The organism is Paraburkholderia sp. GW821-FHT02A12 (genome assembly GCF_059422005.1).
In genome coordinates, this window is the sequence record NZ_JBWKWA010000001.1 from 916,912 (window position 1) to 974,582 (window position 57,671).

Consider the following 57,671-nt stretch of genomic DNA (forward strand, 5'->3'; position numbering starts at 1 on the left):
CAGGCCGGGTGGCGCGACTTGAGGAAATCCTGAAGCGAGACTTTTGCGGTCGCCAGTTCCTGGTGCAAGGCGGTATTGATCTCGCCCCACAGCGTGGCCAGCACATCTGGCGTTAGATACTCCCCGCCCGTCATCGGCGGTGCATCGGCAATCAGGGCATCGAAATCCTTGGCAGCAGGCGTGACGACCGCGATCTCGCCGCCTTCGGGCGTGGCACACAAGGCGGTGACATAGCGCGCGGCAAAATCACGCCACCAGGCCCACGCGGGCGGCAAAATGCGGCCGATTTCCGCCGTTCCCAGATGCAGCAGGCCATGTCCTGCGCCAAGCGCAAAAGAACTGCCCAACCGCGGTCGTATTTCATCCGCCAATAGTGGCGCGGCGTCCTTCGGCACCGCAAGCAGGTGACCACCGGGCGTCAGGTGTGGCGCGAGAATGTCGGAAGCAGTCAAGAACGCCCGTCCTCATGACACTGTTGCAGCAAGCGCTGAAGCGGCCTGTTTTCGCGGAACGCGGCTTCGGAATCAACCAGCAGGCCCACCACGCCAGTGCGAACTGGACGAAGCTCCGTTTGCGCCTGGTCCGCTCGAATTGTGGGGTGGACCAAGCGTCCGGGATACGCCTGGCCGCTGCGTTGCGCATGTCTTGTGAACTGTCTTTTCATCTGCTGTAGGACGACCTGATTGCTACGTATCAACTCACAGAAGTTCGCCCCCGGCTCTGCCGCCGGCTGACCAACCTTTAACGTTCACGGCGGTCGCCGTGAATTTCCGAATTCTGCCAAGAGAAACAGGACTCACGATGAAAGGGTACCAAAACCTGAGTCACACGAGATGGGATGCCGATGGCGGCTCCCTCCCGCGCGGCGAAAATCAGTTGGCGCGTTTGTTACAAACGACTAAATGGCAGAGTGTCTCGTTGGACCGACCTACGGACGTTCAACGCTGCGCCTTTGAATGTCGGGTAGCTGGGCGCGGTTACCCGCGTCCAGCCCCCTCAGAACCGTGCATGGGTCTTTCGATCCACACGGCTCAAGCCTCTGCAAAGGCATCTCGCGACACCCGGTTTCACAACGGTATTTTCGGCAGACTAATGATTTCTACGGCAATCGGGATGGTGTACTTGAAGATTACTCGCTGCGTCCGATCCGCCTTCGGTTCTTTTCACGATACAACGAACACCCCAAGGGATGCCCGTCGTGATGGGTTCCTGACAGTCAGGACACAGGCCGTCCTGCCTGAGCCAGACGCGGTACAGCTTCGCACGGCCTTTTGACGAGTTCTGCATTTTCGTGCCCCATCGGGACTCGAAGTAATGCTTCCAGTCTGGGTCGTGCGGATTGGCGTTGGCTCTGATCTTGATATGCCGCTGGATTGGCGTATCAGATTCTTGTAGCAGGGTGAGCTCCCGTTGCGTTCCATCCTCTTGTTTTTCTGTGGCGATGAATACCCAGTTCCGGGCACCTCGGGTCTTGAAATATTTTTCCTTAACCCAGCGGGCTCCCTTGTTCGGATGCCTTCTTACCGCCCATCGCCATAGCATCGACCAGACATCGTCATCAACCCGAGCGAAGGTTTCCTTGGCGACTACATGCCTGTGGTAATTCGCCCATCCACGTAGTACCGGATTGAGCAGCCTTATCAGGTGGGCCTGTTTAGCCGTCTTGTTGGCCTTGACGACCTCACGGATCTTGTCAAGATGCGCTTTGACGTTCGCTTTGGACGGCTTCATGAGCAGCTTGCCGTTGTACTTGCGAATGTTCCATCCGAGAAAGTCAAACCCCTCCCTGATATGCGTTATTCTGGTCTTCTCTGGCGATAGGACTAACCCGCGTTCCGCCAGAAATTCAACCACTGCGGCCTTGACCTCCTGTTCCAGCCATTCTTTTGAATTGCCCGTAATAATGAAGTCGTCCGCGTAACGCACCATGTTCATTTTTAAGCCTGCCCGCCTTGCCTTCGGAAACTTCTCCGCCAGCCTGGCTTCGAGACCGTCCAACGTCATGTTAGCCAAGACAGGGCTGATAATTCCCCCTTGCGGGGCACCTGCCTCAGTCGGGAAGAGTTCGTTCTGGTACACGAATCCCGCCTTGAGCCACTTCTTGAGGATCGCCTTATCCGTGGGGATATGGGCGAGCATCCAGTCGTGACTGATTTGGTCGAAACAGCCTTGAATGTCGGCCTCTAGCACCCATTCCGCACTCGTCTTTTGCGCAAGAGAAGTGAAGCATTGCTCTCCTGCATCAGCGGTTGAGCGCTCCGGCCTGAACCCATAGGAGTTCAGATCGGCGGTGGTTTCCGCAATCGGTTCCAGCGCCAGCAAATGTAATGCTTGCATGGCTCTGCACTTCATGACGGGTATGCCGAGCGGCCTCGTCTTGCCGTTTTTCTTCGGAATCAACACTCTCCGAAGCGGAAGGGGCGAGTAGCCCCGCCTCTTCAACGACGCAATCGCGTTGGTCTTTGCCGCCGGTGTTTTCCACGTTACCTTGTCCACACCGGGGGTGTTCCTGCCTTGATTTTCAGTCACCCGCTTCACGGCTAATGCCTTGCCGCTGAACGAGTGGGTCAGCAACCATTGCAAGGCTTTCGCCTTGTTGTGGCGGCCGGCCTGTGACGCCTTCACCATACGCGTCTGCAGCCTTCTTACGTACCGTCGGACCTTGGCCCAATTGATGCCGTCCCACGTCACGCCAGAAGGCGCACGCGCCTGTGTTGCAGCGCTCATTTGCTTTCCCTCCGTTAAGATGGTTCTGGAAACTCTCTGGTGAAGAGAGACCATGAGGAAGTCTGCCCGCTTTCGCGTGAGGTGATGTTGCAACCCCTATCCGTCCCATTACAGGCCGGCGTTCGCTTTGTCCTCGTTCCTATGCCCGCACCACCATGGGCAGACCTTGCAGCCTGCTGTCCCCGAAGGGAGCGATACGGGGTTTCCACGTTCCGCTTGTAAAGTACGTCGGGTTAGGTGCCTGCTATTGACCGGGAGGCGTATGGGTCACGAGAGCGCAATTATCAGACGCTATTCCCGCCTCCGTTACCGTTTTGGTTCAAGCGTGGTAGCCACTTCCGCTTGTTCTACATGACGATCTTTATCGCAGATTCAAATGTTTTCACCCTACCGACTATCTGGCACTCATCCGGCGTGTGGCTGCCAGAAGGGTACGCCTCTCGCGATTGATACCCCGCACCTTGCGGCGCTTCGTTACGTTGTCAGAACCGCTCTTTATTCAGGCTCCTAGATTCACCCGGTGACACGGGTGGTACCCTCCGTTGCCGTGGGAACAACTTCTACAAGCGACTTCGTGTCGCACGATGATCATGTAGCCGGCCGCCTACCGCCGATCACCAACCGGAGCGAGTCACTCCATTGCGGTCGCCCGCGTCTGTGCTGCGAATGCCCCTTGCTCGGTTCACGCAGCCATTACTTCCCGAACCCGCTTGCCGGGCGGCCGGCCAAGGTGTAGAAACTTGGTACGCTTTGTGTACACCGGTGACGCCGCTTACGTCACTCGGCAAGGCATGCGAGGGAGGAGTCGTGACATTCAAGGCGCAGTGGTACCGGGACAAGTTTGCGAAAAAACGTGGCAAAGGCTTCTGCGGCTATCCGGTGGCAACGGTTGCCTTCTACGGACCAGACGACACGAGAGCGACGAAGGTCTCTGTTGGCATCGTCGCGCACGAAGGTGCTGACGCGGACCCTGTTGAGCGGTGGTTCTGCAAAACCACCGATGCGAGAATCGATCCAGAAGTCACCGAAGCAATCATTCGATTCATCGATCATCACGGTGCGAAATCGGTGGTTGCCGTCGATCGCATCATCGGCTGCCCGCATGAGGAAGGCATTGACTACCCGGAAGGCGAAAAATGTATGCAGTGTCCGTTCTGGGCCAACCGTGATCGATGGAGCGGCGAGATCATGCAGTGAGACGTCAAGAGGCAAGCGTTTCCATCCTCGCGCTGAGGCGTTCCTTACTTGCTTCATTCCGACCGCAGTCACGCATTCATTAACGCAGGACACTTTCTGGACGAGAAGGGTGCGCGTGGCCCTCAGCGGGGCGCGGCAAAGCCCGTGGCGTGGTTCCACGCAACCGTGATCGCCTGCGCGACTCACTTCGACTCCACGAGCGCGATGACTGCGACGTGCTTCACGTGCAGGAGAGGCCCAGCGGAGCCGGACATCGACCGAGCCAACCCGAAGCCTGGTCATGCGCACGGTGTAAGGTAAAGGGGCGAATCTGCTGCGGGGAAGGCACGTTGTGGGATCTTGCCGAGCGTGGTGAGCGTCACCGTTAATGCAAGGGGCAGAACCATGGGTTTTTCTTGCCGAACGTTTCTGATCGCTCGTGACGATACCCTCTGGCGGCTGTCAAACACAAAGTTCGACCAGATGCTGCAAGATCCGGCAAGCCACTGCCTGCCGGATCTTGCCGGGCAACGGGCGCGAATGGCCAGCGTCGTGGTCGAGCTTGTGGCCAGAAACCCGGTGCGCGTCGTTCGGAACACGTTTTCCATTCTCACCTTCGATGCCGAAGGCCGCATCGACCCGAGCAGATTCGAAAAGCAGCAATTTGCCCTCGCGGAGTCGGTCGTCGCACCTGTCTTTGCCGTATTCGATGATGACAGCAACCAAACAGTCGTCGACGCGACCTCCCGATTCATTGCACAAGGAGGCCAATGGGTTCCGTCACGCGCTTTGGCACGCGTCATAGATCAGACCGCGTTGGGTCAACGACAGTGCCGACACCTGTAACCGGTCGCTCAAAGGCTGCTCTACGGCATCCAGTTTTCGATTCTCGAGTGTCGGAGATGGGTCGACAGCAATCAGATCATACGGTCCTTTTGTAAGCCACCACTCGCGAGCGATAAAATTCGCGGCTATCCGAACGGCGGCTTCATTGGCTGACGACTTGCCGACCGACTCGAAGGGATGAATGACCGCTGTACCGCAAAAGCCGCCGAAGAGGCGACGCCTGGTCCAGGGTCCGCAGTGGGTCGGGAGTGTGAGTTCGCTAATGCAAAAAGCTGCCATCCGTCTGCTCGATCCCGCCACTGTCAGCAATCCGCCACATTGCTGACGTAGAACCCAACCCGGCCCAATGTCGGCTCAGGCCGAACTCCCGTCTCCCTATGCGAGTCGACGAACGGCCGTTGTACCTTGAAAGCCGCCGTAGATGCCGCGCTGGCTTGACGGGCCGCAATGGGTCGGTCGGTTGCTGCCGGTCACGACGGGCAGCAGGTGGCCATGATCGCTCGGTCGTGAGTCACACCCCCAATGCGAACAGTCGCCCGCGTCTGGTCCTTACCTGGTCATTGCTGCTCCAGTGACCGCGAGCGAGAGATCAGGTCGGTCCTTCGTGGCTGACCTTCGACGCTGCCTACGATTTCGAGCGCCTGTAACATGACCGCCGAATGCACGGGCGATGAAGCGCCGGAGCATGTCCGGGTGAACTTGAATATCGCAGATATCCGAGGGTGAGGGGGTTCTGCATGCGACGGGGCCGCCGCTGGAAGCAAGCGTTCTTGAGGAACTGCCCATTAGCACATCGAGCTGGCCGAACATAGGCGAGGTCCCTGTTGATCAGCGCCCGCGAGCAATTGCCGGGCGTATCCGTCGTTGTGTGCGATACGCTTGGGGGTCTGGCAGTCCGGGAGCACAAAAGCATTGCGTTTTCTCACGAGATCATGCGACGCCCGTTCAGGAAAAGGGCGACTCGGAACGTCCTCACCATTCAGCGCCCCAACGCCGGTGGCGCGGCCGGGACGCTGGAGCCGGCCGCGCTTACCCGGGACCTCCTCGGTCCCGGACTCCTGGGCCATTTAGCCCGGCATGGGCTCGCTGTGAGGCGGGCTTGTCTCATCCAGTACGACACCGCCGTCCACCAGTGCAACGGCGTGCGGCTGGGGCGGGGTTGAGGTGACCGACACGGCGGGCGGCAGCTCCTGCTGCAGGGTGTGGGGAACGCGAAGCATGTCGAGCGCTTTGTCGATGTCCACCCGGCAACCGGTCAATGCGCGCTGCGCGAGGAGTTTGCGGGCAAGAGCGTGCAGAAGCTCTTCCGGTTCTCCGGCCTGGCGCGCCTCCTCAAGTGCTGACTCGAAGCGGACCTGGCCGCTCAGAACGCCGGCGATCGGAAGTTGCAACTCACGGGCGCGCTCAAAGGCCGTCGAGTCCTTAAGCACGGCTTCACGGCTGACCGCCGCAAAGGGGCCGTTAGCCAGATAGCCGGCCAGTTGCGTGAACGCCTGCTCTACGAACGCGTCGCGCGGCGTATGGGTATAGACCACGCCAACCTGCGTCGGGTCAACGCCCATCGAGGCGAGCTTGGTGAGCGTTCCGACTGCGCTTTGCTGTGATCCCTCACGGGGTGTTGCGGTGCAGATGATGAGCGCAAAATCATTCGCTGTGCCAGGGTGTTCCGCAAGGAACTCAAGCGTGGGAGCCACCGATGGTGCCGAGACGGCCACACAGTAGGCGTGCGAGGCAGCGGCCAGCATGCAGTAAAGCTCGTCGGGCCGGTCGGCCCGTACGCGTACCGCGTCTGGTTCAAGCTGTGCAGACGCTTTGCGGGGCACTTCCACGCGGACCAGGCGTGCACCAGTACGCGAGCTGACGAGGTCAGCTACGGCGCTCTCCTGCACATCATTGCCGCTGGTGAGGATGAGGTAGTGATGGTTCATCTGTTTTCTCCTGTTCAGGAAGAGGTGGGTAGGTCAGGGCAGGCTGGAAATCCGAAATAGCGATATGGAGGACTGCGGTGCGTCATCGGACGGGCTCAGGAAGATCGCACTGCTCGGGTGCGACCCTCGATCCGGCGGCCGGCGTGGCGAACCGGCGGTCGCGGCGGTACTTGCGATTGCCGCCGCTGCCCACCCGCACACTTGTCGTCCGGGCGGTTAGTGCAGCAAGGGCGTCCGCGCGATGCCCCGCATGAGCAAGGAGGGTACGCAACGGCGAAAGTGCCCAGAGAACGGCGTCGACGTTTGCCTGCGTTGCCCGGCAATGAGAGACGAACGGCTCGAACTCCGTCGCGGCGATGTCCTGGAGCCGCTCGGGCAACGTGCCACGCCACTGGAGAAAGACGCTGAACATCATCCATGCCTCGCGCAGGCGCGCATTCATGATCTGGTTGCAGCCGATGGCGGCAATGACGCTTTCCACCTGATCGTGAATCGCAGACTGCTCCGGCGTTGAGCTAGTGTTGCCAGGGCCGGTGTCGGTGGACGCGCCACTTCGGCTGGCGGCCGGGTCGGACAACCCGGGCGACACCTGCATCACGCTGATCGTTGCGGGCGAGGTTGCAGTAGCGCTCGATGCTTCCATCTCGGCGGTGATTGGCACGGAGGTTGCCCCGGTGCGACGCGGCTGTCTTTCGAACGTTTTCATCAAAGTAGCGGAGTCCTGTGTATATTAAAAAAGGAGCGGAATGCAGATGAATCAACCGGTTTGGCGGCCATTTTTATGGTCCTGGCCGGCGTGGTCGACCGGTGCGCGAGCGTGGGAAACCGCGCGTTTTCCGCCCGTGCGCCTGCGGGCGCCCCGTGCGGGCATTGCGGGCATCGCATTCGTCGGCAAATCCATCCGACCAATTGGAGAGCCACTTAGCCGGGCATGCCGGAGTTTCGCTTCCCGCCGCGCGGCCGCCCGGGGCAACTGCTTTGCCGGGCTTCGGCGGTGTGCTTCTTTCTTATGGATTTTCAGGCAACCCTTGAATTGATGCGCAATGGGTTGACAGTAGTAGTTGAAAATCATTTGTATTCTCGTGGGACCGTGGCCGAGCGAGGCGCTCAGGCGGACGAGGGCCTCATAGGGCGCGACACCGCTGTCCAGCAGCTGCAGCGCAAGATCCAAGGCATATGTGTAGCGAAGTGAATGAAAAGATAGTTCTCCTGTCATTCCGGCGCGACGCAGTATGGCTTTCAGCCTGTTGATCGCCGACTCAAGTGTTTTGCCGCGTCCTGTGATGAACTCATAGTTGTGCGCAACGGCATATTCCAGAGCGGCCTGGATAACCTTGATGGTGTCCTCCCGCTGCGCCTCGAGCACCTCCACTTCCCGGGCACGTAAATTTTTGGCCCCCCGCATCACATCTAGCCTGGTCTTGCCGCTCATCAGCGCATCAAGCCACATCCTCAAGTCCCTTCCACACATCAGGGCTTCAAGCCGACGCAGGCCGAGGTGCCGGGCGAGCGCGATGAGGTGCCCGAGTCCGCGATCAATGCGGGCCGCGCGCTCCAGCAGCGCGTCAAGCTCGCCGGGTGTCTGGGCGCGGCGGGCGCCTTTGCGCACGCGATATGGCAGGCCAAGCTGCCGGTTGCTGCAGCTTTTACCCAGGTCGTTTCCCATCACATCCAGAACGACGCGGATGGCAGAAAATATGTTCTCAAGGTGTCCCGGGGTCATTCCTTGAGCGACACAGTGTGCTGCATAGGCATGCACCAGCCAGGGCTTGACCTCGGCAAGTGACCGGGTAAGGGCCTTGAGTTCCCGGGCAAAGCGCAGGAACGGTGTCACCAGATGACGCCGGTTTTCCTGATGTTTAAAGCTACCGCCGGCCAAGGCGCTCGCCCCGGCAAGCTCGTGTACAGCATCTGCCAGCATGGCCATTTGAATCCTCCGCTTCAGTACCCGCCAGACCCGCACATTGTGTTGCGCGCTGGCGGTATGCACGAACACAGCCCCCGGGGTGCGGACGTGCCGCGCCATATCACAGCCGGCTCGGAGCCTGTTGATTGCGCGCTGACGGGAAGGGGGCGGGAGGGCCAGCTGCGTGCCTGAGGGGCTTTGCCGGTTAATGGAGGAAGGAACGAACAGGCGCCAACGGGTAAGGTTGAGTTTGTAGATCCGGTGACCTGGATAAGAGGCGGTCTGCTGTGCTTGAAAGTGAGAGATGCCCGCGTGGAATCGGCTTTACATGCGACCGCGTGCGCAAAACGCATGTGTCAAAGCAGATGATCGGCGCACAGATGCGCGCGCCCGGGGCTATTGGAATGCCAGAGGAACGGGCATGGTTTGATGACCCGCCGGATCACTCGCCTGAGGGCGCATGTGAGCCTGACGGCTGGTTTGCGTGGGGGGATGGCAGATGGGCGGGCTGCGCCGGCATTGGCGCGCAGCAGACCTTTGATCCTTCGACGAGTCGTGCCCTCACAAGGCGGCTAATACATCGATGACTCGTGGCCGGCGGACCAAGCCGCGACCTCTTCCGGATCGTCACGATGGACACAGAGCCCATCGTCCAACTGCAATGCAATTGAAATCACGATTCATGCCCTGAAGAACAGGGGGAAACCGGTGTGTCATGCCGAAGCCTCGGCGGAGGATAAAGCGTGTACTGCAATCGAAGCTATTTGATCACACCAATACCGGGTAGCACAAGGGGGCAGGAGCGGCGCGTAGCGAAAAAACGACGCGCGTCGCGAAAGCCACCGGCACGCACACCGGAGGCGCCCGTCGCGGGCGGGCTGTGACAACGCGGGTCTTCCCGTCGAAGCGTGCCCGGCGCAAGGCAAAACCGGGCACGGGACGAACCGGCTCCCCGACGCTAGGCTGCACCAAACCCGTGGGGGGTCATCGACTGCCACCGCCAATGATCCGCACACATCCTCTCGATCCCAAACTCAGCACGCCAGCCAAGGAGCTTCTCCGCCGCCCCCGGATCGGCAAAGCACGAAGCCACATCGCCCGGACGGCGCGCCACGATCTCGTACGGCACCGGTTTGCCCGACGCCTTCTCGAACGAGCGGACTACGTCCAGCACGCTGTACCCTTGTCCTGTCCCAAGATTCACGACGAAACTCGCGTCGCGCTCGACCAGCGCATCGAGTGCCGCCAGGTGTCCGCGCGCCAGATCCACCACGTGGATGTAATCGCGCACGCCGGTGCCGTCAGGCGTTTCATAGTCGCCGCCGAACACCCGCAGCTTCTCGAGCTTGCCCACGGCAACCTGCGCCACATACGGCATCAGATTGTTAGGAATGCCAGCGGGATCTTCGCCGATCAAGCCGCTCTCATGCGCCCCGACCGGATTGAAATAGCGCAGCGTCGCGATCCGCCACGAAGGATCGGCCACTTCCAGATCACGCAAGACCTGCTCGGCGATCAGCTTCGACTGCCCATAAGGATTGGTTGCGGAAAGCGGAAACGATTCGTCGATCGGCGAGCTCTTCGGCACGCCATACACCGTTGCGGAAGAACTGAACACGAACTGCTTCACATTGCGCTCGCGCATCACGCCGAGCAGTGTCAGCAGGCTGCCGACGTTGTTGCTGTAGTACTCGATCGGCTTGGCGACCGATTCGCCCACCGCCTTCAACGCGGCGAAGTGAATCGCGCCGGTAATCGGATGGGCGTCGAAAATACGGTTGAGCGCCGCTTCGTCGCGCGCGTCGGCTTCGTAGAAGGCCACCGCCTTGCCGGTGATCTGTTCCACGCGCCGCAGCGATTCGCGATTGCTGTTCACGAGATTGTCGATTACCACGACGTCGAAACCGCCGTTCAGCAGTTCGACACAGGTGTGCGAGCCGATAAAGCCCGCGCCGCCCGTTACCAGAATCGTGCCCTTCGTGGTCATGCTGTTGCTCCGTTAAAGTAGGACGCCCGTCATTTTCTGCACCAGGTCTTTATATGCTTCGACGACCACGCGTTCGTCGAATTCTTCTGCGACTTTCTGTCGGCCGCGTTCTGCCATTGCGCGGCGCTTGGCGCCGCTCATGTCGAGCATCTGTGCCAGCTTCGCCGCGAGACTCTCCGCATTGCGCACTTCGCACAGCCAGCCGTTGACGCCGTCGGCCACCACCTCGCGGCAGCCCGGCACGTCGGTCGCGACTATCGGCCGGCCCATCGCCGAGGCTTCCATCAGCGTGCGCGGCACGCCTTCGCGATACGACGGCAATACGATGCAATCCGCATCGGCGATGAAAGGCCGCACGTCGTGCGTCTCTCCCAGGTACTCGATGACGCCTTCCCGTTCCCAGGCGGCGACTTCTTCGCGCGTGATCGCGCTGGGATTGTCGACGCCGACCGGCCCGAGCAGTTGGAAACGCGCCTGGCGGTAACGTTCACGCAAACGCCGTGCGGCTTCGACATATTCGCCGACGCCCTTGTCCCACAGGAGCCGCCCGATCAGCACAAACTTGAATTCGGCCCGCTCGGGCAGCGGCGTGAACGCGAACTGTTCGAGATCGACGCCTTCGCCATGCAACAGACGCGCACGCTCAGGATGCACCAACAAATTCTGCTCGACAAACGCGGCCTGGTCGTCGCGATTCAGAAACCAGATTTCGCGCGGGAAACGGAAAGCGAAACGGTACAGTTTTTTGGCGACTTGCGCCGCGCGGCTCTGCTGGATGAAGACGTAACCGAGCCCCGTCGTCACCGCCACCGACTGCACGCCCGCCAATTTCGCGGCGATCGAGCCGTAGATGTTCGGCTTGATCGTGTAATGAAACACGACGTGCGGGCGGATGCTCCGGTACAAACGATACAACGACAAAAGCGTCCGCAGGTCTTCGCGTGGACTGGTGCCTTTCGACGCCACCGGCAGTTCGATGCAGCGGCAACCCATCGCGGCGAGCAGTTCGAACGTGCGATCGCGCGGCGCGAGCACCGTCACGTCGACGCCGCGTCCAACCAGCATGCGGATCAGCCCTTGCCGATACGTATAGATTGCCCAGGCGGTGTTACAGACGAGTGTAATGCGCAGCGCGGGCGTCGACTTCAAGGCAGGCTTCATGCGGGAACGGGCTCGACGGTGGAATGAATTAATGGCTTGCGCGCGGCGCGAGCAGCGTGCGTTTGACCCGCTGTAACGCGCCGTAGGGCGTGATCAGATGCAACAGATTTTTGGCGAGGCCGAGCCAGTCGTAGAGATTGGCGGCGTTGAAATAGCGCAGTTGCAGCCGCAGCGTCGAACTCACCTGGCGGCGCCGTTTGGTCGCGCTGATGCCGCCTTCGTTCAGCTCGTAATAGAGCCCAAGTTCCGGCAGATTCGCGCAGTCGTAGCGCTCCATCAGGCGCACGAACAGATCGAGGTCTTCGGCGGAACGGTATTGCGTGCGATAGTTGCCGACCGCGCGCACCGCGTCGATGCGCAGCATCATCGAAGGATGCGCGAGGCATGAGCGGAAAAACCGCAGACGGCGAATCGCGCTCGGCTCGGCGGGCGGCGTCAGCATGAAGAGCGGCTTGCCGTCACGCGTGACGACCTGCGTCCACATGCCGAGGCCGGCCACTTGCGGATGCAATTCCATGAACATGCGCTGTTTGGCGAGGCGCTGCGGCACGCTGCGGTCGCCCGCGTCGATCCGCGCGGCATAGCGGAAGCCGCGCTGGGCAAGGGCGTCGATGCCGGCTTGCAGCGCGCGCTCGATGCCGCCGTTCTCCGGCATGCGCAGCACTTCGATATGCAGATTGGCGATCGCCGGCGCGACGATCGGCGGCGTGCTGCCGTCGTCGACGATCAGCACGTGCACCGGGGCGCTTTCGCTGAACGAGGCCAGCGTGAGATCGACGTCGGCCTGGCCGTTGTACGCGGGCATCAGCACGGCGACGTCGTCGAGGGCAATATGCGCGGCGGCGGATGAATTCGTCATGGGCGCAATTTGAAGCGGATGTAGTAGAGATTGACCGACGCAGCCGCCAGATAGCCGGCCGCGAGGCCCACCAACGCGCCGTACGCGCCAAGCCGCGGAATCGCCAGCAGATTGACGACGAAGGCGACGGCCAGCGCCAGCAGCCACTTCGACAGCAACACGAATTTGGCCTGATATTTCAGCACGATCAGATTGCCGATCGCTTCGATCCCGGCCGGCACGGAAAGCCACACGGCCCAGCGGAAAATCTCGATCGCGCCTTCATAGTCCGGCCCGAACACGCGGCCGATGATGAACCCCGCCAGCAGATCCAGCACGAGCGCGCCGCTCACCATCAGCGCGGCGGTCATTGCGGTGAGCCGCCACACGTTGCGGCGCAGTTGCGCGGGCTCCTGCACGCGATAGACGAACGCGGGCGCAATCGTCTGCGCGAGCATCAGCGCGAGCGTGATCCAGTTTTCGTTCAACTGCTGCGCGGCCGAATAACGTCCGAGGTCGGCGAAAGAGATCGCGCGTTCGAGCATCAGCCGGTCCAGTTTCAGAAACAGATACATACAGATCAGGCCAAGCCAGAACACCGTGCCCGCGCTCGCGAAGTGGCGAAACAGCGAACGGTCGAAGCGCCAGCCGAGCGTGCCGTCATGCCGGCGGATGTAATAGATCAGCAGCACGGCGCCGATCGCCGCGGATTCGACCGCCCACAGCCAGCCGAAGCGCGCGGGCGCCGCCATGGCGCGCACCAGCAGATAGACGAAACCCGCTTTCAGCACCGCGGTGCTCATGCTGGTGAGCAACTGCGGCTTGCTGTACGTCATGCTTTGCAGCCACGCATTGATCACGCCGACGAACGGCTCGCGAAACAGCATGCTGACCGCGAGGCCGGCGAGCATCGCGCCGACCATCGGTTCGAAGAGGTGCAGCGCAATGCCGAGCCACGTCAGCAGCAGCGCCGCGACCGACACGGAAATGCGCAGCGCGAAGGCGCTACCGAGCACGGTGCCGAGTTGAGCCGGCGGCCGGCCGACGATGGTGGGGACCAGAATCTCCGCGCCGCACACCCAGGTGATCGGCGACAGCACCAGCAGCAGCGTGTTCGCGTACTGCCATTTGCCGAAGATGTCCGGCCCGAAGTAGCGCGCCAGCATGCCGCTGATCAAGATCGCAACGCCGATCTGCGTGAGCCGCTCCAGCCCGAGCCAGACGATATTGGTGAAGGCGCGCGTGACGTCGGGATTGGCGAAGCGTTTGAGCGTCAGCATCCGCTTGCCGCCCGCCTGTCCGGTTGCGCGAATCGAGCGGGCGGCGCAAGCGTTGCAAGCCGCGCGGCGGCAGCGCGCGTCATTGCCCACCTGGCCGACAGTCGCGGCAACTTTCCAAAAGGAGGGCGTCTAAGCATTAGAATAGGGCGTCTATAAGGCAGGTCCGAAAGGCGCAATTATAAGTTGGAACCGGATCGCTTCCGGCAAGGGCGCATCGCGAGGTTGTACCAATCGGTTAATGACCAGCTCAACGGCCAGCTCAACGGCCAGGTTAGCGACCAATTTACCGATTGATCAGCGTAGCGCCGGTCAAAATTTTCCTTTGCACGCAAGTGAGCCAACATGATCTCCAAATCTATCTTCAAGGCGTATGACATTCGCGGTGTGATCGGCAAGACGCTCGACGCCGATGCAGCCCGTTCGATCGGCCGTGCATTCGGCAGCGAAGTGCGGGCGCAAGGCGGCGACGCCGTGGTGGTTGCGCGCGACGGCCGCCTGTCCGGTCCCGAACTGATCCAGGCGCTGTCGGACGGCTTGCGCGCGGCAGGCGTCGACGTGGTCAACGTCGGCATGGTGCCCACGCCGGTGGGCTACTTCGCGGCCAGCGTGCCGTTGCAGCTAGACGGCGGCGAGCGCCGCGTCGACTCGTGCATCGTCGTGACGGGCAGCCACAATCCGCCGGACTACAACGGTTTCAAGATGGTGCTGCGCGGCGCGGCGATTTACGGCGAGCAGATTCTCGCGCTGCATCAGCGCATCGTCGACGATAACTTCGCCACCGGCAGCGGCACGTACACCGAGTACGACATCGCCGATACGTATCTCGATCGCATCGCGAGCGACATCACGCTCGCGCGCCCGATCAAGATCGTGGTCGACACCGGCAATGGCGTGGCCGGCGGCCTCGCGCCGAAGCTCTTCAAGAAGCTTGGCTGCGAACTGGTCGAACTGTTCACCGAGATCGACGGCAACTTCCCGAATCACCACCCGGACCCGGCGCACCCCGAGAATCTCCAGGACGTGATCCGCGCGCTGAAGGAAACCGATGCTGAAATCGGTTTCGCATTCGACGGCGACGGCGACCGTCTCGGCGTGGTCACCAAAGACGGCCAGATCATTTATCCGGATCGCCAGCTGATGCTGTTCGCCGAAGAAGTGCTGTCGCGCAACCAGGGCGCGCAGATCATTTACGACGTGAAGTGCACGCGCAATCTGGCCAAGTGGGTGAAGGACAAGGGCGGCGAGCCGCTGATGTGGAAGACCGGCCACTCGCTCGTGAAGGCGAAGCTGCGCGAAACCGGCGCGCCGCTGGCAGGCGAAATGAGCGGCCACGTGTTCTTCAAGGACCGCTGGTACGGTTTCGACGACGGCCTGTACACGGGCGCGCGTCTTTTGGAAATCCTCACGCGCGTGTCCGATCCGAGCAAGCTGCTGAACTCGCTGCCGAACTCGCATTCCACGCCGGAGCTGCAACTGAAGCTGGAGGAAGGCGAAAACTTCGAGCTGATCGCGCGTTTGCAGCAGAACGCGAAGTTCACCGGCGCGGACGACGTCGTGAAGATCGACGGCCTGCGCGTCGAATATCCGGACGGCTTTGGTCTGGCGCGTTCGTCGAACACCACGCCGGTGGTCGTGATGCGTTTCGAGGCCGATAACGACGAAGCGCTCAAGCGCATCCAGGAAGACTTTCGCCGCGTGATCCTCGCGGAGAAGGCTGACGCCAAACTGCCGTTCTGACGGTTCGGGCGACGAAAAGCCGCGGGCGGTTCGAGTTGAACCGCCCGAGGCTGCCGCCGAACGCGGCGCGGGTTTCACTTACCGCGCCGCGTTTTTTCATGGCATTGGCATGCGACGCGCTAAAATTGCCGTCCTCGTGAGAAAACGCCGGGCCGCCCCAAGTTTTCTCGTCCCCCTCGGGGGGGGCCTGGCGCGAAGCGACAGGTTTGGGGGTGCTCTTACTAAAACGCCGGGCCGCCCCAAGTTTCCTCACCCCCCTCGGGAGGCCTGGCGCGAAGCGACAGGTTCGGGGGCTCTTTCAACGCATCTTCGGGCCGGATAGCCGGTTTTCCCACTCTTGAGCGTGCAAAAGATACTGATCGTGAGGGTGTCGTCATTGGGCGACGTCGTTCACAACATGCCGGTGATCGCCGACATCCGCCGCCGCCATCCGCAAGCGCAGATCGACTGGCTCGTCGAAGAAAGCTTCGTGGGGCTCGTGCAGCTCGTGACCGGCGTGCACCGGGCGATTCCCGTGTCGCTGCGGCGCTGGCGCAAGCGGCTCCTATCGCTCGACAACTGGCGCGAGATCGGCGCATTCCGGCGTGCGCTCGCCGCCGAGCACTACGATCTCGTAATCGACTGCCAGGGGCTCATCAAGACCGCGTGGGTCGCGAGCATGGCACGCGGACCGCTGGTCGGCCTCGCGAACCGCACCGACGGCGCGGGCTTCGAATGGCCGGTGCGTTTCTTCTACGACAAGCGCGTGCCGATTGAGCCGCGCACCCATGTGGTCGAACGCACGCGCCAACTGGTCGCCGCGGCGCTGAACGACCCGCAGCCGCAACCCACCGACGAAATCGATTTCGGCATCGACACCGGGCGCGCGGCGCTGGCTTTGTCGGAGGCGAATCTGAACCTGCCGGTGCCGTACGTGGTGTTCGTCCACGCCACCTCGCGCGCCGACAAGCAATGGCCCGATGCCGCGTGGATCAACCTGGGCCAGTCGCTGGTGCGGCGTGGCGCGTCGATCGTGCTGCCGTGGGGCAGCGACGAAGAGCGCACGACCAGTGAGCGTCTGGCCAAGGAGTTCGGCGCCGCGGCGATCGTGCCGCCCAGGCTGTCGTTGCCGGCGGTGGTCGGCCTGATCGACGGCGCCGCCGCGACGGTCGGGGTTGACACAGGTCTGGTTCACATCGCCGCGGCGCTGAAGCGGCCGACGATCGAGTTGTACAATTTCGCCACCGCGTGGCGCACCGGCGGCTACTGGTCGCCGAACGTCGTCAATCTCGGCACCGCCGGGCAGCCGCCCACGCTGCAACAGCTGAAGTCCGCACTGGCCGGCTTCGGCCTGCTGTAACGCGGCGTGCGCTTCGCCTTACGCTCCATCCGTTTTCAAGGGCGACCATGAACGAAACCCAGATCATCGAAGTAGCGAACGCTGACTGGCACGGACGCAATCTGTCCGTGCCGCGCGAAACGCTGCTCGCCGGCGTCGAGCGCGGCAAAGTGCTGTACTTCCCGAATCTGCGCTTTGCGATCGAAGGCGGCGAGCAGGCGCTGCTCGATCCGGCGCTCGCCGACCCGAACCGCAAGAACATCAGCCTCGAACCGAATGGCGGCGCGCTGCACGGCGTGGCCGGCGACGCCGTCGCGCAATCGGCGGTGCGCGCGTTGATCGCGCGTTATCAGGCCAATGCGCGCACGCTGGTCGATGGGCTTTTCCCCGAATACAACGGCACGCTGCGCGTCGCGCCCACCAGTTTGCGTCTGCATCAGGTGGAAACGCGCCAGACTTCGTGGCGCAAGGACGACAGCCGTCTGCACGTCGATGCATTCCCGTCGCGGCCGAACTACGGCGAGCGCATCCTGCGCGTGTTCACCAACGTCAATCCGCATGGCGTGCCGCGCGTGTGGCGCGTCGGCGAACCGTTCGAGGACATGGCGAGGCGCTTCCTGCCGCGCATCAAGCCGCAGATGCCGGGCTCCGCGTGGCTGCTGAATCTGCTGCACGTGACCAAATCGCCGCGCAGCGAATACGACCATCTGATGCTGAATCTGCACGACGGCATGAAGGCCGATCTCGACTATCAGAAGTCATGCCCGCAGGAAACCGTGCCGTTTCCGACCGGCAGCGTGTGGGTGTGTTTCTCCGACCAGACTTCGCACGCCGTCATGTCCGGCCAGTTCATGCTGGAGCAGACTTTCTTCCTGCCGGTCAAGGCGATGGCGCAGCCGGAATGCGCGCCGCTCGGCATTCTCGAGCGCCTGAAGGGCAGGGCGCTGGTTTGAGCGCCGCTTTCTTCTTGTCAGACTCGCTGAAAGATGCGGAGCCCCGATGCTGAGGGCGATCTATAACGCACTCTGGTGGATCGTCGCGCCGCTTGCCGTATTGCGTTTGCTGATCCGCTCGCGCAAGGAGCGCGGTTATCGCGAGCATATCGGCGAGCGTTTCGGTTCTGCGCGTGGCCGGCTGCCGGAAGACGATGCGCCGCTGATCTGGGTGCATGCGGTGTCGGTGGGCGAGACGCGCGCCGCGCAGCCGCTGATCGACGCGCTGATGAAGGCGCGGCCCGACGCGCGGATTCTGCTTACGCATATGACGCCGAGCGGCCGCGCGACCGGCGAGCAGATATTCGGCGACCGCGTGTTGCGCAGCTATTTGCCGTACGACATGCCGCACGCGGTGCGGCGGTTCTTGCGGACGTGGCGGCCGTCGCTCGGTCTGGTGATGGAAACCGAAGTGTGGCCGACGCTGATCGACGAATGCCGTCGCGCGGATGTGCCGCTCGTGCTGACCAATGCGCGGATGTCCGCGCGTTCTTATAAGCGCGCTGCGAAGTTCGGCAACGCAACCAGGGGCGTGTTCGGCGGTTTTGCGCGCGTGCTGGCGCAGAGTCCGGCGGATGCGGAGCGGCTCACGGCGTTGGGCGCGCGCAATGTCGCGGTGCTCGGCAATCTCAAGTTCGACATGAGCACGCCGCCGGAACTGGCGGCGCGCGGTCATGCGTGGCGCGCGGCGATCGGCGCGCGGCCGGTGTGGGTCGCGGCGAGTACGCGTGAAGGCGAAGAGGCGTTGGTGTTGCAGGCGTTCGCCGCACTCGGCATCGACGGCGCGTTGCTGATTCTCGTGCCGCGGCATCCACAGCGCTTCAACGAAGTGGCGGCGCTGGTCGAGAAAGCCGGCTTGCGCATCGAGCGGCGTTCGACCTGGGCGCCCGCGGCGACGGTGGCTTCGGCTGCTTCCGGCGCGGGCGGCGGCGTGCCGGCGTTGCCTTCGAATGTGAATGTGCTGCTCGGCGATTCGATGGGCGAGTTGGGCGCTTACTATGCCGCGTCGGATCTGGCGTTCATCGGCGGGAGTTTGTTGCCGCTCGGTGGGCAGAATCTGATCGAGGCGTGTGCGGTCGGTGTGCCGGTGCTGATCGGACCGCACGTGTTCAACTTCACGCAAGCCACCGCCGATGCGGTCGCGGCGGGTGCGGCGGTGCAGGTGCAAGACCCGGCCGATCTGGCGCGCGCGCTGCGCGAGCTGTTCGGCGACAAGGCGCGGCGGCTCGCGATGAGCGGCGCGGCCTCGGCCTTCGCCGCGCGCCATCGCGGCGCGACCGCGCGGACGGTGGATGTGTTGATGGCGTTGTTGCCGGAGTAGTGATTCGAGCGCCGCGAATGTTGCGCTCGCGTTATCGCTTTGTGCGCCGATAAATCGTATATTCTGCCAACACCGGGCTTGAGCGCTGACTGCCCTGTGACTTGAACCGCTCCCTTCACGACCTGCCATGACGCTTTTCACCGACCTCGGCTTCCAATGGGACCGTGCCGCGATTCCGCAAGACATGCCGATCCACTCGATCAAACGGGTGTGTTTCCGCTTTCATCGGATGCTGCCGGAATTCGTGTGGGATGCGAGCGTGCTCGAAGGCAATCCTTTTACGTTCCCCGAGGTAAAAACGCTGCTCGATGGCGTCACCGTTGGCGGACGGAAGATCTCTGATCAGGAGCAGGTCCTGAACCTGGCGGAGAGTTCGAAACATCTGCTTGCAATCGTACAGAACGGCCGTTTTGCGCTCGACAAAGCGACGTTTTGCGACCTGCATCGTCTTGTTGCGCGCAACGAGGCGCTGGAGTGGGGCGTGTTCCGCGGGGAGGGCGAAGAAACCCGGTACACACCCGACGTAGCTTTAGGTGAGGCAGGGCGATATACGCCGCTGCCGACCGTGGCCGGTGCTCCAGAACTCAACCGGGTTTTCGCTGCCGGAACCCGCGCGCTGACCGAGCAGGTCCCGAATGTCTTCGAGCGTGGTTGCGCGTTCTTCCTGTTCGGCGCGTTGCAGCAATTCTTCTTCGACTTCTTCGACGGCAACAAGCGCACCTCGCGCTTCATGATGAACGGCGTGCTCATGTCGAACGGCATCGACGCAATCAGTGTCCCGGCGCAGCGGGCGGGGGACTTCAACGAAAAGATGGTGCGCTTCTATCTATCGAAGGATGGGACCGAGATGATGGCATTTCTGCTCGAATGCCATCCAGGCGAGTGAAGGCTCAAACCTTCAACAACCCCTTCTTCTCGATAAACTTCACCACCTCGTCCAGGCCGTCGAGCGCCTTCAGATTGCACATCACGAAGGGCCGCTCGCCGCGCATCTTCTTCGCGTCGGACGCCATCACATCGAGATTCGCGCCGACCATCGGCGCCAGATCCGTCTTGTTGATCACCAGCAGATCCGACTTCGTAATCCCCGGTCCGCCTTTGCGCGGAATCTTCTCGCCGCCGGCGACGTCGATCACGTAGATCGTCAGGTCCGACAACTCCGGGCTGAAGGTTGCCGCGAGGTTGTCGCCGCCCGATTCGATGAACACGATGTCCGCGTCGGGAAAACGCGTGAGCATGCGGTCAACGGCTTCGAGGTTGATCGACGCGTCTTCGCGAATCGCCGTGTGCGGGCAGCCGCCTGTCTCCACACCCATGATTCGCTCGGCCGGCAGCGCACCCGCCACCGTCAACAGACGCTGATCTTCTTTCGTATAGATATCGTTGGTGATCGCGACGAGGTCGTACTGTTCGCGCATCGCCTTGCAGAGCATTTCGAGCAGCGTGGTCTTGCCCGAGCCGACCGGGCCGCCGACGCCTACGCGCAGCGGCGGCAGTTTCTTCGTACGAAGAGCGGGGTGATGAGGTGCATTCATGATGGATCTACTTAAATCTGCTTATGAGCGAAAGAGCCGCGAGTATTGCGACTCGTGACGCGCCGACAAAATGCCTAATTGCGGCGCGAAGGTGCTGATGTTGTCCGGTGTGGTGGCCAGTGCGCGCGTGACGGCGGCGTCGATCGGCGCGCGCAACGCGACGATGATGCGTTGTCCGGCGAGCTGGCCGAGCGGCACCGCTTTCAACGCGGCGGCGGCCTGGTTCTCCACCCAGCTGAAGGCGTAAGCGGCGAGAGCGGCGTCGGGCGCCGCGTCGTGCGCGAAGGCGGCGAACGCAAATGCCGTGGGTTGGGCCAAAGGCGTCATCGATGCCAGTGTCGTGCGCCGTGCTGGATCGCCCCATTCCAGCGACACGCACAACTGCCGCAGCGACCAGCCCATCTGCTCCGTTTCGCGTCTCAATTCGGCCGACTCGCGGCTCGCGAGGAACTCGCTATTCGCCGAGGCCAGTCCCGCAGCATCATGCGCGCGCCAGCGTTCGATCTGATGCGCCAGAAACGGCAGTTCGCCATGCGCGAGCACATCGCTCAAACCGCTGGCGATCCAGTCGCGTGCGGAATCGGCGTCGGTGATCAAATGCGCTTCGATCGCGGCCTCGAGACCCTGCGAGTAGCTGAACGCGCCGATCGGCAGCGCCGGCGACGCGAGATGCAGCAGCGCCGTGAGTTCAGCGATGCGCATGATGAGGGTGATGCCCGTGGTCGCACGATTCGTCGTGGACGTGATCGCCGTGGTCGTGATCGTGCTCATGATCGTGCGAGTGGCCGTGCTCATGATCGTGGCCGTGCGCGTGGCCATGGCCGTGCTCACAGTCGTGATCATGCGAATGCTCATGACCGTGATGCTCGCCGAACACCTGCTGCGCGATTGCGTAGTCTTCGGCGAAAGTCTCGTCGTGACCATGCCTGTGGCCGCCGCCGTACGCGCCGGATTCCGGCTGGAACGGCATCGACACCTGATCGACCGTTGCGCCGATGCGCTTGAGCATATCGGCCAGCACCGGATCGTATTCGAGCTTCAGATAATCCGCGCCGACTTCGACGGGCGTGTGGCGATTGCCGAGATGGTACGCGGCGCGCGTGAGCGTCAGCGCATCTTTGGCGCGGACGTACAGCACCGTTTCGGGCGCGGCCACGACGCGCACCAAACCGCCGTCGTCGGCGACCAGCACATCGCCGTCGCGCAGCACCGTGCCGCGCGGCAGCAGCAGCGCGACTTCCTCGCCGTTGTCGAGCGTCGCCGCGAGGCGGCTCTTGCGGCGGTCGTCGAAAGCGAGCGTCAAGGTCGGCGCGCGCTTGATCAATACAGGCGCGAGCTTCAGATGCGGCGCGATCAGTTTGTCGATGGTGCGCATGGTTTAGAACAGGAAGTAGCGTTGCGCCATCGGCAGTACGGTTGCTGGTTCGCAGGTCAGCAACTGACCGTCGGCGATGACCTGATATGTCTCCGGATCGACGCTGATCGCCGGACGCCACGCGTTGTGAATCATGTCGGCCTTCGTGATGTTGCGGCAGTTCTTTACGGCAACGATACGCTTATTCAGGCCGTAGCGTTCGCCGACGCCCGCCTCCGCGGCCATCTGCGAAACGAAGGTGAGCGACGTGCGTCCCAGCGCACCGCCGCGTGTCGCGAACATCTCGCGATAGTGGACCGGCTGCGGCGTCGGAATCGACGCGTTCGGGTCGCCCATCTGCGCCATCGCGATCATGCCGCCCTTCAATATCAGCGATGGTTTGATGCCGAAAAACGCCGGCTGCCAGAACACCAGGTCGGCCCATTTACCGGGTTCGATCGAGCCGACTTCATGTGAAATGCCGTGCGTGATCGCCGGGTTGATCGTGTACTTCGCGACATAACGCTTCGCGCGGAAATTGTCGTGGCGCGCGTTGTCCTCAGGCAGCGCGCCGCGTTGAACCTTCATCTTGTGCGCGGTCTGCCACGTGCGGATGATCACTTCGCCCACGCGCCCCATGGCCTGCGAATCCGACGACAGCATCGACAGCGCGCCGAGGTCGTGCAGGATGTCTTCGGCGGCGATGGTCTCGCGGCGGATGCGGGATTCGGCGAACGCGATGTCTTCCGCGATCGACGGGTCCAGGTGGTGGCACACCATCAGCATGTCGAGATGTTCTTCGAGCGTGTTGACGGTATACGGGCGCGTCGGATTGGTGGACGAGGGCAGCACGTTCGCTTCGCCGCACACCTTGATGATGTCCGGCGCGTGGCCGCCGCCTGCGCCTTCCGTGTGATACGTGTGGATCGTGCGGCCCTTGAACGCCGCGACTGTCGCTTCGACAAAGCCTGCTTCGTTCAGCGTATCCGTGTGAATCGCGACCTGCGTGTCGGTGTCGTCGGCGACGGAAAGACAGTTGTCGATTGCAGCGGGCGTCGTGCCCCAGTCTTCGTGCAGCTTCAGGCCGATCGCACCCGCGGCGATCTGCTCCAAGGCAGGCTGCGGCTGGCTCACGTTGCCCTTGCCGAGAAAGCCGAGGTTCATCGGATAACCGTCGGCCGCTTGCAGCATCCGTTCGAGATGCCACGGACCCGGCGTGCAGGTGGTGGCGTTCGTGCCCGTCGCGGGACCGGTGCCGCCGCCGAGCATGGTCGTCACGCCGCTCGCGAGCGCTTCTTCGATCTGCTGCGGGCTGATGAAGTGAATGTGCGTATCGATGCCGCCCGCCGTCACGATCAGGCCTTCGCCGGCGATCACTTCGGTGGACGCGCCGATCGCGATCGTCACGTTCGGCTGAATGTCCGGGTTGCCTGCTTTGCCGATCGCGGCGATGCGGCCGTTCTTGATGCCGATGTCGGCTTTGACGATGCCCCAATGATCGAGAATCACCGCGTTGGTGACGACCGTATCGACCACGTCGGCGTGCACGCGTTGCGACTGGCCCATGCCGTCGCGAATCACCTTGCCGCCGCCGAATTTCACTTCTTCGCCGTAGGTCGTGAAGTCGCGTTCGACTTCGATCAACAGGTCCGTATCGGCGAGGCGCACGCGGTCGCCGGTGGTGGGGCCGAACATTTCCGCGTATGCGCGGCGGCCAATGCGTAATGTCATGTTGTGGGTCCGGAAATGAGCAGGGCGGTTCGAGCAAGCACGCGTGGTTCGCGCATCACAGCTTGCCCATCACCTTGCCGTTGAAGCCGTAGACGACGCGCTCGCCCGCCAGTTCGACCAGTTCGACGGTGCGTTCCTGGCCGGGCTCGAAGCGCACGGCGGTGCCCGCCGCGATGTTCAGCCGGAAGCCGCGTGCCGCTTCGCGATCGAAGGAGAGCGCCGGGTTCACTTCGTAGAAGTGGTAGTGCGAGCCGATCTGCACCGGCCGGTCGCCGGTATTCGACACGACCACCGTGACGGTGGCGCGGCCCGCGTTGAGTTCGTGTTCGCCGTCGTCGATGAGGAGTTCGCCGGGAATCATGGGGCCTGCCTTACGTGATTAGGGGATCGGGTGATGAACGGTGACGAGCTTGGTGCCGTCGGGGAAGGTGGCTTCGACCTGGATGTCGGGGATCATTTCCGGCACACCTTCCATCACGTCGTCACGCGTGAGCAGCGTGGTGCCGTAGTGCATGACTTCGGCGACGGTCTTGCCGTCGCGGGCCGCTTCCATTAGCGCCGCGGTGATGAAAGCGATCGCCTCCGGGTAATTCAGTTTGAGACCGCGCGCGCGGCGCCGTTCGGCGAGCAGCGCGGCGGTGAAGATCAGCAGCTTGTCCTTCTCGCGAGGTGTCAGCTTCATCGATTATGTGCTTAGGGTTGCGCCTGTCCCGATGGGGCAGGCGGCGATGATGACCGGCGCTGCGCGTCATGGCCGCGATCGCGTGCCGTGCACGGATGGGCCAGGACGAGCGCAATGCCGGATGAGCCTGTCACGGTATCAAGTCCGGCTAACGACACGCTTACAGATCTGTCGGCAGCGGCGTGCCGAACCATTTTTTCGACATCGTGTTGAGCGTGCCGTCCTGTTTCGCTTGCGCGATGGCGGCGTTGACTTTCTGCTGCAGGCGGCCTTCGTTCTTGTTCATGCCGACGAAGCACGGCGAATTCTTGATGACGAACTTCGGTTCCGGCCGACGCGGCGGGTTCTTCGCGAGGATCGCGGCGGCCACGATGTTACCGGCGGCGATCAACTGCACCTGTCCGGAGAGGAATGCGGCGATGGTGGCGTTGTTGTCTTCGAAGCGTTTGATGGTCGCGTTCGGCGCCATCTGCGTGAGACCGATTTCCTCGAGCGCGCCGCGCGTGGCGCCGACCGTCTTGCCGGTGAGATCGGCGGGGCTGGCGACCTTGAGGTCGGCCGGACCGAACACGCCTTGATAGTACGGTGCATAGGCGTTCGAGAAATCGATGACCTTCTCGCGATCCGGCGTTTTGCCGAGCGACGAGATGACCAGATCGACCTTGCCGGTTTGCAGATACGGAATGCGGTTCGCGCTGTTGACCGGCACGAGTTCGAGCTTCACGTTCATCGACTTCGCGAGGAGGGCCGCGGTATCGATGTCATAGCCTTGCGGCTTCATATCGGCGCCGACCGAGCCGAACGGCGGATAGTCTTCCGGCACGGCGACTTTGAGCACACCGGCTTTAGCGATGTTATCGAGCGTATCCGCCTGAGCGGCCGGCGCATTGAACGCGAGGACGGGCGAGAGCAACAGGGCAGCGAGCAGGGCGCGGCGCGCGGGACGAAGGGTCGATCGGGTCATGTTATGTGAGCGGTGGTGGCGACAGGCGGTCGGCTGCCGTTAGGACGCGGCAGCATCGTGGGAGGTTGTCGAGCAAGGTGTGTGCCATGCCGGTGCAGCGGGGCGGAGCGGGGAGTTGATGGGGCGATGCACCGCAAGCGAGCATTCTTGCGCGTCAACATGGTGCGCGCGTGGGCTTACGACGGTGAAAGACAGCGAGTGGTTTGGGATGGACCTTGCCGGCGAGCGCGCAGCGCGAGAAGGGGTGGATGACTGCTTTGTCACAGGCACTGGTGGACCTCGGTGTGGTCCGGCAGGTTTCCACTACTGCTGATTGACCGAGGTGCCCGCTTCAGAATTAGCGGTTTGAGCTTCTTTTGCCCCGCAATCAGATAAATCCGATTTGTACAAAGCGTTGTCGCGCGACTACGTTTGACTCGTTGGTTGCTGTTGCCTTTCGATACCATTCAGCTTACTTACAATAATCCGTTGTGCGAACAACGAAAAAAAGAGCAAATGAATACCAACAGTTTCCGGCTGGTTTTCAGCCGGCTACGAGGGATGCTGGTTGCCGTCGAGGAGACCGCAACAGGTAACGGCAAGGCAGCATCGGGAGAAACCACGTGCGCAGGCGGCTCGTATCGGCGCACACCCATCACGCGATTCGCGCTGCGGCATGCTGCTCTCGCGGCCATGCTCCTGCTCGGTGCCGTCCCCGCGCTCAGGCCGGCGACCAGTTACGCGCAGATTGTCGCTGCACCGGGTTCCGGCGCGAGTGTCATCCAGACACCGAATGGTCTGCCGCAGGTGAACGTGGCCCGGCCTTCGGGGGCTGGCGTCTCGATCAATACGTATTCACAGTTCGACGTACAGAAGCCCGGCGCGATCCTGAACAACTCGCCGGTCATCACCGGCACGCAGCTTGCCGGGCAGATCAACGGCAATCCTAACTTCGCGGCGGGCCAGTACGCCAGGATCATCGTCAACCAGGTCAACAGCAGTGCCGCGAGCCAGATCAATGGGCCGCTCGAAGTCGCGGGCGCGCGCGCCCAGGTCGTCATAGCCAACGGGTCGGGGATTTCGGTCAATGGTGGCTCGTTCATCAACACCTCGCGCGCGACCCTCACGACCGGCACGCCGAACTACGGCCCGGACGGCAGCCTGACCGGTTTCGACGTACGCGGCGGGCAGATCACCGTGCAGGGCGACGGGCTGAATGCGTCGAATATCGATCAGGTTGATCTGATCGCCCGCTCGGTCGCGGCCAATGCAAAGCTGTATGCGAACACGCTGAACGTCGTGACGGGCGCGAACCACGTCGATCACGACACGCTCACGGCGACGCCGATCGCCGGTGATGGCCCGGCGCCGGCCATCTCGATTGACGTGAGCCAGCTGGGCGGCATGTACGCCAACCGTATCGTTTTGGCCTCGAACGAATTCGGTGTAGGGGTTTCGAACCGGGGCGTGATTGCCGCGCAGGCGGGCGACCTGACGCTCACCACGCAGGGCCGGCTCGTGCTCACCGGCAGTACCAGCGCGAGCGGCAACATGGCGCTGTCGGCGCACGACGGCATCGATAATAGCGGCACGACCTATGCGCAGCAATCCGTTTCTGCCAGCACAGCGGGTGACCTGAACAACAGCGGCACGCTCGCCGCACAGCAGAACACGACCGTGAACGCGGGCAGCGTGAATTCGACCGGTACGCTCGGCGCGGGGATCAACAGCGACGGCTCGATTGCGCAGTCTGGCGACCTGGCGGTCACCGGCAGTGGCGCAGTGTCCGCGACTGGCCGCAACGCAGCGGGCGGTAACGCCGCGCTGCAAGGTGGCTCGGTCAATCTCGCTGGTAGCCAGACTTCCGCGAACGGCACGCTTGCCCTCACAGCGACAATCGGCGACCTGAACACATCCGGCGCGACGACGACCGCAGACGGCACGCTGTCGGCCAGCGCAGCCGGCACGCTGACGAACGACCACGGTTCGCTCTCGTCGGGCGGTGCACAGACGATCGCAGCGGGCGCATTGTCGAACCGCAGCGGCCAGATCGTGTCGGGCGGCACGCTGGCTGAGAACGTCGCGGGCGCGGTGTCGAACCAGGGCGGCACGATGCAGGCGGCGGGCGCGCTCACGACTTACGCCGGCAGTCTCGACAACACGGGCGGACACATCGCGTCGCTGAATGCCGACGGCCTCGGCGTGACCACCACCGGCCTGCTCAATAACGGCCAGGGCGGCACCATCGGCGGCAACGGCAACGTAACGGCGCAGGCCGGACAGATCGTGAACGCCGGCTCCATCACCGCCGCGCAGAACCTGGCCGCCAATGCGGCACTGTCGCTGGCGAATAGCGGCACGCTCGCGGCGAACGGCAACACCACCGCGTCGGCCGGCACGACGCTGACCAACGCGGGCGGCACGATTGAGGCAGAACAGAAGGTCACCGCCAGCGCCGCGACGCTCGACAACAGCGTTGGCGCGATCAGCGCCGACCAGATCGCGCTACACGGGACGACCCTCGTCAATCACGGCGGTAGCATCACGCAGACCGGGACCGGTGCGATGGCCGTCGATGTGTCCGGCACGCTCGACAATGCGGACGGCGGCACGCTGCAGACGAACAGCACGGACCTCACACTTGCACCGGCTACGCTCATCAACGACGGCGGCACGATCACGCACGCAGGCACCGGCACCCTGACGCTTGCGCCGGGTAACGGGTCGGGCACCCTGTCGAATGCCGGCGGCAACATCGCCAGCAATGGGCGGGTCGTCGCCCGGACCGGTACGTTCAGCAACACGGCGGGCGCCGTCATCGGCCAGACCGGGCTCACGGCGACGGTCGGCGGCGCGCTGGACAATACGAACGGCAGGCTGCTGTCGAATACGGACCTGAGCGTGACGGGCGGCACGCTGACGAACGATGGCGGCACGCTCGGCGCGGGTTCGACCGCGACGATTCATGGCGGCTCGCTGACGAATCGCGGCGGCTCGATCGTCGCCCCGAATCTGGCAGTGACGATCGACCATACGCTGGACAACAGCGGCGGCGATGTGGAAGCGAACCAGCTCGCACTGTCCGCGACAGACCTTCTGAATCACGGCGGGACGATCACGCAGTATGGCGCCTCCCCGATGGCCGTCAATGTCAGCAACACCCTGGACAACTCCAGCGGCGGCACGCTGCAGACGAACAGCACGGACCTCACCCTCGCACCGGCGACGCTCATCAACGACAGCGGCACGATCACGCACGCCGGCACGGGTACCCTGACGCTTGCGCCGGGTAACGGGTCGGGCACCCTGTCGAATGCCGGCGGCAACATCGCCAGCAACGGGACGGTCGTCGCCCGGACCGGTACGTTCAACAACACGGCGGGCGTCGTCATGGGCCAGACCGGGCTCACGGCGACGGTCGGCGGTGCGCTGGACAATACGAACGGCAAGCTGCTGTCGAATGCCGACCTGGCGCTTGCCAGCGGCACACTGACGAACGATGGCGGCGAGATCGGCGCGGGCTCGAATGAAACGATCAGCACCGGCTCGCTGACGAACAACGGCGGGGCCATCGTTGCGCCGAACCTGAGTGTGACGACCGGCACCACGCTCGACAACAGCGGCGGCGACATCGAGACGAACCAGCTTGCGCTGTCCGCGACAGACCTTGTGAACCACGGCGGGACGATCACGCAGTATGGCGTGTCGCCGATGACGGTCAATGTCAGCAATACGCTCGACAATTCAGCGGGCGGCACGCTGCAAACCAACAGTACCGATCTCACGCTCGCGCCGGCGACGCTCATTAACGACGGCGGCTCGATCACGCACGCCGGAACGGGCACCCTGACGCTTGCCCCGGGTAACGGGGCGGGGACGATCAGCAACGTCGCGGGCAATATCATCAGTGCCGGCCAGATCGTCGCCAGCGCGGGCGGCCTGAACAATTCGGGTGGAGTCTTCGCGGCACTGGGCGGTATCACGGCCAGTGTCGCGGGCAACGTGAACAATTCGCAGGGGCTGATGCGCTCGCTGTCGTCCCTGTGGTTGCACAACGGCGGCGTGCTGACGAATGCGAATGGCCGGATTCAGTCCGGCACCCGGGTATCGGATGACGCCAGTACGCTCGATATCCAGTCGGCGTCGGTGGACAACTCGGGAGGCTTGGTCGGTAACCTCGGCACCGGTACCACGAGCGTGCAAGGTGCAAACGCGATCATCAACAGCGCGGGCACCATCACCGGTAATGGGGATGTGACGCTGGGTGCGTCATCGCTTGTCAACACCCAGGGCGGCCAGCTGGGCGGCGCGAATCTCAGGCTTCAGGGCGATACGCTGGACAACAGCGGCGGCCAGATCGGCAATATCGCGAACGGTGACGTCGATATCACGACGACGGGCGCGCTCACGAACACGAACGGCCGGATCGGCGCAACGCACGACCTGTCGGTGAATGCCGGCACGCTGTACGGTGGCGGTGCATACAGTGCGGTCAACAACGTGTCGCTGACGCTGCAGGGCGATTTCAGCGCGACCCCCGCTTACCAGTTCAACGCGGGCAACCGTCTGGCGTTTACCTTGCCCGGCACCTTCAGCAATGCCGCGAGCCTGCTATCGATCAACGACCTCGGCATCGATGCGGGCACCATCGAGAATTCGGGCACGATTGCAGCGGGTGGCCTGCTCGCAACGCACTCGAATACCCTGACGAACACGGGCGTGATGGTGGGCGCCAGCGTGTCGCTGGCGGCGACCGGCACGTTGTCGAACGTCGGGCCGACTGCCCTGATCGGTGCATCGGACAGTAACGGCACGCTCGAACTGCTCGCGAACGACATCGAGAACCGCGACGATACGACCGCAACGGACACGCAGGCGCAGACGGCGATTTACGGCCTGGGCAAGGTCGTGCTGGCCGGTGGCAAGGATGCGAACGGCAATTACACCAACGCGGCGCTGATCCGCAACCAGTCCGCGCTGATCGAATCGGGCAGCGATATGGAACTGCACGCCGATCAGGTCACGAACACGCGGCGCGTGATGACGACCACGGGGTCCTACAGTGCGCCGGTCGATCCGGCGCTCATCGAGCAGCTCGGCATCAGCCTGTCGGGGTGCACGGCCACCTACATGGCCGCGTGCGGACCCGGCAATCCGCAGGTCCTGGGTTCCACGGGCGACCCGTCGATGATCGGTGGCGTGCCGATCGATCCGCCGCATGGCGGCCAGTGGAACAGCAGCTACCAGTACACGACCTATACGGGCGTGGCGCTCGCGAACCTGATTACGGGCATCAGTCCGTCCGGGCAGATTATCGCGGGCGGCAACCTCGATGCGTCGTCGGTGGGCCTGTTCCAGAACTACTGGAGCCAGGTCGCGGCGGTGGGCAACATTGCACTGCCCGCCACGCTTGACCAGAACAGCTGGCGCGGGCAGCTCGCGCCCGGCGTGCAGGTGACCTACTCGGGCCAGTATCACTACAACAACTACGACAATACCGAACACAACTGGCAGCTGCCATTCGGCGATGCCGGGTTCGTCACGGCCCATCCGGGCGGCTACACCCAGGCGGCCCCGGCGGACATCCGTCCTTACGCGCTGCCCGCCTACGAATCGAGTTTCGACGCGGGCGGCACCCTGTCCGGCTCGGGCGTGAGCATCGACAATACCGCCGGCAACGCCTCGCTGCCGTCGCTCGGCCTGCTGCCCGGCCAGTCGCTGGGTGGCGTGAATGTCGGCGCTGTCAGCGGCAGCGCGGGCGTCACGAAGACCGGGGCAACGCCGGTCCAGGGCAGCGCGGGCGTCACGAAGACCGGGGCAACATCGGTCCAGGGCGGCGCGGCCCAGGTTGATCCGGTCATTGCGCGCGCCACGGCGGTCAACGTCGTGAGCAACCTGACAGTGCCCCAGGGTGGGTTGTTCAAGCCGACCTCGGTGCCGGGCGCCACGTACCTGATCGAGACCAATCCGGCCTTTACGAATGCGCGCAGTTTCCTGTCGAGCGACTACTACCTCCAGCAGCTGGGGCTGAATCCGCAGACGACCGAAAAGCGCCTGGGTGACGGCTTCTATGAGCAGCAGCTGGTCCGCAACCAGATCACCTCGCTGACTGGCAAGGCCGTACTCGGCCCGTACACGGACCTCCAGTCGATGTACGAGGCGCTGCTCGGTGCGGGCGCGGGACTGGCACAGTCACTTGACCTGCCGCTCGGCATGAGCCTGTCGCCCGCGCAGGTGGCCGCGCTCACCAGCAACGTGATCATCATGCAGACGGAAGTGGTGGATGGGCAATCCGTGCTGGTGCCGGTCGTCTATCTCGCGCAGGCCAGCCAGCAGAACATGAACGGGCCACTCATCGCGGCGACCGACGTCAATCTTCAGAACACGCAGACCTTCACGAACAGCGGCACGGTGCAGGCCAGCAATTCGCTCACGATTGACGGCAAGTCCATCGACAACGCGTTCGGCGCGCTGAAAAGCGGCGGCCTGATGTCGCTGACGACGACGGGCGATGTCAATCTGACCTCGGCGAAGGTGAGCGCCGGGAGCCTCGCGTTGAACGCGGGCGGCAACCTGCTCCTGAATACGGCAACGAACACGCTGGACCAGGTGAGCGCCACGGGCGCCACACGTGTCTCGACGACGCTGGGTCCGGTCGCCAGCCTGAACGTGACGGGTGATGCCGTGATCGTGACGGGCGGCAACTTCGAGCAGAACGCGGGCAACCTCAGCGTTGGCGGCAACCTCGGCATGGCCGTTGGCGGCAACTGGGACCTCGGCTCGGTGCAGACTGGCGAGCACAAGGTGGTCGAGCGTGCGAACGGCGTGTCGGACACGAACATCAACAGCGCGACCGGCAGTTCCGTGAATGTCGGCGGCGTGTCGGCGATTGGCGTCGGTGGCGACCTGACGGCGCGCGGCGCACAGATCGACCTGGGCGATGGCGGCACGGTCGCGGTGAACGGCAACGTGTCGCTGGGAACCGCGAGCGCGACCTCGACGGTGAACAGCAACAGTGCCGGCAGCGACTCTCACGGCAGCTATGCGGAGAGCCTGCACCAGTCCGACCAGACGTTGACGGGCACGACGCTGCACAGCGGCGATACGCTGACCATCGCGTCGGGCAAGGACATTACGCTCAGCGGCAGTGCGATCAGTCTCGACAAGGGCAACGCGAACCTGCTGGCCGTCGGCGATGTGAACGTGGGCGCGGCAACCGAAACGCATACGCTGAATTCGCAGGAAACGCACAGCCACAGCGGCGTGGCGAGCAGTACGGAGATTTCGAGCGGGATCGCCCAGACGGCGACGCTGAGCCAGGGCAGCCTGATTTCGGCGGATGGCGTGATGATCGCGGGTGGCCGCGATATCAACGTGGCGGGCAGCACGATCGTCGGCACGAACGATGTGGCACTGAGTGCCGCGCGTGACGTGACGATCACGACCTCGCAGGACACGCAGAACACGTCGAGCTACTACGAGAAACAGGAGTCCGGCTTTGGTACGAGTGGCGGCATCGGCATTTCGTACGGCAGCAAGACGCAGACCGACACGTCGAACACGTCGCAGGTGACGAATAACGGCAGCACGATCGGCTCGCTGAACGGCAGCCTGGCCATCGCGGCGGGTAACGACCTGCATGTGACCGGCAGCGCGCTTGTCGCCGCGCAGAACATCACCGGCACCGGCGCGAACGTAACGATCGATGCGGCGACCGATACGATGCACCACGATGAGACACAGGTGGTGAAACAGAGCGGCTTCACGCTGGCGGTGAAGGCGCCGGTGCTGGATGCGCTGTCGAACACCGTGCAGCAGTCGAAGGCGGCTGGCCGGAGTCAGGACAGCCGCGCGGCGGCGCTGCATGGCATCGCGGCTGCCAGCGGCGCGATCGATGCGGCTGGGGCAGCGGCGGGTCTCGCGGGTGATCTGGCGAACGGCACGAAACCCGAGGCGAAGGTTGAACTGAGCTACGGATCGAGCAGTTCGACGAACACCTTTACGGAAAACTCGACGACGCAGAAGGGTTCGAGTGTGTCGGCGGGCGGCACGGCGGCATTCGTGGCAAGCGGCAACGGCGCGCCGGGCAGCGGCAACGTGACCATTGCCGGTTCGAACGTCAGCGCAAACGACGTACTGCTGGCGGCGACGAACCAGGTGAACCTGCTCAATACGACCGACACGGATTCAACGCGCAGCACGAACCAGTCGAGCAGCGCGAGCGTGGGCATCTCGTACGGCACGGGCGGCTGGGGCGTCGATGCGGCCATGTCGAAAGCGGGCGGCAATGCGAACAGCGACGCCGCGATGCAGAACAACACGCACGTCACGGCGACGAACGGCGTGACGATCATTTCGGGCGGGGATACCAACATCATCGGCTCGGACGTGAGCGGCAAACAGGTCACGGCCGCCATCGGCGGGAACCTGAACATCGCGAGCGTGCAGGACACGCTGACCAGCAGCGCGCATCAGGAAAGCTCGGGGGGCGGCTTCAGCGTGAGCATGGGCGGCGGCAGCGCGAGCTTCAGCAGCCAGCACGGCGACGCCAGCGGCAACTACGCGGGCGTGAACGAACAGGCCGGCATCCAGGCGGGCACGGGCGGCTTTGATATCACCGTCAAGGGCAACACCGACCTGAAGGGGGCGGTGATCACGAGTGCAGCCGATGCGTCGCAGAACACGCTGACGACCGGCACGCTCAGCTTCAGCGATATCCAGAACTCGTCGAACTACAACGCGTCGAGCAGCGGCTTCAGCGCGGGGGCGTCGGTCGGCAATGGCGGCAACAACTACAGCACGCAAGGTTCCACGTCGGGCACGAATACGGGCGGCGGGGCACCGCTGCTCAGCCAGCACGAAAGCGGCAGCGACAGCGCGACGACGAAGAGCGGCATCAGCGCGGGCACGATCAACGTCACCGATACGGCGAACCAGCAGCAGGACCTCGCGAGCCTGAACCGCGACACGTCGAACACGAACGGCACAGTCGCGAAAACGCCAGACGTGAGCAACCTGCTGAACCAGCAGGCGGACACGATGGGCGCGACGAGTGCGGCCGGCGAAGCAGTCTCACGACGCATTGGCGATTACGCGGATTCGCAGGGCTGGGCCGAAGGCAGCCTGAACCGCGCGCTCATGCAGGCGGCGGGAGCCGCGCTCGTGGCGGGACTGGGAGGCGGCAACGCGCTTGGCGCTGCGGCCGGTGCGGGGCTGGCCTCTATCGCGGCGGGGAACCTGAACGACCTGAGCACGGCAATTGCGGGCTCGAATCCGACGGGCAATGCGGACATGAATACAGCGCTGGGTAACATCGTCGCGAATGTGATTGCCACGGGCGCGGGCGCGGCGGTCGGCGGAAATGCAGGTGCGTTCTCGGGCTACAACGTTGACCGCTTCAACCGGCAGTTACACCCTGAGGAAGCGACGCTCGCCAAACAGCTTGCAGACAAGAGCGGCGGCAAGTACACGCCGGCGCAGATCGAAGACCAGATGCGGTTGATGGGTGTGAGCGTGAACGGCATGACGGAGTCAGGCGCTCCCGCTACCCTGATCGGAAGCCAGACGCCGACGGATTCGGGCGCACAATGGACGTATGCGGGAACCACGGCTAACGGCCAGCCGATCCTGACACAGACGGGCGTGCAGACCGATCCGCAATTGCAGGCGTACATCATGGCGAACTACAACTCGGCTGCTCCGGGCGGGGTGCCAAGTGCGATGACGTACACCCCCACATCAGTGCAGCCGCAATATGGCCCACAAGGTATTCGGATGGGGACATCCGCTGGCTCGATCTGTCCGAACGGAAACTGTGGAATTGCGAACGGGGCGACTCCGACGCAGCAGCAACTGGCTGATGCAGCTGGGACTGCCTCGTCACAGCTTGGGGTAGTTAGTGCAACAGCGGCAGCCGTTGCTTCACGCACAGCTGCGGAGCCCTACATTTCTAATCCTGCCGCAGTGTTTTCAATTGCCACTGGCGCAGCATCGTTCGTACTCGGCGGCGTTCAACAGGTACTAAGCCCGAATGTCGGGCAATATCTGGCCGAAGGTGGAGTCATAGGATACGGGACGTATGTACTTGGGGATAGGTACCCCCTGATAGGGCCAATAGTTACGCAGGTGGGAAATATGCTTCCTAACCTTCCAAGCGTCACGTCCCTTGAAAATGCAATTAATACTCGCTGGCAGAGCGTTGTTAACGGGAAATGACTATGAAACTAAAATTTATTGAGGATGGGAATATTTCGGGCAAGTACAGGATAGCTCTGTATTTAGCCGGGCTCCTCCTGATAATTGTGCCAACTAAATATATGAGGGCATCATGGTTATGGGTTGCGCTTTTGCTAGTCGGATTCGTTCTGATGGCAATTGGAGGCTTCGCGTCTCGGGCACACACGCTTGGTCTGAAACCCTTTGACAATTCATATAAAAAGGCCCGCGACAGCTACAAAGTCAAGGATGACGAAGAAAAGTAACGGTGCGCGATGCGCAATTTGTATCGCTCGCGTTACCAACAGCATCAGGGATCAAAACAACAATGAAAATCAGCAAGAGGCTATCGCTTCTGCCGTTGATAGCCTCTGCCTCGCTCGCGGGTCAGGCTGTTCACGCGCAGCAGACGCCGACGCCCGCCGACACCGCCGCAGCGGCCCGCGCCAACGCCGAGCAGAACCAGCAGGTGCAGCAGCAGCGCGATGCGCAGGCGCGCGCGAAAACCGTCAATGCACCGGTGGTGCGCTCGACGGCACCGAACGACGGCACATGGCCCGACCTGCCCGTTGAACAACCCTGCTTCCGCATCGGGTCGTTTGCGCTGGAAACGCCGGAAACCCTGCCCGATATCGTGCGTGCAAAAGGTGCCTCGGCACTGCCGCTTGACCCGTTCGCGTTCGCCCGCGACTGGCTCGCTTACTACACCGGCGAGTGCATCGGCAGGCAGGGACTGGATGTGCTCGTGAAAGGATTGCAGCAGACGATCCTCAGCCGAGGCTACGTCACCACCCGCGTGCTGCTGCCCGAACAGGACCTGTCATCCGGTACGCTGAAGCTCGCGCTGGTGCCCGGCGTGATCCGGCAACTGGCCTTCGCCGATCCGGCGACGCGCGGCACGTGGAAGACCGCGTTTCCGGCCCGTAGCGGCGACCTGCTGCAACTGCGTGACCTCGAACAGGGACTGGAGCAGATGAAGCGCGTCGCGAGCCAGGACGTGGACATGAAGATCGAGCCGACCGATTCGCCCGGTGAAAGCGATGTCGTGATTACGGTCAAGCGCGCCAAGCCCTGGAGTGTCGTCGCGTCGATCGACAATTCAGGCTCACGCGCGACCGGCAAGCTCCAGGGCAACCTGAGTCTCGGCATCGACAGCCCGCTCGGGCTGAACGACATCTTCACGATCGGCGCGAACCAGGACCTGGAGTTCAATGACAAGGGACTCGGCTCGCACGGCTTCAACGGCTCGTACTCGGTGCCGTGGGGCTATTGGACCGCAACCCTCTTCGGCAACACGAATACCTACTACCAGCAGATCGCGGGCGTGAACCAGACGTTCGTCTCCAGCGGCAATTCACAGACTGCGGGCCTGAAGCTGCAACGTGTGATCCACCGCAGCCAGAACGACGTGTCGGGCGTGGAATTCCAGCTGACAAAGCGCTTCGGTGACAGCTTCATCGATGACACGGAAATCACGCAGCAGAAGCGCAACAACACGTTCATCGAGGCAGGGCTGACCAACCGCCACTATTTCGGCAGTGCGCAGTTCGACGGCACGCTCGCGTACCGGCAGGGCATCAACGAATTCGGCGCGACGCCGGACCCGTACGCGACCGGTCCGACGTACCACTTTCACATGGTCGTGCTCGACGCGAACCTGTCGGTGCCGTTCGCCATCGCGAGCCAGCCGTTGCGTTACGTCACGACCTTTCACGGCCAGTTCACCAACGACACGCTGTTCTACATTGATGACCTGACGATCGGCAGCCGCTACACGGTGCGCGGCTTCGACGGTGAATCACTGCTTGCGGCCGAGAAAGGTTTTTACTGGCGCAACGAACTTCAGATGCCGATCGGCCAGACCGGCCAGTCGCTCTATGCCGGGATCGACTACGGCCATGTGTTCGGGCCGAACACCGCGTTCCTGGCGGGGACGCAACTCGCCGGCGCGGTGATCGGTGTGCGGGGTAGCGTGCCGGCGAAATACGGCGCGTTCGCGTACGACCTGTTCGCCGGCACGCCCATCTACAAGCCGTCGGGCTTCGACACCGCTCGCGTGACGGTCGGCTTTCAGCTGACTGCACAGTTTTGATGGTGCGTCTGGGCGACAGGTTAGTTGTGTGAGGTAGCGTTGATTTGCAATGCTCGAAACATCGCTAAAAGCCTTGCCAGATAACAGTTTGAGTGCTTTTGCACCGGGTTTTTTACAAAATAGTTGTTGCCCCGCACAGGGGCAACGCTAATAGTCCGATAACAAAAGAAAGGCCACCGCCGCAGGCAAATAGAGAAAACCCAGCGTCGCAGGCAAGCAAGCCAACTACGTCGACCAGATCCGCAGCGGCACCGCCTCAACCCCATGCACGACAGGCCGCAATTGAAGCCAGCATTGCGTCAGAGCCCGCTGCAGCGTTTCCATAGAACGAGAAACAGCGCGCACAATCAAAACCCCAGAACTGACACAAGAAGCCCCGGCGCGCAGCGCATCGTCAAACGGGAGTTGAGCAGTCAGCGCCTCAGCAAGCGCATCGTCGCAAGCGGGCCCGACGGCCCACAACATCCCGTACGCGGGAAACCCATCGAGCCCTTGCGCGGCATCCCGCAGCGGATCATCCGCTGCAAGACTCGCGCGTTCGAACCAGAGCAACTGACCGTCAGCGTCGACGATCCGCGACACAGCGTGTAGCTGGCCATCCGACCACCGTTCACCGGCTGCTTGCCGTCCAAGCTGCGTAGCATCCCACCCAATCGCGGTAGCGCCTTCAGCAAGTGTCAGCGTGAATTCAAGCTGAGCGTTCGCACTATCGAACACGATATTGTTCTGCGGCAGCCAGTCGAGCCGGGCGTGGGCGCCGACTCGCACATCGATAGTCTGCTGCGCCGCGCGTCCGTTGGACTTGTACCACTTGGTCGCGCCGGGCGTCGTAATGACGGCATGCGTGCCGGCACCAAGCGCGACATCGATATCGAGCTGATCGCCGCCCGCGATCCCGCCTGGCGGATGCACGATCACCGCATGACAGATCGCATTGCCTTCCGGGTAGAGCGGCCGCTGCACGCGCAACGGCCCGTCATGTCGCCGGTGAGCGAGCGTGGTCCGCTCGCCGTGTTTGACGAAGCCGAGTTCGAGACGTGCGCGCCATTGCGAGTGCGCCGTGTTTTGTGCGGCGGCGAGCGTGACGTGATTTTCGTGAAGCGACATGCGAATGGACGTATGGAGACCGGGCGAGCCGTCGCGCGTCAAGCGGCGGCCGACGCGTTGCCGTAGTGATGCGGCGAGAATATCACGCTGCGGCGGGCGTCTTTGTCAGACGGCGATGAGGGCGCGTACGCCGTCCGTGTCCATATTGGCGCCTTCGCCGCCCGCGATGATTTCACCGCGGCTCATGACCCAATAGCGATCGGCGATTTCTTTGGCGAAATCGTAATACTGTTCGACGAGCAGGACGGTCATGCCCATTTCTTCGACCAGTTGACGCAGCGTGCGGCCGATGTCCTGGATGATCGACGGCTGGATCCCTTCGGTGGGTTCATCGAGGATCAGCAATTGAGGCTCGCTCATGAGGGCCCGGCCTATTGCGAGCTGCTGCTGTTGACCGCCCGAGAGGTCGCCGCCGCGGCGGGTGCGCATGTCTTTTAGTACGGGGAAGAGGTCGTAAATGCGGTCCGGGATATTTTTGGGTGCTTTTTTGCTGGCGGCGCCGACCAGCAGGTTTTCTTCGACTGTCAGTCGGGGGAAGATGTCGCGGCCTTGCGGGACGTAGGCCAGGCCTTGCTCTACTCTCGAGTAAGTGGGGAGTTTTGTGATTGGCGTGCCACGCCAGGCGATTGAGCCGCTTTTGATTTGGACTACGCCCATCAGGCACCTGAGCAAGGTTGTTTTGCCTACGCCATTGCGGCCGAGGAGGACGGTCAGCTTCCCGTCCGGGACTGTTAGCTTCACATCCCGGAGGATGTGGCTGCCGCCGTAGTATTGGTTCAGGTTTTCTACTTCTAGCATTTTGATCATTCCTGTGGGTTTGCTTTTTGCCTTTGGCGGCGGTATTTGTCTGTGTGCCTACGGCGTTGGTCTTCCTTGATTTTTTGCCTGCGCGGCGCTTATGTTCGTGCTGCCTTGATTTTTTTTGCCCTCGCGGCGCTTATGTTTGTGTTGCCTGCGGCGTTGGCCTTTCCTTGTTTTCTTTGTGGTTTATTAGCTTTCCCCCTGTGCGGGGGAGCAACTACTTTTCTTTGTCCCCCAAGGGGACTTCCTTCGGGGCGCCGGCGCAAAGAAAAGTAGGCAAAAGAAAGCGGCTCAAACCGCTAATTCTTAAGCGGGCACCTCGGTCAACCACGGGTAGTGGAAACCTGCCGGACCACACCGTGGTCCATGAGTGCCGGTGACAAGGCAGTCATCCACCCCTTCTCGCGCTACGCGCTCATCGGCAAGGTTCATCCCGAACCGACCACTTCGTTCAGGCACGGCCGGCGGTTTTTTGAAGTACCGTTCCGGCGAGCACGCAGTGCGAGGCGGGAAGTATGACTGCCTTGTCACCAAGGCTGAATGCGCGATGCCACAGATCATGTGGCCTCCACTCCGCGTTGATAACAGTGGTGCCCGCTTAGTACTTTCGTAGTGAGCCGCTTTCTTTTGCCTACTTTTCTTTGCGGCGGCAAAGAAAAGTAGGTGCTCCCCCGCACAGGGGGAAAGCTAATAAACCAATAACAAATCAAGGAAAGGCCAACGCCGTAGGCATACAACCAAAAAAGGGGCCAACGCCGTAGGCAGCACGAACATAAGCGCCGCGCGGGCAAAAAATCAAGGAAAGGCCAACGCCGTAGGCATACAACTAAAAAAAATGGCCAACGCCGCAGGCATAGGCACAACCACAAATTGCCGCCGCCAAAGGCAAAAAAAATCACCTCCCTAGATAAGACTCAACCACCATCTCATCCTTCTTGACTTCATCCAAAGTGCCATGAGCCAGAACCCGCCCTTCGGCCATGACAGTCACCTTCCCGGTGTCACCCGACAAAGCCGCCACAAACTCCATATCATGCTCAACGACCATCATCGAACAAGTCCCCCGCAGGTGATTGAGCAACTCAGCCAGCTGCATGGTTTCATCGTCAGTCATCCCAGCCGCAGGCTCATCGAGCAGAAGCAGCGCCGGTTGCTGCATCAGCAACATCCCAATCTCGAGCCGCTGTTTCTGCCCATGCGATAACTCACCGGCAAGCCGTCGAGCCTCGCTCTCAAGCCCGATCAAAACCAACGTCTCCTCGATCCGGGCCTGCGCCTCGCGATCGAGCCGGGCGCGTAACGAAGCCCACCACCCCTTGTCGGCCTTCATCGCCAACTCGAGGTTCTCCCACACAGGATGCTGCTCAAAAACAGTCGGCTTCTGAAACTTCCGCCCAATGCCGGCACGCGCAATAGAAGGCTCGTTCATCCGCGTCAGATTGATCGACTGCCCCAGAAAAACCTTGCCGGAATCCGGCTCGGTCTTCCCGGTGATGACATCCATCATCGTCGTCTTGCCCGCGCCGTTAGGCCCAATGATGCAACGCAATTCACCCGCATCGATCGACAAGGTCAGCGCGTTCAGCGCGCGAAAACCATCGAAACTGACGGTCACGTCTTCGAGGTACAGAATCGTCCCGTGCGAAATGTCGATCTCGCCCGGCACCACCGCGTGCCCCATGCTGGCAACGCCGCTCAACGAGCGTTCAGCCGGCTCTTCAGGCAGTGCAAGATCAGGAACCATCGGGTTTTCGTTCATGAACGGTGCCTCTTGCGCGTCAAGAGTTCGATCAGTCCCATGATGCCGTTCGGCAGCAACAAGGGCACCAGCACGAAAATCAAGCCAAGAAAGAACAGCCAGTATTCAGGGAAGTTCGCCGTAAAAAAGCTTTTCGCGCCATTCACAGCGAACGCGCCGATGATCGGTCCGATCAACGTGCCGCGTCCGCCCACGGCGACCCAGATCGCCATCTCAATCGAGTTGCCCGGCGACATCTCGCCCGGATTGATGATGCCGACCTGCGGCACATACAGCGCGCCCGCAATCCCGCACAACACGGCGGATACGGTCCACACGAACAGCTTGTACGCCAACGGGCTGTAGCCGAGGAACATCAGGCGCGTTTCGCCGTCACGTACCGCGGTGACCACGCGGCCGAGCTTCGACGTCACGATCGCCCGCGCGCCGATAAACGCGAGAATCAACACGGCGAACGTGATCAGCAGGAGGGCGGCGCGTGTGCCCGGATGCGTGATCGGAAAGCCGCCGATGCGCTTGAAGTCGGTGAAGCCGTTGTTGCCGCCGAAGCCGGTCTCGTTGCGATAGAACAGCAGCATCGCGGCGAAGGTCATCGCCTGCGTGATGATCGACAGGTACACGCCCTTTACGCGCGAACGGAACGTGAAGAAGCCGAACACCCACGCGATCACCGCCGGCACCAGCACCACCAGCAGCAGCGCATAGCCGAGATGCTGGGTGCCTTGCCAGTACCAGGGCAGTTCATGCCAGTCGAGAAACACCATGAAGTCGGGCAGGTCGCTGCCGTATTTGCCTTCGTGGCCGATCGCGCGCATCAGGTACATGCCGATCGCGTAGCCGCCCAGCGCAAAGAACAGTGCATGCCCAAGACTCAGAATGCCGCAGTAACCCCACACGAGATCGAGTGCGAGCGCGGCGATCGCGTAGCACATGAACTTGCCGGTCAGCGTCATCGCGTAGGCGGACAGATGGAACGCGCTCGTCTCCGGCACCGCCAGCGCGGCGAACGGCACGCCGAGGCCGAACACGACGATCAGCGCGATCAGCGCGAGCCACGCACGCCGCGGCAGCAGCGCGGGACGCGGCGGCAAGCCGAGCGCGAAGCCGGACTGCGCCTCGCGTCCGGGGCCCGTGCCCTTACTGGACGGCGAAACGTGAGCCGGGGTAGTCGCAGACGTCATCTCATGCCTCCGCGCTACGGCCCTTGAGGGCGAACATGCCCTGCGGACGCTTCTGGATGAACAGCACGATCAGCACGAGCACCGCGATCTTCGCGAGCACGGCGCCCCAGAACGGTTCGATCGCTTTGCTGACGAGGCCGAGTCCGAAGCCGCCGATCACGGTGCCGGCCAGTTGGCCGACGCCGCCGAGCACCACCGCCATGAACGAATCGATGATGTAGCTCTGGCCGAGGTCCGGGCCGACATTGCCGATCTGCGACAGCGCACAGCCGCCCAGGCCTGCAATGCCCGCGCCGAACGCGAACGCATATGAATCGACCCGCGCCGTCTTCACGCCGACGCACGCTGCCATGCGCCGATTCTGCGTGACGGCGCGCACGAAAAGACCGAGGCGCGTCTTCGTCAGCACGGCCCACGCAATGCCGACGACGATCATCGAGAACGCCAGAATCGCGAGGCGGTTGTACGGCAAGATCAGATTCGGCAACACCGTCACGCCGCCGCTCATCCACGCCGGATTGACCACCTGCACGTTTTGCGCGCCGAACAGCATGCGTGTCGCCTGGATCAGAATCAGGCTGATGCCGAAGGTGGTCAGCAGCGTTTCGAGCGGACGGCCGTACAGGTGCTTCAGAACCAGCCGTTCGAGCACGATGCCGACCAATCCGGCCGCAACGAACGACGCGGGCACCGCGAGCAGCGGATACCAGTCGAACGCGCCGGGGGCATAACGCTGGAACAGGTTCTGCACGACGTAGGTGGCGTATGCGCCGATCATCAGGAATTCGCCGTGCGCCATGTTGATGACGCCGATCAGCCCGTACGTGATCGCGAGGCCCAATGCGGCGAGCAGCAGCACGCTGCCGAGCGACAGGCCGGCGAACAGCGTGCCGGCGATCTGGCCGCGGCGCTGGATCGCATCGAGTTCGTCGATGCCGCTTTGCGCGGCGGCGCGGACGCGGTCGTCGGTTTCGTTGAAGGTGCCGTCCGGCTTCTTCGCGACGAGCGGGCGCAGCAGCTCGTTCATGTCGAGATCGTGCCGCGCGGCGACCAGTTGCACCGCTTCGAGCCGCTTGGCCGGATCGGCGTCGTGCAAGGCGGTCATCGCCCACAGCGTGTCCAGACGCTTCTTCAGCGCCGGGTCGGTTTCTTTCGCGCGAGCGGCGTCGACGAGTGGTTTGATCGACGGATCGGGGTTTTGCAGCAGCGCGGTAATCGCGGCGGCGCGCGTGGCCGTATCGGGCGAGTCGAGTTGCAGGCCCGACAGCGCGCCCGCCACTTTCGAGCGCAGCAGATTGTTCAGCGTGACCGGTTGCGCGTCGCCTGCGGCGACGGTCTTGCCGGTGACCGCGTCGCGCGCGGTGTCGCCGTCTTGCAGCAGCACGGCGCCGGCATCGGTGGCGAGCGCGCTGTCTTCGGACAGCGCCTTGAGCACCGCGAGTGATGCCTTGTCGTGGTTGGCGATCAGCTTGTCGATGGCCGCGGATTTTGCGTCGAAGTCGTCGCCGGCGAGCGGCGCGACATCGGCCGGGCTCAGCGCGAAGGCGGCAAGCGGCGCGCTAGCGAGGAGCGCAAGCCCCAGGCTGCCGATGCTGCGCCGTGCGAACTTCAGGAATGAAAACGCCATGGTGGCCTTTGAAGAAGAACCGGCAGGGCGGCGCGGCATCGCGGATAAGCACCGATGCCGCGCCGTCGTGTCGCTGCGTCGTCCCGTCAGGCAACCCGCGAGCGCTTGAGGAACGCCGGAATCGAACTGACGACGTCCGGCTTGCTCGAATTGCCGGCAATGTAAGGACTCCACGGCTGCGCGCGGATCGCGGTCTTGGTGCGCCACACCACGTTGAACTGGCCGTCGGCGCGCACTTCGCCGATCATCACCGGCTTGTGCAGATGGTGATTGCCGTCCATCTCCAGCGTGAAGCCCGACGGCGCCACAAACTGCTGGCCGACCATCGCGACGCGCACCTTGTCGACATCGGTGCTCTTCGCTTTTTCGACGGCCTGCTTCCACATATGGATGCCGACGAAGGTCGCTTCCATCGGATCGTTGGTCACGCGCTTGGTGCCGCCCGGCAGGTTGTTCTCCTTCACCCACGCGGCCCATTGCTTCTTGAACTTGTCGTTGGCCGGATTGCGCAGCGACATGAAGTAGTTCCATGCCGCGAGATTGCCGACCAGCGGCTTCGTATCGATGCCGCGCAGTTCTTCTTCGCCGACCGAGAACGCGACCACCGGCACGTCCGACGCCTTCAGCCCCTGGTTGCCCAGTTCCTTGTAGAACGGCACGTTCGAGTCGCCGTTGACGGTCGAGATCACCGCGGTCTTGCCGCCCTGCGAGAAGGTCTTGATGTTCGCGACGATGGTCTGATAGTCGCTGTGGCCGAACGGCGTGTAGACCTCCTGAATGTCTGCTTCCTGGACGCCCTTCGACTTCAGGAACGCGCGCAGGATCTTGTTGGTGGTGCGGGGGTACACATAGTCGGTGCCGAGCAGGAAGAACCGCTTCGCACCGCCGCCTTCCTTGCTCATCAGGTATTCGGTCGCCGGAATCGCTTGCTGGTTCGGCGCGGCGCCCGTGTAGAACACGTTGCGCGACATTTCTTCGCCTTCATACTGCACCGGATAGAAGAGCAGCCCGTTCAGTTCTTCGAACACCGGCAGCACCGACTTGCGCGACACCGAGGTCCAGCAGCCGAACACCACGGCGCACTTCTCCTGGGTGATCAGCTGGCGCGCCTTCTCCGCGAACAGCGGCCAGTTCGACGCCGGATCGACCACCACCGGCTGCAGCTGACGGCCCATGACGCCGCCGTTCTTGTTGATGTCCGCGATGGTCATCAGCGCGGTGTCCTTGAGCGATGTCTCCGAGATCGCCATCGTGCCCGACAAGGAATGCAGAACGCCTACTTTGATCGGACCGCTGCCGGATTGTGCCTTGGCAAACGGAACCTGACCTGCGAGCGCCAGTGCGCCCGACATGGAACCGAACTTCAACAGACTGCGACGTTTCATTGATAACCCCTTGCCATTGATGGTGAGCGTTTATGGGCGTCGATTTCGGCCAGCAGGGCTTGTCCCGCATGGCTTGCCGCTTGTGTACTGCAAGGCACATGCCAAGCTGTAAATCCGGTGTGAACTCCGCGCCTTGCGTGCTGCGGCGCGGTGGCCGGGCATGGGCGTTATGCGTAATGCGGCTCGAAAGTGGTGCAAACATGGTCTGTTCGCCTCGTTGCGGTGCGTGTCGCGCTGCAACGAAGCGTGCCGATCCGCCAGCGGGCGAGCGCGGTGCATGGGCGCCGCCCCTTTGTGCATGCGTTGCGCTCTGCCTACACTGGAAGACCACCCACGCGAGGAGACCCGACATGAAAGAGCGCGCCACCGCCAATCCACCCGAGATGTCCGCGTTCTGGATGCCCTTTACCGCGAACCGCCAGTTCAAGAGCGCGCCACGGCTGCTTTCATGCGCGAAGGGGATGTACTACACGTCGCACGATGGCCGGCGCATTCTCGACGGCACCGCGGGTCTGTGGTGTGTCAACGCCGGGCACTGCCGCGACGAGATCGTGGCCGCCGTGCAGGCACAGGCCGCCGAAATGGATTTCGCGCCGACTTTTCAGATGGGTCACCCGAAGGCTTTCGAAGCCGCCACCAAAATCGCGCGCCATACGCCGGGCGATCTGAAGCACATCTTCTTCGCGAACTCGGGATCGGAGGCTGTCGATACCGCGCTGAAAATCGCCCTGGCCTACTATCGCTCGCGTGGCGAAGGGCAGCGCACACGCTTTATCGGCCGCGAGCGCGGCTATCACGGCGTCGGCTTCGGCGGTATTTCGGTGGGCGGCATTGCGCCGAACCGCAAGGCGTTTTCGGGTGCGCTGCTGCCCTCGGTCGACCATCTGCCGCATACGCTGAACATCGAGGAAGCGGCGTTCTCCAAAGGACAGCCGGCGTGGGGCGCCCATCTCGCCGACGAACTGGAGCGGCTCGTCACGCTGCACGATGCGTCGACGATTGCCGCGGTGATCGTCGAGCCGGTGGCGGGCTCCACCGGCGTGCTGATTCCGCCGCAAGGCTATTTGCAGCGGTTGCGCGAAATCTGCGACAAGCACGGCATCCTGCTGATCTTCGACGAAGTGATCACCGGCTGGGGGCGCCTCGGCGCGCCGTTCGCCGCGCAATATTTCGGCGTGACGCCCGATTTGCTGACGATGGCCAAGGGCACCAACAATGCCGCCGCGCCGATGGGCGCCGTGGCCGCCAGCGCGAAGATTCACGATTCGATCGTGAACGGCGCGCCGGCCGGCATCGAACTGTTTCACGGCTATACGTACTCGGGACACCCGATTGCAGCGGCTGCGGCTTGCGCGACGATCGATCTGTATGAGCGCGAGCAGCTATTCGAACGGGCTGCGCGGATGGCGCCGGTCTTCGAGCGGGCGATTCACAAGCTGCACGGCGAGCGGCACGTGATCGACGTGCGCAATCTCGGGCTTGTGGGCGGGGTGGAACTGGCGCCGCGTGCGGGTGCGCCCGGCGCGCGTGCCTATGATGTGTTCGTGCGCTGCTTCGAGAAGGGCGTGCTGACGCGCTATACGGGCGACATTCTGGCGTTCTCGCCGCCGTTGATCGTCGAGGAGGCGCAGATCGAGGAGATCTTTGCGACGGTGGCGGAGGTGTTGAAGGAGACGAATTAGGGGGTGTGTTTGCCTTGAGGCGTTGTTGAAATGACAAATGGCCGGCGCCTCGCGGCGCCGGCCATTTGTCATTTGTTTGATTCTCGTGTGGGTGCGATGGCCGACTATCAGAAGGCGATGAACGGCCCAGTCTGCTTGCCGATCGTCGCATTGTTGAGCACGGTGTAGACGTTGCGGCCGAAGAAGAACGGCAGGCCCCAGATGAACATCCCCGCTGATCGCGAGCCGAGGCTGTCAAAGGCCGCGTACCGAGTCGCGAGCAAGCCCCATCCATCCGCCACCGGGAACAGCACCGTGACTGGCGTGGCGGCTTTGTCAACGCCCGTCAGGATCGCGGACAGGCTGAGCGTGGTCGGCGGCGAATATAAGAGGCCCGAGTAAGGAATCGTCGAATCCACGAAGATGTTCGTGTTGGAGCCGCTATCGATGGCGCTGGTAAACGAGCGGCCTTTGTACGTGGTCGGAAAAAAGCCGTACTGGTCGAGCGCCAGAATGTTGGCGTTCGACGGCAACGCATTGTTCTGCTGGGTGCCGATACCGAACACCAGCTCGCCCGTCGCGCTCGCCTGTCCACCTGCGGGCAGCGCGGGCAGGCGGATGATCGTGCCGTTGTTGTCCGAGGTGAAATCGGCTACCGGATTCATGACTTGCGTGTCGAGCGGAACGCGGGTGTTCGTGCAGGAAGTCGCAGACGTGCAGTAGTAATAGGCTGCCGGCAAGACGGTTTGAGCAGCCGCTGCGAAATCGCGTTGCGCTGGACCGATGCCGAGTACGCCGTTGGCGCCGAGCGTCGCTGCCGTATTGAGGTTGCGGCCCCCGCGTGAAGCGCAATCCGAAGGTGTAGCGTAGGTGCCGTCGGCGATCACCTGCACCGGTAGATTGCCGGCTGTCTTGCCGCCGATCGTCACGTCGGCGCGTTTGATCGGCCCCCACGTGTACCCCGAACCAAATATGGCGCATTCGGCGATCGGAGCGCCGCCGGTTGGGTCGTTAGTGGCGCCGGACTGCGTCGGCAAGCGGCCCGCGAGCGCGGAACCCAGCGCGCTCGCCAGCACCCGCACGCCGACCGAGCCGGTGTCGAGTTGCATGTGATCGACCGTCGCGCATTGATTGCTGCCCTGCACGCCGGAGATGCAGAGGGTGACAGTCACGTACGGCTGGTTAGCGTAGTCTCCCGTCCACCGCTCGACGGTGATGGGGACGGTGTTGACGTCGACCGGGGGCGTTGGCGTTGGCGTTGGTGTCGGCGTGGGGCTCGGAGTTGGCGTCGGAGCAGGGCTCGGAGTTGGCGTCGGCGTGGGGCTCGGGGTTGGCGTCGGAGCAGGACTCGGGGTTGGCGCCGGCGCGGGACTCGGAGTTGGCGTCGGCGCGGGACTCGGAGTCGGCGCCGGAGCAGGGCTCGGAGTCGGCGCCGGGGTGGGGCCCGGAGTCGGAGTCGGAGCCGGAGTCGGCGTCGGCGTAACCGGCGCAGGCTTGTCGTTGTTCTGCGTCGCGTTCGAGTCGCCGTTGTCGCCGCCTCCGCCGCCACAGGCCGACAGCGCCGCGCTGGCAGTGAGGATCGCGAAGCAAAGCGTTTTATTGAAAGTCTTCATGTTTCTTGAATTCCGTGAATCGATACGCCGCTTCACTGCAGTTCTTCGACGCGGACATTGGCGGGGACGAGGCGTGGCACGTATGCCTTACCGAAAGAATGGCCCGGCCTGCCTGCCGACTCGACATGAAAGTCGCCGTTGTGGTCGATCAACGGACCGATGCCGCGCGCGCGTCCTTCGCCTGCAGAAACGAAGTTGGAAAAGTAGCTGCCAAGCAGCGTACTCATGTCGGGGCGCACCGGCCCTTGCCACGTGACGGCGAACACGACATTCGTGGGCAGCACGTATTCGCGGATCGTGACGCCGTCGGCGCCGTGCGTCTCGCGCACGGTATAAGCCGCAGCAGTGGGAGAGGAGTTGGGGGTTGTCGATCGAAGCAAGGACTGCGAGGCCGAGCCCGCACCCGGTGCGCCGCCCAACGCCGCATACGACGCGGACGCGAGCGGCAACAATGCCGCAGCCGCCAGCGCGATCTTTACGAATCTCATCACATTGCTCCAAAAAACAGGTCGGAGCATGTTGCCCGCGGGCTATCAATGAGAGTTTCAGAAAAGTCTCAACGGGAGATCGGAAAATGCCGCTGGGAACTAGCGCGCGATAAAGCGATTGGCGCGATTGCATGGCACAACGAAGAACGAAACGGCGCCTCGCGGCGCCGTTTCCCGCGCGATACAACCACAGCAATCAGAATGCGACAAACGGCCCGGCTTGCGTACCTACCGTGGCGCCTTCGAGCACGGTGTACACGTTGCGGCCGTAGAAGAACGGCAAGCCCCAGAGGAACCACCTCGAAAAGGGGCTACCGATGTTGTCGTAGGCCGCATAGTTGTTTGCCATCAATGTGTGTGCGTTGCCGATCGAGAATGGCACCATGATCGGCTTACCGGTGCCGCTAGTGGCTTCGATCGTTGCCGAAAGACTGAGCGGACTCGACGGTGTGTACCATCCATACACGCCTTCGCCTGTGGTAGGAATCGTGGCATCGTCGAAGCCGAATCCATTGGTGCCGCTGTCGATTGCGCTGGTGGTGATCACGCGTCCCTGATACTGGGTCGTGAAGTAGCCGTACTGGTCTACTGCCACGACGTTTGCGTTGGTGGGCAGCATATTGTTCGGCTGGGTGCCGACACCGAACACCAGTTCACCTGTAACGCTGGCCTGGCCGCCTGCGGGCAGTGCAGGCAGGCGGATCACCGTGCCATTGTTATGGGTAACGAAAGCGGCGACAGGATTCATGACCTGCCGGTTGACCGGCACCGTCGTGCCGACGCATGAGTTTGCCGACGCGCACGCATAGTAGTTCGCAGGCAGCACGGTTTTCGCGGCGTCCGGATAGTCGCGCACGTGATGGCCGATGCCGATGATGCCGTTGGCGCCGAGGGCCCGGGCGGTGCTGAGATCAGGGCCGCCGTTCGATATGCAATCGGACGGTGTCGTATACGAGCCGTCGCCGATCAGTTCGATCGGAATATTGCTCGCCTTCTTGTTGCCGATCGTCACGTCAGCGCGCCTGATCGAACCCCATGTGAAACCGGAGGCGAACTGCGCGCACTGTGCGAGCGGTGATTCGTTCGCTTGCTTGCTGTCGGAAGTGGTTTGCAGCAGCAGCTGGGATCTGAGCCTGGGACTGACCGCGCTCGCCATCACGCGCACGCCCACCGAGCCGGTATCGACCAGCATGTGGCCGACGGTCTCGCATTGGCTGCTGTCCTGCTGGCTGGGCCCGCACAGCACGATGGATACGGCGGGCATGTTGACGCTGCCCATCGAGGCATCGATGACGATCGGCACCGTGTTGCTAGTGTCGACCGGCGGTGACGGAGGATTGGGCGTGACTGGCCAGCTAGGCGTGGCGGGCCAGTCCATGGATGAGTTTTGCACGCTGGTGCTGCTGTCGCCGCCACCGCCGCATGCGCAAAGCGCTACGCCAACGGCGGCCATCGCGACCCAGAGTGTCTTGCTGGAGGTCTTCATACTGTCGTTTTCCCGTGAAATCGGCGTCTCGTTCATGGCAGGTCGGCTGCGCGGACATTCGCGGGCATCAGGCGAGGCAAGTACGCGATGCCGAATAAGCGGCCCGGCCTGCCGGACGACTCGATCCGAAGGTCGCCGCGGCGCTCGGTCAGCGCGCCGGTGCCGAGCGGACGTGCTTCGCCCGCGGAGATGTAGTTCGGGAAATAGCTGCCGAGCAGCGCGCGCATGTCGGGGCGCACCGGACCCTGCCACGTGACCGCGAACACGACATTGGAGGGCAGTACGTACTCGCGGACGGTGACGCCGGTGGCGTCGCGCGTCTCGTTAACGGTGTAAGGCGCCGGCGACTTAGCCGTGGCTGCGCTGGCAGCGGCGGTGGACTGCGGCGTAGCACGCAGCAGCTTCGTCGACGAGGATGCGCCGGTGCTCGGCGCGCCGCCCAAAGTCGCATGCGATGCTGGCGGCAACAACGTTGCCGCCAGCATCGCGATCTTCAACAATCTCATCACATAGCTCCCCCAAAAAATTGTTGGAGCATGGTGCCTGCGTGATGCTCAGGAAACCGTACGAAATTTCCGAGGCGATTGCGGGAGGTGTCTCAATGAAAGCGGGATGTCAGGATGATCGCAAAGAGGAAGAGCGCGGCGCTACTGAGGTGCGGCAGCGTTCGGCATGGCCCGCCCGCCCGAGCTTGCGGGCGGCGCCTTTCGCCGTGACACCGGGATGCGGCACCGTCGGCGCCTGCGGCAGCCGTTTGGCGCGGGAGAGCCGCAGCTCTTCGCTGTTGGCGGCGAGCGCCGCGAGCGCGCTTTACAGCTGCGCGTCGTTCGAAAGTGCTTCGTCGTGGAGCTGGGAAAGGTCGATGGCCTGCGCGGGGAGTGCATACGCAAGCACGCAGGCAAGCGCCAGAGCGGCCGCGGGAACCGGCGCCCGCTGGCGCATCATCGGGACCGTGCGATCAGTAGGTCGGAACGGACGGATCGACCTGACGCGACCATGCGTCGATTCCGCCTTGCAGATTGAAGACGTTGGTATGGCCGCGCGACTCGAGGAACATCGCGACCTGGGCGCTGCGCGCGCCGTGATGGCACACGCAGACGATTTGCGCGTCGTCGTCGAGTTCTTCGCTGCGTGCGGGAATCTCGCGCATCGGAATCGACACGGCGCCGGCGATCGACGCCGTCTGGATTTCCCACGGCTCGCGCACGTCGAGCAGCACGGGCGCGGGACGCGATTTATCGGCGAGCCATTCGGCGAGCGCGGGAGCGGACAGATTTTGCATCAGCAAGACATCCAGTTCAGATTGCGACGGACCGGCGAAACTTCAGGCTGCCACTTGTTTAGAACTTGAAGCGCGGCGGCTGCACAGCGTTTTGCAGCGGCTCGACGTAAGTTTCGAATACGTCGGCGATGCGGTATTGCTTCTCGTCGATGCGCGTGATGATCTGCGCTTTCATGACCGGCGCGGCGCCGACGAAAGCCGCCAGACGGCCGCCCACCTTCAGTTGTTCGAGCATTTCCTGCGGCAGCACCGGCAGGCCGCCCGACACGCAGATCACGTCGTACGGCGCGGCGTCGGCCCAGCCGCGCGCGGCGTCGCCGGTGGCGACTTCGGCGTTCAGCACGCCGTTGGCGGTCAGGTTGTTCTTTGCCAGTTCCGCCAGTGCCGGTTCGATATCGACCGTCAGCACATGCTGTGCGCGATGCGCGAGCAGGGCTGCCATGTAACCCGAGCCGGCGCCGATTTCGAGCACGCTTTCGTGCTTCTTCACCGCCAGTTCCTGCAGCACGCGCGCCTCGATGCGCGGCGCCAGCATGCGCTGGCCGGCCGGCAGCGGCACTTCGAAGTCGACGAAGGCCAGATCACGGTACGCGGCGGGGACGAAGTTTTCACGCTTGACGATCGAGAGCAGATTCAGCACGTCCTGGTCGAGCACTTCCCAGGGGCGGATCTGCTGTTCGATCATGTTGAAACGCGCTTGCTCGATATTCATGGTGGGTTCGGCGGTTTGGTTTGGCGATTTTTGCCTCTGCCCAGCGCTTGTCGGGATCCGTTGGAAGCCGGGGTGGGCGGGGCGGGCAGGGTAACTGCGGAATTGTACCAAACCGCGGTGCGATCCCGCGCCGTCGCGGGCAGTGCGGCGGACGGACGGTGGCGAGACCATCGGCCAAGCGATGAACCCGCCAGGAGCGTGGCGCTGACGAGCCCTTCAACCGCCCTTGCTCTTCTTGATCTGCTCTTCGAAAGCGATATCGAGCTTGCTCGCCTTGCGCGGTTTCTGCGGGCCAAAAGCGTCGACGAACTTGACGAAGTCGTCGAGCGTCAGCGGGGCGGACACTTTCTTGTCCGTGCCGCTCGATTTGTCGACCAGATAGAACAGGCCGCCGGACAGGCTGATCGCCGCGAACTGCGGATTGCCGCTGCGGGTTTTCAGCCGCTCGACGGCGTGGATGGCTCGGGTGGTGCGCATGATGTGGGACTGCTGGGTCAGGAAGAGACTTCTACTGTATCAACTTCGCGAATTTATTGACTGAGATACGTGAACTTGCCGTTCTTGATGACGCCCATCACGCTCGCGCGCTGATCGAGACCGACGTGATCCTTCGCGCTGGTGTTGACCACGCCGTTCGGCACGACCAGTTCATGCGCATGCTCGAGTTCGTCGCGCAACGCGGCGCGGAAGGCCGGTGTGCCCGGCTGGGCCGTCTTCAGCGCGCGCGTCACGGCATCCTGAAGGCGCGGATACACGCCCGCCGCGTCGCCGGCGAACTGCGTGACGCTGCCCGGGCCGTACTTCGCTTCATATCGGTCGACAAACGCGAGCGCCGCCTTCTTCGCCGGATGATCGGCCGGCAGCGTGCGCGCCACCACGACCGGCTGGGTCGGGAACAGCGTGCCTTCCACGTCCTTGCCGCCCAGCTTGATGAACTCGGGCGTCGCGATGCCGTGCGTCTGATAGATTGGACCCTTGAAGCCGCGCTCGACCAGCGTGCGTTGCGGCAGCACGGTCGGTGTGCCGGCGCCCGCGATCAGAATCGCGTCGGGCTTGGCGGCCATCAGCTTCAGCGCCTGGCCCGTCACGCTGGCGTCGGTGCGGTTGAAGCGCTCGGTCGCGACGATCTGGATGTGACGCAACGCAGCGAACCTGGTGAACTCGTTGAGCCAGCTTTCGCCGTAACCGTCCGCGAAACCGATGAAGCCCACCGTCTTCACGTTGTGATTCGACATGTAGCGCGTCATCACGTCGGCCATCGCGCTGTCGGTCTGCGCCATCTTGTAGGCCCACACCTTCTTGCCTTCCTGCGGCTCGACCACGCTCGCCGAGCCGATCAGCGTGATCATCGGCGTTTGGCTTTCGGCCACCGGATCGAGCGCGGCCATCGCCGCCGGCGTGATGCTCGGGCCGACGATCACGTCGACGCGGTCTTCGTTGATCAGCTTGCGGATGTTGCGGACTGCGGCGCCCGGGTCGGAGGCGTCGTCGAGGAAGATGTAGTCGGCTTTCTGGCCGGCAATCGTGGCAGGCCACATCAGCATCGCGTTCTTGCTGGTGATGCCGATCACGGCGGCCGGGCCGGTGCTCGACAGGTCGATGCCGACCTTGAGGTCGGCGTGTGCGGCAGTGGCGAGCAGCAGCGCGCCGAGGGCGGCCAGGCCGCGTAGTCGGGTCCGTGGTTTGTTCTTATGCGACGTCATCGAGGGGGCTCCATAGCGGGAAGCGTGGTGAGAGGCGTGGTGAAAAGCGTGGTGAGGTCAAAGTTCGTAAGTTTCGTGTTCGCCTTTGAGCGCCTGTTCGATCAGCTTGCGGTTCATGCTCGGCGACAGCAGTTCGACGAGCGTATACACATAGCTGCGCAGATACGCGCCCTGTTTCAGCGCGACCCGCGTCACGTTGCTGCCGAACAGATGGCCGACCGGCATCGCCCGCAAATGACGGTCGCGCTCCCCATTGAACGCGATATCCGCCATGATGCCGACGCCCAGACCCAGCTCGACGTAGGTCTTGATCACGTCGGCGTCGATCGCCTCGAGCACGATGTCCGGGTGCAGGCCGCGCAGGCGGAACGCCTCGTTGATCTTGGTGCGGCCGGCGAACGCGTTGTCATACGTAATCAACGGGTACTGCGTAAGATCGTCCAGCGACAGAAGCTTGCGGTCGAGCAGCGGATGATCCGGCTGCATCACGGCGACGTGGTGCCACTGGAAGCACGGCAGCGACACCAGTTCCTTATAGTTGGAGATCGCCTCGGTGGCGATCGCGAGATCGGCCTGGTCGTGAATCACCATCTCGGCGACCTGGGTCGGGCTGCCTTGCAGAATTGAAAGGTGAACTTTCGGGAAGCGCTTCTTGAATTCGGCGATGGCGGCCGGCAGCGAATAGCGCGCCTGGGTGTGGGTGGCTGCGATCACCAGATTGCCCTGATCCTGCGCTGCGTAATCTTTACCGACCCGCTTGAGGCTCTCGACTTCCTGCAAGATTTTCTCGACCGACTGCAGGATAATGCGTCCCGGCTCGGTCAGCGAGCGCACACGCTTGCCGTGGCGGGTGAAGATTTCGACGCCCAACTCGTCTTCCAGCTCGATGATCGCCTTGGAGACGCCCGGCTGGCTTGTATACAGGGCTTTGGCCGCTTCGGTCAGGTTGAAATTCTGCCGCACAGCCTCGCGGACGAAGCGGAATTGATGCAGGTTCATATATAACCTCTCCGCATATAAAAAGAATTTTTTAGTCGTTTGAAATATAAGGCGAGTTTATTACGATCTGTCCATCTTTTTCAATATGGATATCTGTTTTTGTCATAAGCAAATGAGAGATGGGTCTAAACCCTGGCTCGGCTGAACTGACAAATGGAGATGTCCAGGGCGCGGCAGAACCGGTGCGCCGGCCGCCGGACCGCCGTGTGTCACGCAAAAAAATTGGGGTCCCCGAATGTACCAATACGATCAGTACGACCAGACCATCGTCGATGAACGGGTCGCGCAATACGCCGATCAGGTTCGCCGCCGGCTGTCGGGCGAATTGAGCGAAGAGGAGTTCCGTCCGCTGCGCCTGCAGAACGGCCTGTACATGCAGCGCCACGCGTACATGCATCGCATCGCGATTCCGTACGGCAACCTGCGCAGCGGCCAGATGCGCGTGCTGGCCCAGATCGCGCGCGAACACGACCGCGGCTACGGTCACTTTTCGACGCGCTCGAACATCCAGTACAACTGGATCAAGCTCGAGGAAACGCCGGAAATCCTGCGCAAGCTCGCCGCGGTGCAAATGCACGGCATCCAGACCTCGGGCAACTGCATCCGCAACATCACGGCGGACCAGTTCGCCGGCGTGGCGCCGGATGAAGTGGTCGACCCGCGTCCGTGGGCCGAAATCCTGCGTCAATGGTCGACGTTCCACCCGGAATTCGCATGGTTGCCGCGCAAGTTCAAGATCGCCGTCTCGGGCTCGAAGGAAGACCGCGCCGCGGTGCAGATCCACGACCTGGGCGTCTATCTGAAGAAGAACGCGCAAGGCGAACTGGTGGCCGACGTTCTGGCCGGCGGCGGTATGGGCCGTACGCCGATCATCGGCGCGATCATCCGCGAGGATTTGCCGTGGCAGCATCTGCTGACTTACTGCGAAGCCGTGCTGCGCGTGTACAACCGCTATGGCCGCCGCGACAACATCTACAAGGCGCGCATCAAGATTCTCGTGAAGGCGTTGAGCCCGGAGAAGTTCTCGGCGCAGGTCGAAGAAGAATGGCAGCACCTGAAGGACGGTCCTTCGACGCTCACGCAAGCTGAAGTGGATCGCGTGTCGCAATACTTCCAGCCGCCGGTGTATGACAAGCTGCCGGATACGGACGCATCGTTCGAAAAGCATCTGCTGGAAAACCGCGCGTTCGCCCGCTGGATCGAGCGTAACGTGCGTCCGCACAAGGTGTCGGGCTACGCGTCGGTGACTCTGTCGCTGAAGCCGGCCACGATCGCCCCGGGCGACGCCACCGATACGCAGATGGAAGCGGTCGCCGATTGGGCCGACGAGTACTCGTACGGCGAAATCCGCGTGTCGCACGAACAGAACCTGATTCTCGCGAACGTGAAGAAGCGCGATCTGTTCGCGCTGTGGGAAAAGGCCAAGGCGCAAGGTTTCGCGACGCCGAACATCGGCTTGCTGACCGACATCATCGCGTGCCCGGGCGGCGATTTCTGCTCGCTCGCGAACGCGAAATCGATTCCGATCGCGCTGGCAATCCAGGCGCGCTTCAACGACCTCGACTATGTGTACGACCTCGGCGACGTGTCGCTGAACATCTCGGGCTGTATCAACGCTTGCGGTCACCACCACGTCGGCAACATCGGCATTCTGGGCGTCGATAAGGACGGCTCGGAGTGGTATCAGGTGACGCTCGGCGGCGAGCAGGGCACGGGCGCGACCGGCGCGCATCTGGGCCGCGTGATCGGCCCGTCGTTCTCGGCGGAAGAGATGCCGGACGTGATGACCAAAGTGATCGATACGTTCGTGGAAAACCGCCACGAAGGCGAACGCTTCATCGAAACGTACAACCGCATCGGCATCAACCCGTTCAAGGAACGTGTGTACGCCTCGCGTCAACCGGCTCACGCGTAACCGCGCAAAGGATACTGAACAGATGGCTTCTATCATCAAGAACCGCGCGATCGTCAACGACGACTGGACAGTCGTGCGCCCGGCCGAAGACGGCTCGCTGCCGGCAGTGAACGAACTGCCGGCTGGCAAGGTGCTGGTGCCGCTCGCGTTGTGGCAGGCTTCCCGTGATGCATTGATCGCTTC

The 57,671-nt window shown here is 62.9% G+C and carries 44 protein-coding genes (2 of these 44 only partly in view); 13 read left to right on the forward strand and 31 right to left on the reverse strand.

Annotated elements, in window-relative coordinates; translation table 11 throughout:
• Together AC07WT_RS04160 and ltrA are read right to left on the reverse strand one after the other, a co-directional pair.
• On the reverse strand, positions 1 to 452 hold the 5' portion of the coding sequence (locus AC07WT_RS04160; protein WP_494946152.1) for a DEAD/DEAH box helicase. It extends 2,227 nt beyond the left edge of the window; the window shows 452 of its 2,679 coding nt (coding positions 1-452); the start codon lies at positions 450 to 452; the stop codon falls past the left edge of the window.
• A 637-nt stretch (positions 453 to 1,089) separates the two neighbouring features.
• Positions 1,090 to 2,727: a group II intron reverse transcriptase/maturase gene (gene ltrA / locus AC07WT_RS04165; protein WP_494946153.1), complete on the reverse strand. Its 1,638-nt coding sequence runs from the start codon at positions 2,725 to 2,727 to the stop codon at positions 1,090 to 1,092.
• Between the two features lie 807 nt (positions 2,728 to 3,534).
• On the opposite strand from ltrA, the gene AC07WT_RS04170 reads away from it, so the two are divergent.
• Both AC07WT_RS04170 and AC07WT_RS04175 read left to right on the forward strand, forming a co-directional pair.
• Positions 3,535 to 3,924 carry a hypothetical protein gene (locus tag AC07WT_RS04170; RefSeq protein WP_492591162.1) on the forward strand — a complete coding sequence of 130 codons (390 nt, stop codon included), beginning with the start codon at positions 3,535 to 3,537 and terminating at the stop codon, positions 3,922 to 3,924.
• A gap of 384 nt (positions 3,925 to 4,308) precedes the next feature.
• Positions 4,309 to 4,749, forward strand: coding sequence for a hypothetical protein (locus tag AC07WT_RS04175; protein WP_494946154.1), 441 nt, complete (start codon positions 4,309 to 4,311; stop codon positions 4,747 to 4,749).
• 1,067 nt (positions 4,750 to 5,816) lie between these two features.
• Here AC07WT_RS04175 and AC07WT_RS04180 read toward each other — a convergent pair.
• The 7 genes from AC07WT_RS04180 to AC07WT_RS04210 all read right to left on the reverse strand — a co-directional run bounded on the left by AC07WT_RS04180 (position 5,817) and on the right by AC07WT_RS04210 (position 13,849).
• Positions 5,817 to 6,677, reverse strand: coding sequence for a hypothetical protein (locus AC07WT_RS04180; protein ID WP_494946155.1), 861 nt, complete (start codon positions 6,675 to 6,677; stop codon positions 5,817 to 5,819).
• A gap of 82 nt (positions 6,678 to 6,759) precedes the next feature.
• Complete coding sequence (locus AC07WT_RS04185) at positions 6,760 to 7,383, reverse strand: hypothetical protein (protein WP_494946156.1); 624 nt, start codon at positions 7,381 to 7,383, stop codon at positions 6,760 to 6,762.
• Between the two features lie 51 nt (positions 7,384 to 7,434).
• Positions 7,435 to 8,604: an integrase domain-containing protein gene (locus tag AC07WT_RS04190; RefSeq protein ID WP_494946157.1), complete on the reverse strand. Its 1,170-nt coding sequence runs from the start codon at positions 8,602 to 8,604 to the stop codon at positions 7,435 to 7,437.
• 937 nt (positions 8,605 to 9,541) lie between these two features.
• Positions 9,542 to 10,570: a UDP-glucose 4-epimerase GalE gene (galE, locus tag AC07WT_RS04195; protein ID WP_494946158.1), complete on the reverse strand. Its 1,029-nt coding sequence runs from the start codon at positions 10,568 to 10,570 to the stop codon at positions 9,542 to 9,544.
• A gap of 12 nt (positions 10,571 to 10,582) precedes the next feature.
• Positions 10,583 to 11,731 carry a glycosyltransferase family 4 protein gene (locus AC07WT_RS04200; RefSeq protein WP_494946159.1) on the reverse strand — a complete coding sequence of 383 codons (1,149 nt, stop codon included), beginning with the start codon at positions 11,729 to 11,731 and terminating at the stop codon, positions 10,583 to 10,585.
• Between the two features lie 28 nt (positions 11,732 to 11,759).
• The gene (locus AC07WT_RS04205) at positions 11,760 to 12,590 is read right to left on the reverse strand and encodes a glycosyltransferase (RefSeq protein ID WP_494946160.1); all 831 of its coding nucleotides are present in this window, start codon (positions 12,588 to 12,590) and stop codon (positions 11,760 to 11,762) included.
• The gene (locus AC07WT_RS04210; RefSeq protein ID WP_494946161.1) at positions 12,587 to 13,849 is read right to left on the reverse strand and encodes an oligosaccharide flippase family protein; all 1,263 of its coding nucleotides are present in this window, start codon (positions 13,847 to 13,849) and stop codon (positions 12,587 to 12,589) included. Before AC07WT_RS04210 ends, AC07WT_RS04205 begins: the two co-directional genes overlap by 4 nt.
• A 342-nt stretch (positions 13,850 to 14,191) precedes the next feature.
• On the opposite strand from AC07WT_RS04210, the gene AC07WT_RS04215 reads away from it, so the two are divergent.
• The 5 genes from AC07WT_RS04215 to AC07WT_RS04235 all read left to right on the forward strand — a co-directional run bounded on the left by AC07WT_RS04215 (position 14,192) and on the right by AC07WT_RS04235 (position 20,103).
• Positions 14,192 to 15,586: a phosphomannomutase/phosphoglucomutase gene (locus AC07WT_RS04215; protein ID WP_494946162.1), complete on the forward strand. Its 1,395-nt coding sequence runs from the start codon at positions 14,192 to 14,194 to the stop codon at positions 15,584 to 15,586.
• Between the two features lie 337 nt (positions 15,587 to 15,923).
• Positions 15,924 to 16,925 carry a lipopolysaccharide heptosyltransferase I gene (gene waaC, locus AC07WT_RS04220; RefSeq protein ID WP_494946163.1) on the forward strand — a complete coding sequence of 334 codons (1,002 nt, stop codon included), beginning with the start codon at positions 15,924 to 15,926 and terminating at the stop codon, positions 16,923 to 16,925.
• A 47-nt stretch (positions 16,926 to 16,972) separates the two neighbouring features.
• Positions 16,973 to 17,857, forward strand: coding sequence for a Kdo hydroxylase KdoO (gene kdoO / locus AC07WT_RS04225; protein ID WP_494946164.1), 885 nt, complete (start codon positions 16,973 to 16,975; stop codon positions 17,855 to 17,857).
• A 46-nt stretch (positions 17,858 to 17,903) separates the two neighbouring features.
• Positions 17,904 to 19,217, forward strand: a complete 1,314-nt coding sequence (gene waaA, locus AC07WT_RS04230) for a lipid IV(A) 3-deoxy-D-manno-octulosonic acid transferase (protein WP_494946165.1) — start codon at positions 17,904 to 17,906, stop codon at positions 19,215 to 19,217.
• A 229-nt stretch (positions 19,218 to 19,446) separates the two neighbouring features.
• Positions 19,447 to 20,103, forward strand: coding sequence for a Fic family protein (locus AC07WT_RS04235; RefSeq protein ID WP_494946166.1), 657 nt, complete (start codon positions 19,447 to 19,449; stop codon positions 20,101 to 20,103).
• 4 nt (positions 20,104 to 20,107) lie between these two features.
• Here the strand turns inward: AC07WT_RS04235 and ureG are convergent, their stop codons facing one another.
• From ureG to AC07WT_RS04270, 7 genes are all read right to left on the reverse strand, one after another.
• Complete coding sequence (gene ureG / locus AC07WT_RS04240; protein WP_341312988.1) at positions 20,108 to 20,752, reverse strand: urease accessory protein UreG; 645 nt, start codon at positions 20,750 to 20,752, stop codon at positions 20,108 to 20,110.
• 21 nt (positions 20,753 to 20,773) lie between these two features.
• The gene (locus AC07WT_RS04245; protein WP_494948378.1) at positions 20,774 to 21,454 is read right to left on the reverse strand and encodes an urease accessory protein UreF; all 681 of its coding nucleotides are present in this window, start codon (positions 21,452 to 21,454) and stop codon (positions 20,774 to 20,776) included.
• Positions 21,441 to 22,127 carry an urease accessory protein UreE gene (ureE, locus tag AC07WT_RS04250; RefSeq protein WP_494946167.1) on the reverse strand — a complete coding sequence of 229 codons (687 nt, stop codon included), beginning with the start codon at positions 22,125 to 22,127 and terminating at the stop codon, positions 21,441 to 21,443. Before ureE ends, AC07WT_RS04245 begins: the two co-directional genes overlap by 14 nt.
• A 3-nt stretch (positions 22,128 to 22,130) precedes the next feature.
• On the reverse strand, positions 22,131 to 23,837 hold the full coding sequence (gene ureC / locus AC07WT_RS04255) for an urease subunit alpha (protein ID WP_494946168.1): 1,707 nt from the start codon (positions 23,835 to 23,837) through the stop codon (positions 22,131 to 22,133).
• Positions 23,838 to 23,892: 55 nt separating this feature from the next.
• The gene (locus AC07WT_RS04260) at positions 23,893 to 24,198 is read right to left on the reverse strand and encodes an urease subunit beta (RefSeq protein WP_492591146.1); all 306 of its coding nucleotides are present in this window, start codon (positions 24,196 to 24,198) and stop codon (positions 23,893 to 23,895) included.
• Between the two features lie 18 nt (positions 24,199 to 24,216).
• The gene (gene ureA, locus AC07WT_RS04265; RefSeq protein WP_011487082.1) at positions 24,217 to 24,519 is read right to left on the reverse strand and encodes an urease subunit gamma; all 303 of its coding nucleotides are present in this window, start codon (positions 24,517 to 24,519) and stop codon (positions 24,217 to 24,219) included.
• 160 nt (positions 24,520 to 24,679) lie between these two features.
• Positions 24,680 to 25,483, reverse strand: coding sequence for a transporter substrate-binding domain-containing protein (locus tag AC07WT_RS04270; protein ID WP_492591144.1), 804 nt, complete (start codon positions 25,481 to 25,483; stop codon positions 24,680 to 24,682).
• A gap of 495 nt (positions 25,484 to 25,978) precedes the next feature.
• Here AC07WT_RS04270 and AC07WT_RS04275 point away from each other — a divergent pair, with 495 nt between their 5' ends.
• From AC07WT_RS04275 to AC07WT_RS04285, 3 genes are all read left to right on the forward strand, one after another.
• Entirely contained in the window at positions 25,979 to 35,677 is a 9,699-nt protein-coding gene (locus AC07WT_RS04275; RefSeq protein WP_494946169.1) for a two-partner secretion domain-containing protein, read from the forward strand.
• A gap of 2 nt (positions 35,678 to 35,679) precedes the next feature.
• Positions 35,680 to 35,943: a hypothetical protein gene (locus AC07WT_RS04280; protein WP_494946170.1), complete on the forward strand. Its 264-nt coding sequence runs from the start codon at positions 35,680 to 35,682 to the stop codon at positions 35,941 to 35,943.
• 62 nt (positions 35,944 to 36,005) lie between these two features.
• Positions 36,006 to 37,769, forward strand: coding sequence for a ShlB/FhaC/HecB family hemolysin secretion/activation protein (locus AC07WT_RS04285; RefSeq protein ID WP_494946171.1), 1,764 nt, complete (start codon positions 36,006 to 36,008; stop codon positions 37,767 to 37,769).
• Between the two features lie 225 nt (positions 37,770 to 37,994).
• On the opposite strand, the gene AC07WT_RS04290 is transcribed toward AC07WT_RS04285, so the two are convergent.
• From AC07WT_RS04290 to urtA, 6 genes are all read right to left on the reverse strand, one after another.
• Complete coding sequence (locus AC07WT_RS04290; protein WP_494946172.1) at positions 37,995 to 38,876, reverse strand: urease accessory protein UreD; 882 nt, start codon at positions 38,874 to 38,876, stop codon at positions 37,995 to 37,997.
• 105 nt (positions 38,877 to 38,981) lie between these two features.
• Complete coding sequence (urtE, locus tag AC07WT_RS04295; RefSeq protein ID WP_494946173.1) at positions 38,982 to 39,674, reverse strand: urea ABC transporter ATP-binding subunit UrtE; 693 nt, start codon at positions 39,672 to 39,674, stop codon at positions 38,982 to 38,984.
• 898 nt (positions 39,675 to 40,572) lie between these two features.
• The gene (urtD, locus tag AC07WT_RS04300; RefSeq protein WP_492591132.1) at positions 40,573 to 41,436 is read right to left on the reverse strand and encodes an urea ABC transporter ATP-binding protein UrtD; all 864 of its coding nucleotides are present in this window, start codon (positions 41,434 to 41,436) and stop codon (positions 40,573 to 40,575) included.
• Positions 41,433 to 42,617, reverse strand: a complete 1,185-nt coding sequence (gene urtC / locus AC07WT_RS04305) for an urea ABC transporter permease subunit UrtC (RefSeq protein WP_494946174.1) — start codon at positions 42,615 to 42,617, stop codon at positions 41,433 to 41,435. The genes urtD and urtC overlap by 4 nt, the downstream gene beginning before the upstream one ends.
• Before the next feature lies 1 nt (position 42,618).
• Positions 42,619 to 44,244 carry an urea ABC transporter permease subunit UrtB gene (urtB, locus tag AC07WT_RS04310; protein ID WP_494946175.1) on the reverse strand — a complete coding sequence of 542 codons (1,626 nt, stop codon included), beginning with the start codon at positions 44,242 to 44,244 and terminating at the stop codon, positions 42,619 to 42,621.
• 86 nt (positions 44,245 to 44,330) lie between these two features.
• Positions 44,331 to 45,629 (reverse strand): urea ABC transporter substrate-binding protein, encoded by a 1,299-nt coding sequence (urtA, locus tag AC07WT_RS04315; protein ID WP_492591129.1) that lies wholly within the window; start codon positions 45,627 to 45,629, stop codon positions 44,331 to 44,333.
• A 350-nt stretch (positions 45,630 to 45,979) separates the two neighbouring features.
• On the opposite strand from urtA, the gene aptA reads away from it, so the two are divergent.
• The gene (gene aptA, locus AC07WT_RS04320; protein ID WP_494946176.1) at positions 45,980 to 47,311 is read left to right on the forward strand and encodes an omega-aminotransferase AptA; all 1,332 of its coding nucleotides are present in this window, start codon (positions 45,980 to 45,982) and stop codon (positions 47,309 to 47,311) included.
• 107 nt (positions 47,312 to 47,418) lie between these two features.
• On the opposite strand, the gene AC07WT_RS04325 is transcribed toward aptA, so the two are convergent.
• The 9 genes from AC07WT_RS04325 to AC07WT_RS04365 all read right to left on the reverse strand — a co-directional run bounded on the left by AC07WT_RS04325 (position 47,419) and on the right by AC07WT_RS04365 (position 55,573).
• Positions 47,419 to 48,903 (reverse strand): DUF3443 domain-containing protein, encoded by a 1,485-nt coding sequence (locus AC07WT_RS04325; RefSeq protein ID WP_494946177.1) that lies wholly within the window; start codon positions 48,901 to 48,903, stop codon positions 47,419 to 47,421.
• A 32-nt stretch (positions 48,904 to 48,935) separates the two neighbouring features.
• Positions 48,936 to 49,391, reverse strand: coding sequence for a DUF2844 domain-containing protein (locus AC07WT_RS04330; RefSeq protein ID WP_494946178.1), 456 nt, complete (start codon positions 49,389 to 49,391; stop codon positions 48,936 to 48,938).
• Between the two features lie 196 nt (positions 49,392 to 49,587).
• Positions 49,588 to 50,877, reverse strand: a complete 1,290-nt coding sequence (locus tag AC07WT_RS04335) for a DUF3443 domain-containing protein (RefSeq protein ID WP_494946179.1) — start codon at positions 50,875 to 50,877, stop codon at positions 49,588 to 49,590.
• A gap of 32 nt (positions 50,878 to 50,909) precedes the next feature.
• Positions 50,910 to 51,383, reverse strand: a complete 474-nt coding sequence (locus AC07WT_RS04340; RefSeq protein ID WP_492591124.1) for a DUF2844 domain-containing protein — start codon at positions 51,381 to 51,383, stop codon at positions 50,910 to 50,912.
• Between the two features lie 452 nt (positions 51,384 to 51,835).
• Positions 51,836 to 52,159, reverse strand: a complete 324-nt coding sequence (locus AC07WT_RS04345) for a rhodanese-like domain-containing protein (RefSeq protein WP_492591123.1) — start codon at positions 52,157 to 52,159, stop codon at positions 51,836 to 51,838.
• A 58-nt stretch (positions 52,160 to 52,217) separates the two neighbouring features.
• Positions 52,218 to 52,871 (reverse strand): protein-L-isoaspartate O-methyltransferase family protein, encoded by a 654-nt coding sequence (locus AC07WT_RS04350; RefSeq protein ID WP_494946180.1) that lies wholly within the window; start codon positions 52,869 to 52,871, stop codon positions 52,218 to 52,220.
• Positions 52,872 to 53,087: 216 nt separating this feature from the next.
• Entirely contained in the window at positions 53,088 to 53,348 is a 261-nt protein-coding gene (locus tag AC07WT_RS04355; protein ID WP_492591121.1) for a hypothetical protein, read from the reverse strand.
• A 53-nt stretch (positions 53,349 to 53,401) separates the two neighbouring features.
• A complete protein-coding gene (locus AC07WT_RS04360; protein ID WP_494946181.1) occupies positions 53,402 to 54,574 on the reverse strand; it encodes an ABC transporter substrate-binding protein in 1,173 nt (390 codons plus the stop codon).
• A gap of 57 nt (positions 54,575 to 54,631) precedes the next feature.
• On the reverse strand, positions 54,632 to 55,573 hold the full coding sequence (locus AC07WT_RS04365; RefSeq protein ID WP_492591119.1) for a CysB family HTH-type transcriptional regulator: 942 nt from the start codon (positions 55,571 to 55,573) through the stop codon (positions 54,632 to 54,634).
• 235 nt (positions 55,574 to 55,808) lie between these two features.
• On the opposite strand from AC07WT_RS04365, the gene AC07WT_RS04370 reads away from it, so the two are divergent.
• Together AC07WT_RS04370 and AC07WT_RS04375 are read left to right on the forward strand one after the other, a co-directional pair.
• Positions 55,809 to 57,488, forward strand: coding sequence for a nitrite/sulfite reductase (locus AC07WT_RS04370; protein ID WP_494946182.1), 1,680 nt, complete (start codon positions 55,809 to 55,811; stop codon positions 57,486 to 57,488).
• A gap of 22 nt (positions 57,489 to 57,510) precedes the next feature.
• Positions 57,511 to 57,671, forward strand: partial view of a DUF934 domain-containing protein gene (locus AC07WT_RS04375; protein ID WP_494946183.1) — the beginning only. It continues 388 nt past the right edge of the window; only the first 161 of its 549 coding nucleotides appear in the window; it begins with the start codon at positions 57,511 to 57,513; its stop codon lies off the right edge, out of view.

What these genes read in the sequence shown, in the direction of transcription:
- ltrA (WP_494946153.1), bottom strand. Translation starts at nt 2,727, where the DNA reads ATGAGCGCTGCAACACAGGCGCGTGCGCCTTCTGGCGTGACGTGGGAC.
- AC07WT_RS04175 (WP_494946154.1), top strand. Translation starts at nt 4,309, where the DNA reads ATGGGTTTTTCTTGCCGAACGTTTCTGATCGCTCGTGACGATACCCTC.
- AC07WT_RS04180 (WP_494946155.1), bottom strand. Translation starts at nt 6,677, where the DNA reads ATGAACCATCACTACCTCATCCTCACCAGCGGCAATGATGTGCAGGAG.
- AC07WT_RS04185 (WP_494946156.1), bottom strand. Translation starts at nt 7,383, where the DNA reads ATGAAAACGTTCGAAAGACAGCCGCGTCGCACCGGGGCAACCTCCGTG.
- AC07WT_RS04190 (WP_494946157.1), bottom strand. Translation starts at nt 8,604, where the DNA reads ATGGCCATGCTGGCAGATGCTGTACACGAGCTTGCCGGGGCGAGCGCC.
- galE (WP_494946158.1), bottom strand. Translation starts at nt 10,570, where the DNA reads ATGACCACGAAGGGCACGATTCTGGTAACGGGCGGCGCGGGCTTTATC.
- AC07WT_RS04200 (WP_494946159.1), bottom strand. Translation starts at nt 11,731, where the DNA reads ATGAAGCCTGCCTTGAAGTCGACGCCCGCGCTGCGCATTACACTCGTC.
- AC07WT_RS04205 (WP_494946160.1), bottom strand. Translation starts at nt 12,590, where the DNA reads ATGACGAATTCATCCGCCGCCGCGCATATTGCCCTCGACGACGTCGCC.
- AC07WT_RS04210 (WP_494946161.1), bottom strand. Translation starts at nt 13,849, where the DNA reads ATGCTGACGCTCAAACGCTTCGCCAATCCCGACGTCACGCGCGCCTTC.
- AC07WT_RS04215 (WP_494946162.1), top strand. Translation starts at nt 14,192, where the DNA reads ATGATCTCCAAATCTATCTTCAAGGCGTATGACATTCGCGGTGTGATC.
- kdoO (WP_494946164.1), top strand. Translation starts at nt 16,973, where the DNA reads ATGAACGAAACCCAGATCATCGAAGTAGCGAACGCTGACTGGCACGGA.
- waaA (WP_494946165.1), top strand. Translation starts at nt 17,904, where the DNA reads ATGCTGAGGGCGATCTATAACGCACTCTGGTGGATCGTCGCGCCGCTT.
- AC07WT_RS04235 (WP_494946166.1), top strand. Translation starts at nt 19,447, where the DNA reads ATGCTGCCGGAATTCGTGTGGGATGCGAGCGTGCTCGAAGGCAATCCT.
- ureG (WP_341312988.1), bottom strand. Translation starts at nt 20,752, where the DNA reads ATGAATGCACCTCATCACCCCGCTCTTCGTACGAAGAAACTGCCGCCG.
- AC07WT_RS04245 (WP_494948378.1), bottom strand. Translation starts at nt 21,454, where the DNA reads ATGCGCATCGCTGAACTCACGGCGCTGCTGCATCTCGCGTCGCCGGCG.
- ureE (WP_494946167.1), bottom strand. Translation starts at nt 22,127, where the DNA reads ATGCGCACCATCGACAAACTGATCGCGCCGCATCTGAAGCTCGCGCCT.
- ureC (WP_494946168.1), bottom strand. Translation starts at nt 23,837, where the DNA reads ATGACATTACGCATTGGCCGCCGCGCATACGCGGAAATGTTCGGCCCC.
- AC07WT_RS04260 (WP_492591146.1), bottom strand. Translation starts at nt 24,198, where the DNA reads ATGATTCCCGGCGAACTCCTCATCGACGACGGCGAACACGAACTCAAC.
- ureA (WP_011487082.1), bottom strand. Translation starts at nt 24,519, where the DNA reads ATGAAGCTGACACCTCGCGAGAAGGACAAGCTGCTGATCTTCACCGCC.
- AC07WT_RS04270 (WP_492591144.1), bottom strand. Translation starts at nt 25,483, where the DNA reads ATGACCCGATCGACCCTTCGTCCCGCGCGCCGCGCCCTGCTCGCTGCC.
- AC07WT_RS04275 (WP_494946169.1), top strand. Translation starts at nt 25,979, where the DNA reads ATGAATACCAACAGTTTCCGGCTGGTTTTCAGCCGGCTACGAGGGATG.
- AC07WT_RS04280 (WP_494946170.1), top strand. Translation starts at nt 35,680, where the DNA reads ATGAAACTAAAATTTATTGAGGATGGGAATATTTCGGGCAAGTACAGG.
- AC07WT_RS04285 (WP_494946171.1), top strand. Translation starts at nt 36,006, where the DNA reads ATGAAAATCAGCAAGAGGCTATCGCTTCTGCCGTTGATAGCCTCTGCC.
- AC07WT_RS04290 (WP_494946172.1), bottom strand. Translation starts at nt 38,876, where the DNA reads ATGTCGCTTCACGAAAATCACGTCACGCTCGCCGCCGCACAAAACACG.
- urtE (WP_494946173.1), bottom strand. Translation starts at nt 39,674, where the DNA reads ATGCTAGAAGTAGAAAACCTGAACCAATACTACGGCGGCAGCCACATC.
- urtD (WP_492591132.1), bottom strand. Translation starts at nt 41,436, where the DNA reads ATGAACGAAAACCCGATGGTTCCTGATCTTGCACTGCCTGAAGAGCCG.
- urtC (WP_494946174.1), bottom strand. Translation starts at nt 42,617, where the DNA reads ATGACGTCTGCGACTACCCCGGCTCACGTTTCGCCGTCCAGTAAGGGC.
- urtB (WP_494946175.1), bottom strand. Translation starts at nt 44,244, where the DNA reads ATGGCGTTTTCATTCCTGAAGTTCGCACGGCGCAGCATCGGCAGCCTG.
- urtA (WP_492591129.1), bottom strand. Translation starts at nt 45,629, where the DNA reads ATGAAACGTCGCAGTCTGTTGAAGTTCGGTTCCATGTCGGGCGCACTG.
- aptA (WP_494946176.1), top strand. Translation starts at nt 45,980, where the DNA reads ATGAAAGAGCGCGCCACCGCCAATCCACCCGAGATGTCCGCGTTCTGG.
- AC07WT_RS04325 (WP_494946177.1), bottom strand. Translation starts at nt 48,903, where the DNA reads ATGAAGACTTTCAATAAAACGCTTTGCTTCGCGATCCTCACTGCCAGC.
- AC07WT_RS04330 (WP_494946178.1), bottom strand. Translation starts at nt 49,391, where the DNA reads ATGAGATTCGTAAAGATCGCGCTGGCGGCTGCGGCATTGTTGCCGCTC.
- AC07WT_RS04335 (WP_494946179.1), bottom strand. Translation starts at nt 50,877, where the DNA reads ATGAAGACCTCCAGCAAGACACTCTGGGTCGCGATGGCCGCCGTTGGC.
- AC07WT_RS04340 (WP_492591124.1), bottom strand. Translation starts at nt 51,383, where the DNA reads ATGAGATTGTTGAAGATCGCGATGCTGGCGGCAACGTTGTTGCCGCCA.
- AC07WT_RS04345 (WP_492591123.1), bottom strand. Translation starts at nt 52,159, where the DNA reads ATGCAAAATCTGTCCGCTCCCGCGCTCGCCGAATGGCTCGCCGATAAA.
- AC07WT_RS04350 (WP_494946180.1), bottom strand. Translation starts at nt 52,871, where the DNA reads ATGAATATCGAGCAAGCGCGTTTCAACATGATCGAACAGCAGATCCGC.
- AC07WT_RS04355 (WP_492591121.1), bottom strand. Translation starts at nt 53,348, where the DNA reads ATGCGCACCACCCGAGCCATCCACGCCGTCGAGCGGCTGAAAACCCGC.
- AC07WT_RS04360 (WP_494946181.1), bottom strand. Translation starts at nt 54,574, where the DNA reads ATGACGTCGCATAAGAACAAACCACGGACCCGACTACGCGGCCTGGCC.
- AC07WT_RS04365 (WP_492591119.1), bottom strand. Translation starts at nt 55,573, where the DNA reads ATGAACCTGCATCAATTCCGCTTCGTCCGCGAGGCTGTGCGGCAGAAT.
- AC07WT_RS04370 (WP_494946182.1), top strand. Translation starts at nt 55,809, where the DNA reads ATGTACCAATACGATCAGTACGACCAGACCATCGTCGATGAACGGGTC.